General features: G+C 73.0%; 43 protein-coding genes and 16 pseudogenes (2 of these 59 running past the window's edge). 43 read left to right on the forward strand and 16 right to left on the reverse strand.

From position 1 onward, the window contains the following. Nucleotides 1–1083: the 5' portion of a polyprenyl synthetase family protein gene (locus WKH84_RS00620; RefSeq protein WP_341855303.1), read on the reverse strand. It extends 93 nt beyond the left edge of the window; the window shows 1083 of its 1176 coding nt (coding positions 1–1083); it begins with the start codon at nt 1081–1083; its stop codon lies off the left edge, out of view. A 117-nt stretch (nt 1084–1200) separates the two neighbouring features. Between WKH84_RS00620 and WKH84_RS00625 the strand changes: the two genes are divergently transcribed. The 6 genes and pseudogenes from WKH84_RS00625 to WKH84_RS00650 all read left to right on the forward strand — a co-directional run bounded on the left by WKH84_RS00625 (nt 1201) and on the right by WKH84_RS00650 (nt 6327). Next, nucleotides 1201–2355: a hypothetical protein gene (locus tag WKH84_RS00625; protein ID WP_341855304.1), complete on the forward strand. Its 1155-nt coding sequence runs from the start codon at nt 1201–1203 to the stop codon at nt 2353–2355. A 50-nt stretch (nt 2356–2405) separates the two neighbouring features. After that, a pseudogene (locus WKH84_RS00630) lies at nt 2406–3622 on the forward strand (homoserine O-acetyltransferase). Between the two features lie 44 nt (nt 3623–3666). After that, entirely contained in the window at nt 3667–4125 is a 459-nt protein-coding gene (locus WKH84_RS00635) for a hypothetical protein (RefSeq protein WP_341855305.1), read from the forward strand. Nucleotides 4126–4256: 131 nt separating this feature from the next. After that, complete coding sequence (locus WKH84_RS00640) at nt 4257–5648, forward strand: RNA polymerase sigma factor (RefSeq protein ID WP_341855306.1); 1392 nt, start codon at nt 4257–4259, stop codon at nt 5646–5648. A gap of 86 nt (nt 5649–5734) precedes the next feature. Further along, nucleotides 5735–6178: a hypothetical protein gene (locus WKH84_RS00645; RefSeq protein ID WP_341855307.1), complete on the forward strand. Its 444-nt coding sequence runs from the start codon at nt 5735–5737 to the stop codon at nt 6176–6178. Continuing rightward, entirely contained in the window at nt 6124–6327 is a 204-nt protein-coding gene (locus WKH84_RS00650; protein WP_341855308.1) for a hypothetical protein, read from the forward strand. The genes WKH84_RS00645 and WKH84_RS00650 overlap by 55 nt, the downstream gene beginning before the upstream one ends. Nucleotides 6328–6523: 196 nt before the next feature. On the opposite strand, the gene WKH84_RS00655 is transcribed toward WKH84_RS00650, so the two are convergent. Then, nucleotides 6524–6742 carry a hypothetical protein gene (locus WKH84_RS00655; protein ID WP_341855309.1) on the reverse strand — a complete coding sequence of 73 codons (219 nt, stop codon included), beginning with the start codon at nt 6740–6742 and terminating at the stop codon, nt 6524–6526. A 249-nt stretch (nt 6743–6991) separates the two neighbouring features. On the opposite strand from WKH84_RS00655, the pseudogene WKH84_RS00660 reads away from it, so the two are divergent. The 3 genes and pseudogenes from WKH84_RS00660 to WKH84_RS00670 all read left to right on the forward strand — a co-directional run bounded on the left by WKH84_RS00660 (nt 6992) and on the right by WKH84_RS00670 (nt 10812). Further along, nucleotides 6992–9016 (forward strand): annotated as a pseudogene (locus WKH84_RS00660) (DNA topoisomerase IV subunit B). 23 nt (nt 9017–9039) lie between these two features. Next, nucleotides 9040–9798: pseudogene (gene hisF, locus WKH84_RS00665) on the forward strand (imidazole glycerol phosphate synthase subunit HisF); the annotation flags it as partial. 102 nt (nt 9799–9900) lie between these two features. After that, nucleotides 9901–10812, forward strand: a complete 912-nt coding sequence (locus WKH84_RS00670) for a metallophosphoesterase (protein WP_341855310.1) — start codon at nt 9901–9903, stop codon at nt 10810–10812. Here WKH84_RS00670 and WKH84_RS00675 read toward each other — a convergent pair. From WKH84_RS00675 to WKH84_RS00695, 5 genes and pseudogenes are all read right to left on the reverse strand, one after another. Then, entirely contained in the window at nt 10723–11172 is a 450-nt protein-coding gene (locus WKH84_RS00675) for a hypothetical protein (protein ID WP_341855311.1), read from the reverse strand. The genes WKH84_RS00670 and WKH84_RS00675 overlap by 90 nt on opposite strands. Then, the gene (locus WKH84_RS00680) at nt 11157–11630 is read right to left on the reverse strand and encodes a hypothetical protein (RefSeq protein ID WP_341855312.1); all 474 of its coding nucleotides are present in this window, start codon (nt 11628–11630) and stop codon (nt 11157–11159) included. The genes WKH84_RS00675 and WKH84_RS00680 overlap by 16 nt, the downstream gene beginning before the upstream one ends. Nucleotides 11631–11634: 4 nt before the next feature. Then, nucleotides 11635–11883, reverse strand: a complete 249-nt coding sequence (locus WKH84_RS00685) for a hypothetical protein (protein ID WP_341855313.1) — start codon at nt 11881–11883, stop codon at nt 11635–11637. Nucleotides 11884–11915: 32 nt separating this feature from the next. Further along, a complete protein-coding gene (locus WKH84_RS00690; protein ID WP_341855314.1) occupies nt 11916–12788 on the reverse strand; it encodes a hypothetical protein in 873 nt (290 codons plus the stop codon). Nucleotides 12789–12792: 4 nt separating this feature from the next. Further along, nucleotides 12793–15250: pseudogene (locus WKH84_RS00695) on the reverse strand (DNA topoisomerase IV subunit A). Between the two features lie 557 nt (nt 15251–15807). Here WKH84_RS00695 and WKH84_RS00700 point away from each other — a divergent pair. From WKH84_RS00700 to WKH84_RS00720, 5 genes and pseudogenes are all read left to right on the forward strand, one after another. Next, a complete protein-coding gene (locus WKH84_RS00700; RefSeq protein WP_341857058.1) occupies nt 15808–16194 on the forward strand; it encodes a hypothetical protein in 387 nt (128 codons plus the stop codon). Next, on the forward strand, nt 16158–16604 hold the full coding sequence (locus WKH84_RS00705; protein WP_341856723.1) for a CoA-binding protein: 447 nt from the start codon (nt 16158–16160) through the stop codon (nt 16602–16604). Before WKH84_RS00700 ends, WKH84_RS00705 begins: the two co-directional genes overlap by 37 nt. Then, nucleotides 16493–18108 (forward strand): annotated as a pseudogene (locus tag WKH84_RS00710) (acetate--CoA ligase family protein); the annotation flags it as partial. The gene WKH84_RS00705 and the pseudogene WKH84_RS00710, both read left to right, overlap by 112 nt. A 37-nt stretch (nt 18109–18145) precedes the next feature. Further along, on the forward strand, nt 18146–18721 hold the full coding sequence (locus WKH84_RS00715; RefSeq protein ID WP_341855315.1) for a DUF5998 family protein: 576 nt from the start codon (nt 18146–18148) through the stop codon (nt 18719–18721). A gap of 8 nt (nt 18722–18729) precedes the next feature. Beyond that, nucleotides 18730–19872, forward strand: coding sequence for an alkaline phosphatase family protein (locus WKH84_RS00720; protein ID WP_341855316.1), 1143 nt, complete (start codon nt 18730–18732; stop codon nt 19870–19872). Between the two features lie 60 nt (nt 19873–19932). On the opposite strand, the gene sepH is transcribed toward WKH84_RS00720, so the two are convergent. Then, entirely contained in the window at nt 19933–21270 is a 1338-nt protein-coding gene (gene sepH / locus WKH84_RS00725; RefSeq protein WP_341855317.1) for a septation protein SepH, read from the reverse strand. A 295-nt stretch (nt 21271–21565) separates the two neighbouring features. On the opposite strand from sepH, the pseudogene WKH84_RS00730 reads away from it, so the two are divergent. Further along, nucleotides 21566–21869, forward strand: a pseudogene (locus WKH84_RS00730) (DUF4193 domain-containing protein). Between the two features lie 151 nt (nt 21870–22020). On the opposite strand, the gene WKH84_RS00735 reads toward WKH84_RS00730, so the two are convergent. Next, nucleotides 22021–22569, reverse strand: coding sequence for a DUF3093 domain-containing protein (locus WKH84_RS00735; protein ID WP_341855318.1), 549 nt, complete (start codon nt 22567–22569; stop codon nt 22021–22023). On the opposite strand from WKH84_RS00735, the gene dut reads away from it, so the two are divergent. The 7 genes and pseudogenes from dut to WKH84_RS00770 all read left to right on the forward strand — a co-directional run bounded on the left by dut (nt 22568) and on the right by WKH84_RS00770 (nt 31345). Then, nucleotides 22568–23122 (forward strand): dUTP diphosphatase, encoded by a 555-nt coding sequence (dut, locus tag WKH84_RS00740; RefSeq protein ID WP_341855319.1) that lies wholly within the window; start codon nt 22568–22570, stop codon nt 23120–23122. The two genes, WKH84_RS00735 and dut, sit on opposite strands and share 2 nt — an antisense overlap. Before the next feature lie 2 nt (nt 23123–23124). After that, nucleotides 23125–23907 (forward strand): DUF3710 domain-containing protein, encoded by a 783-nt coding sequence (locus WKH84_RS00745; RefSeq protein WP_341855320.1) that lies wholly within the window; start codon nt 23125–23127, stop codon nt 23905–23907. Next, on the forward strand, nt 23904–24725 hold the full coding sequence (locus WKH84_RS00750) for a DUF3159 domain-containing protein (RefSeq protein WP_341855321.1): 822 nt from the start codon (nt 23904–23906) through the stop codon (nt 24723–24725). The genes WKH84_RS00745 and WKH84_RS00750 overlap by 4 nt, the downstream gene beginning before the upstream one ends. A 121-nt stretch (nt 24726–24846) precedes the next feature. Then, nucleotides 24847–25983, forward strand: a complete 1137-nt coding sequence (locus WKH84_RS00755; protein WP_341855322.1) for a TRAM domain-containing protein — start codon at nt 24847–24849, stop codon at nt 25981–25983. Beyond that, nucleotides 25983–26171 carry a hypothetical protein gene (locus tag WKH84_RS00760; protein WP_341855323.1) on the forward strand — a complete coding sequence of 63 codons (189 nt, stop codon included), beginning with the start codon at nt 25983–25985 and terminating at the stop codon, nt 26169–26171. Before WKH84_RS00755 ends, WKH84_RS00760 begins: the two co-directional genes overlap by 1 nt. Nucleotides 26172–26392: 221 nt before the next feature. Next, nucleotides 26393–29190 (forward strand): annotated as a pseudogene (gene acnA, locus WKH84_RS00765) (aconitate hydratase AcnA). A gap of 415 nt (nt 29191–29605) precedes the next feature. Further along, entirely contained in the window at nt 29606–31345 is a 1740-nt protein-coding gene (locus WKH84_RS00770; RefSeq protein WP_341856724.1) for a 1-deoxy-D-xylulose-5-phosphate synthase N-terminal domain-containing protein, read from the forward strand. A 137-nt stretch (nt 31346–31482) separates the two neighbouring features. On the opposite strand, the pseudogene map reads toward WKH84_RS00770, so the two are convergent. From map to WKH84_RS00800, 6 genes and pseudogenes are all read right to left on the reverse strand, one after another. After that, nucleotides 31483–32292: pseudogene (gene map, locus WKH84_RS00775) on the reverse strand (type I methionyl aminopeptidase); the annotation flags it as partial. Beyond that, on the reverse strand, nt 32289–32582 hold the full coding sequence (locus WKH84_RS00780) for a hypothetical protein (RefSeq protein WP_341855324.1): 294 nt from the start codon (nt 32580–32582) through the stop codon (nt 32289–32291). The pseudogene map and the gene WKH84_RS00780, both read right to left, overlap by 4 nt. Continuing rightward, entirely contained in the window at nt 32582–33274 is a 693-nt protein-coding gene (locus WKH84_RS00785) for a hypothetical protein (protein WP_341855325.1), read from the reverse strand. The genes WKH84_RS00780 and WKH84_RS00785 overlap by 1 nt, the downstream gene beginning before the upstream one ends. 157 nt (nt 33275–33431) lie before the next feature. After that, entirely contained in the window at nt 33432–34118 is a 687-nt protein-coding gene (locus tag WKH84_RS00790; protein ID WP_341855326.1) for an ABC transporter permease, read from the reverse strand. 121 nt (nt 34119–34239) lie between these two features. Next, entirely contained in the window at nt 34240–34995 is a 756-nt protein-coding gene (locus tag WKH84_RS00795) for an ABC transporter ATP-binding protein (protein ID WP_341855327.1), read from the reverse strand. Between the two features lie 267 nt (nt 34996–35262). Then, nucleotides 35263–36342 (reverse strand): glutathione S-transferase C-terminal domain-containing protein, encoded by a 1080-nt coding sequence (locus tag WKH84_RS00800; protein WP_341855328.1) that lies wholly within the window; start codon nt 36340–36342, stop codon nt 35263–35265. A 267-nt stretch (nt 36343–36609) separates the two neighbouring features. Here WKH84_RS00800 and WKH84_RS00805 point away from each other — a divergent pair, with 267 nt between their 5' ends. The 7 genes and pseudogenes from WKH84_RS00805 to WKH84_RS00835 all read left to right on the forward strand — a co-directional run bounded on the left by WKH84_RS00805 (nt 36610) and on the right by WKH84_RS00835 (nt 41772). After that, the gene (locus tag WKH84_RS00805) at nt 36610–37170 is read left to right on the forward strand and encodes a hypothetical protein (RefSeq protein ID WP_341855329.1); all 561 of its coding nucleotides are present in this window, start codon (nt 36610–36612) and stop codon (nt 37168–37170) included. Between the two features lie 46 nt (nt 37171–37216). Next, entirely contained in the window at nt 37217–37366 is a 150-nt protein-coding gene (locus WKH84_RS00810) for a hypothetical protein (RefSeq protein ID WP_341855330.1), read from the forward strand. Beyond that, on the forward strand, nt 37363–38790 hold the full coding sequence (gene sufB / locus WKH84_RS00815; protein WP_341855331.1) for a Fe-S cluster assembly protein SufB: 1428 nt from the start codon (nt 37363–37365) through the stop codon (nt 38788–38790). Before WKH84_RS00810 ends, sufB begins: the two co-directional genes overlap by 4 nt. Further along, nucleotides 38790–40115: pseudogene (sufD, locus tag WKH84_RS00820) on the forward strand (Fe-S cluster assembly protein SufD). The gene sufB and the pseudogene sufD overlap by 1 nt, the downstream one beginning before the upstream one ends. Next, nucleotides 40115–40453 carry a non-heme iron oxygenase ferredoxin subunit gene (locus WKH84_RS00825; protein WP_341855332.1) on the forward strand — a complete coding sequence of 113 codons (339 nt, stop codon included), beginning with the start codon at nt 40115–40117 and terminating at the stop codon, nt 40451–40453. The pseudogene sufD and the gene WKH84_RS00825 overlap by 1 nt, the downstream one beginning before the upstream one ends. Nucleotides 40454–40527: 74 nt before the next feature. Next, entirely contained in the window at nt 40528–41283 is a 756-nt protein-coding gene (gene sufC, locus WKH84_RS00830) for a Fe-S cluster assembly ATPase SufC (RefSeq protein ID WP_341855333.1), read from the forward strand. Nucleotides 41284–41439: 156 nt separating this feature from the next. Next, on the forward strand, nt 41440–41772 hold the full coding sequence (locus WKH84_RS00835) for a metal-sulfur cluster assembly factor (RefSeq protein ID WP_070501884.1): 333 nt from the start codon (nt 41440–41442) through the stop codon (nt 41770–41772). 171 nt (nt 41773–41943) lie between these two features. Here the strand turns inward: WKH84_RS00835 and ald are convergent. Continuing rightward, nucleotides 41944–43058: pseudogene (gene ald, locus WKH84_RS00840) on the reverse strand (alanine dehydrogenase). Nucleotides 43059–43259: 201 nt separating this feature from the next. On the opposite strand from ald, the pseudogene WKH84_RS00845 reads away from it, so the two are divergent. The 14 genes and pseudogenes from WKH84_RS00845 to carB all read left to right on the forward strand — a co-directional run. Continuing rightward, nucleotides 43260–44865 (forward strand): annotated as a pseudogene (locus WKH84_RS00845) (ABC-F family ATP-binding cassette domain-containing protein). Between the two features lie 236 nt (nt 44866–45101). Beyond that, nucleotides 45102–46409, forward strand: coding sequence for an extracellular solute-binding protein (locus WKH84_RS00850; protein ID WP_341855334.1), 1308 nt, complete (start codon nt 45102–45104; stop codon nt 46407–46409). Between the two features lie 77 nt (nt 46410–46486). Beyond that, a complete protein-coding gene (locus tag WKH84_RS00855; protein WP_341856725.1) occupies nt 46487–47374 on the forward strand; it encodes a sugar ABC transporter permease in 888 nt (295 codons plus the stop codon). Nucleotides 47375–47384: 10 nt separating this feature from the next. Continuing rightward, nucleotides 47385–48216: pseudogene (locus tag WKH84_RS00860) on the forward strand (carbohydrate ABC transporter permease). A 19-nt stretch (nt 48217–48235) separates the two neighbouring features. Continuing rightward, nucleotides 48236–49549: pseudogene (locus WKH84_RS00865) on the forward strand (ATP-binding cassette domain-containing protein). Nucleotides 49550–49586: 37 nt separating this feature from the next. After that, entirely contained in the window at nt 49587–50117 is a 531-nt protein-coding gene (locus WKH84_RS00870) for a MarR family transcriptional regulator (RefSeq protein ID WP_341855335.1), read from the forward strand. A 160-nt stretch (nt 50118–50277) separates the two neighbouring features. Next, the gene (efp, locus tag WKH84_RS00875; protein WP_341855336.1) at nt 50278–50838 is read left to right on the forward strand and encodes an elongation factor P; all 561 of its coding nucleotides are present in this window, start codon (nt 50278–50280) and stop codon (nt 50836–50838) included. A 349-nt stretch (nt 50839–51187) separates the two neighbouring features. Continuing rightward, nucleotides 51188–51379 (forward strand): transcription antitermination factor NusB, encoded by a 192-nt coding sequence (locus tag WKH84_RS00880; RefSeq protein ID WP_341855337.1) that lies wholly within the window; start codon nt 51188–51190, stop codon nt 51377–51379. A 171-nt stretch (nt 51380–51550) separates the two neighbouring features. Next, entirely contained in the window at nt 51551–52162 is a 612-nt protein-coding gene (gene pyrR / locus WKH84_RS00885) for a bifunctional pyr operon transcriptional regulator/uracil phosphoribosyltransferase PyrR (protein ID WP_341855338.1), read from the forward strand. Then, a pseudogene (locus tag WKH84_RS00890) lies at nt 52159–53119 on the forward strand (aspartate carbamoyltransferase catalytic subunit). The gene pyrR and the pseudogene WKH84_RS00890 overlap by 4 nt, the downstream one beginning before the upstream one ends. A 37-nt stretch (nt 53120–53156) precedes the next feature. Continuing rightward, a pseudogene (locus WKH84_RS00895) lies at nt 53157–54438 on the forward strand (dihydroorotase). Beyond that, on the forward strand, nt 54435–54929 hold the full coding sequence (locus WKH84_RS00900) for a hypothetical protein (protein ID WP_341855339.1): 495 nt from the start codon (nt 54435–54437) through the stop codon (nt 54927–54929). The pseudogene WKH84_RS00895 and the gene WKH84_RS00900 overlap by 4 nt, the downstream one beginning before the upstream one ends. Further along, nucleotides 54926–56128, forward strand: a complete 1203-nt coding sequence (gene carA, locus WKH84_RS00905; protein ID WP_341855340.1) for a glutamine-hydrolyzing carbamoyl-phosphate synthase small subunit — start codon at nt 54926–54928, stop codon at nt 56126–56128. Before WKH84_RS00900 ends, carA begins: the two co-directional genes overlap by 4 nt. Next, nucleotides 56128–57671 (forward strand): annotated as a pseudogene (gene carB / locus WKH84_RS00910) (carbamoyl-phosphate synthase large subunit); it runs 1808 nt beyond the window's last position. Before carA ends, carB begins: the two are co-directional and overlap by 1 nt.

Here is a 57671-nt window from a genome sequence, read left to right on the forward strand (position 1 = left end):
GAGCTCCCGGCCCCGGGTGGCGCGAGCGCGCACGTCGGCGGCGACCGAGGCGACGGCCCCCGTCGCGACCATGAGCTCGTGCACGGCGTGGACGGCCGCCTCGTCCGCCTCGGCATCGCCGACCACGCGCGAGAGCAGGCGCTGTCCCTCGGCGTCGGCCGCGGCCTCGGTGCGGGCCAGGAGCACGGTGCGCTTGCCCTCGACGATGTCGCCGCCGATCGGCTTGCCGGTGGCGTCCTGGTCCCCGACCACGCTGAGCAGGTCGTCGCGCGGCTGGAAAGCGGTCCCCACCTCGATCGCCCAGCTGGAGAGCGCCTCGAGCTCCGGATCCTCGGCGCCCATCAGCGCCGCCCCCATCCGCACGGGCCGCGGCACGGTGTACGGCACCGTCTTCCAGCGGATCACCGAGAGTGCGGCCTGCTCCGCATCGGGGGCGGAGGCGAAGCCGCCCGCCTGGTGGAGGATGTCGAGGTGTCGCCCGGACATCACCTCGGTGCGCATGGCCTCGAACTCGGCGCGGGCCGCAGCGACGCGCGCGGCGGGGCCCGGGATCGCCGCCGCGATCTGCTCCGCCCAGGTCAGGGCGAGGTCGCCGAGCACGATCGCGACCGCGACGCCGAACTCCTCGGCGGAACCGGAGAGCCCGGCGGCCTCGTGCGAGCGCTGGGCCCGGACATCTCGCGCCGGGCGTCCCCGCCGCATGGGGGAGTGGTCGATCACGTCGTCGTGGAGCGGCGCCGCCGCCTGCACGAGCTCGATCGCCGCGCCCAGCCTCGCGAGCGCCTCCACCTCCTCGGCCGTCGGCTCCCGGCGGAGCGCCGCGACCCCGCCCCAGAAGCAGAACCGGGGACGGAGCGGCTTCCCGCCCTCGAGGAAGGCCTCGAGGTCGTCCACCAGCGCCGCACTCTCCGTCGAGATCCGCCCCAGCTGAGCCCTGCGCTCGGAGAGCTCGGCGGCCGTGACCTCCTCGATCCGGGCGACGAGCGGCGCGTCGAGATCCGAGAGGCGAGCGGCGGGGGAGTCGGCGAGGCAGCGGTCATCGAGGGGTCCTTTCGCACGGGTGCCCCTGATCCTCCCATGCACGCCTGGGACCTCCCGCGCGCGCCCGGGCGCGAGGCGACCGTTCCTCCCCACCGGGGCTCCGTCCCCAGGGCGCGCTCCCCCCGCCCGCTCGGCCGCTCGATCGCGCAGGGTCGGGGCATGACGACGCACATCACCCCCGCCGATCCCGGCCGCCACCTCGGCGCGGCCGACGACCCCGCCGAGCTCCTGGCCGAGGCGAGGCTCAGCCTGTACGAGGCCCCCTCGGACTGCCTGCTGCTGTCCGGCACCGCAGCACCGGGCCGCCAGCCCCTGATCACCCGGTCCTCCCTGCACGACCTCCTCGCTCCGTGCGGCGGGGAGAACCTCCGCCGCCACGTCCGCCTCGTCGCCGAGCGGGGAGCGGAGGGGATGCACGCCCTGATCGTGATCGGCGACGGCCGGCAGAGCGTGCTCGAGCCGCTGGTTCGCGAGGTGCTCGCCCGCGCCGGCGGCCTCGTGGCCGCCACCGCCGCCGCGCTCGGCCCGGGCGGGGCGCGGCTGCTCAGCCTCCGCGGCGCCGCCGACGGACGCCGCTGGGAGCTCCGAGCGTCGACGGGCGGGGACGAGGAGCTCCTGGCCGTGCCGGTCGGGCCGGCGCGCGACTTCGCCGCGACGCAGGCCGCGGCCCGCGCGGTCCTGGCCGGGCGAGCCATCCCCCAGGAAGCCCGCCCCGAGCCGCTGCTCGAGGAGATCGGGCGCGCCCTGCACCTGCCGCCCCCGGACCTCGCCTCCGCCGCCGATCCCGGCCTCCTCCTCGCCGAGGCCGGCGCGGCCCTCCGTGCCCTGCGGCGGGGCCGGCCGGGGGCTGTCGGCGCGGAGGGGATGACGAAGTGTGAACACATCGCGCAGCTGCTCGCGGCGCTCGCCGTGGACCGCCTCCACTGGGAGCTTCTCGCCCAGCTGGTCGAGCACGGCGGGGCGCCGCCGATCGCCCGCGAGACCCTCCTCCAGGAGCTCGTCGCCGATCCCACCAGACGCCCTCATCCGGACGTCTGCGCAGGTGGGAGGGTGTACGTGCTGCTCGAGGATATGCGCTGCGTGGCCTCGGCGGCGCTCGATGCCGCAGGGCCCGCCGCGCGCGGCACGGCGCGCCCTGCGTGGCGGGCGCTGACCGCTGTGCTGGTCCTGCTCGCCTGGTGGAACCACCGCTTCGCGACCGCGGGGAGCCTCGTCGACGAGCTCCGGCATCGGGAACCGGACTCCACTCTGGCACCCTTGCTGTCGAGAATGACCGACACCCCCGTCTTCCCCGCCTGGTGGCCCAGCACCTGAAGGGAGGGGGAGCCCGGGAGCACCGCGCCGGGCAGGAAGGAACAGCGCCGATGACCCTCCTCGGAGAGCACCGCGGCCCCGACGACCCGACCGACCCGCAGGGCGACGGAGGGCCCGCCGCCCTCGCCGCGGCCGAGCACCGCACGGGGACCCCCGCCCTGCTCGGGGCATGGCACCCCGACCGCGGCGCGGGAGACCGACGTTTCACCTCGATCGGCGCGGCGCCGCTCGAGAGCGGCGAGGTGCTCGAGGACGTCACGATGGCCTACGAGACCTGGGGGACCCTCGACCGCGACCGCGGCAACGCCGTCCTCGTCCTCCATGCCCTGACCGGCGACTCCCATGTGCGCGGTGCCGCCGGGCCGTCCCATCCGACGCCCGGCTGGTGGGAGGAGATCGTCGGACCCGGGCGGCCGATCGACACCGACCGGTACTTCGTCATCGCCCCCAACGTGCTCGGCGGCTGTCAGGGCGGCACCGGACCGAGCTCCGCCGCTCCCGACGGACGCCCCTACGGCTCCCGCTTCCCGCAGGTGACGATCCGTGACCAGGTCGCGGCCGAGCACCGCCTCGCCGAGGAGCTGGACCTGCCCCGCTGGGCGCTGGTGATCGGCGGCTCGATGGGCGGCATGCGGGCGATCGAATGGGGAGCCACCCACCCCGAGCAGGTCGAGCGCCTCGCCGTGATCGCCTCGTCGGCCCGCGCGAGCGCCGACCAGATCGCCTGGAACAGCGCCCAGGTCGCGGCGATCCGGGTCGACCCCGCCTTCCACGGCGGCGACTACTACCACCTCCCGCCGGAGGAGGGCCCCCACGCCGGGCTCGGCATCGCACGCCGCATCGCCCACACCACCTATCGCACCGCCGACGAGCTCGAGGCGCGCTTCGGCAACCGCTCCCAGGGCCCCGAGAACCCGCTCGACGGCGGCGGCCGGCACCAGGTGACCAGCTACCTCGACCATCACGCGGTCAAGCTCTCCCGCCGCTTCGACGCGAACTCCTATGTCACCCTCGCCCAGTCGATGAGCACCCATGACGTGGGCCGCGACCGCGAGGGCACCGGCGCGGCCCTGCGGCGCGTGCGTGCCCGGACCCTGGTCGTCGCGATCGACTCCGACCGCCTCTTCCCGCCGGAGCTCGTGCGCGAGATCGCCGAGCACGTCCCGGACGCCCGCTGGCGCTGGCGAGCTCGCCGATCGGGCACGACGCCTTCCTGCTGGCCCATCCGGGACTGGAGAAGTGGATCGGCGACCTGCTGGACCACTAAGCTGGCCGTGCCGCGAGCACCGCTGCGCAGGGAGGAGACGTCGCGTGACCATCGTCGTGGGGTACGCCCCGTCCACGCAGGGGAGGGCCGCGCGCGCGCCGGCATCCGCTACGCCGAGCGCACGGGCTCGCCGGCGCTCGTCGCCGCCCATCAGCACGCCGCGCCCGGCGGCCGGAGGGGCCGCCGCGACCGAGGAGGAGGTGCGCGCCGAGCTCGAGGAGCAGGGCGCGGACCTCGAGGGCGTCACGATCCGCCGAGGCCCCGACCGCGAGATCGGCGAGTTCCTGCTCGCCACGATCGAGGACGTCCAGGCCGAGCTCGTGGTGATCGAGGCCGCGCCGCAAGTCGCCGATCGGCAAGCTGAACCTCGGCGCCTCGGCCCGCAGGGTCGTGCTCGGCGCGCCCTGCCCTGTGCTCACCGTCAAGGACCAGGACCCCGCCTGAGCCGCGGCAGGCGCCACCCGGGACGCGCCGGCACGAGGCGCCGATCACGTGCCGTGTAGCCGAGGGCCCTGGACCCTGGGGCGGGAATACCTGCCCCTGAAGAGCGTTACACTGATCAGGCTTGACGGCACCGTGCCTTCGTGCGCCCCTTCCGCGGTACAGACCGGGAACGCGACACGCGGCGCACACCGTGAGCCGCGCCGAGAAGACCGATCGCCCGAGTGCGGCGGACCGCCCGCACCGGGCCGCCGCCGGAAGAAGGAACTCTGTGACCTCCTCCAATACTGCTGAGACCGCCACCGCGGCGAAGAACAGCACCAGCGCCGCGGCCTCGACGACCGACGAGGCCGTCGAGGGCGGCGCCCCCGTGACCGACGAGGGCGGTGCCGCGAAGACCACCACCAAGACGGCCGCGAAGAAGACGGCCGCGAAGAAGGCCGCCCCCTCGAGCCAGGGCGCCTCCGCCAAGCGCACCAGCGCCAAGGCCGCCGCGAAGACCCCCGATCAAGCCGAGGCCCCCGAGGCCGAGGACTCCGCCGAGGAGGCCGAGGCGCCCAAGGCCTCCTCCAGCGACCGCAAGGTCGAGGAGTCCGGCGGCTTCGTGTACAACGCCGCCGAGGACGACGCCCCCGCCCAGCAGGTCGTCACCGCCGGCGCGACCGCCGACCCGGTCAAGGACTACCTCAAGCAGATCGGCAAGGTCGCGCCGCTCAACGCCGCCCAGGAGGTCGAGCTCGCCGAGCGCATCGAGGCCGGCCTCTACGCCGAGCAGAAGCTCAAGGGCGACGAGTCCAATCGCGACAAGAACGGCCGCCTCACCAAGGCCGGCCGCGAGCTGACGATGATCGCGGACGACGGCCGCGCCGCGAAGGACCACCTGCTCGAGGCGAACCTCCGCCTCGTCGTCTCCCTCGCCAAGCGCTACACCGGCCGCGGCATGCTGTTCCTGGACCTCATCCAGGAGGGCAACCTGGGCCTGATCCGCGCGGTCGAGAAGTTCGACTACGCCAAGGGCTACAAGTTCTCCACCTACGCCACCTGGTGGATCCGACAGGCGATCACCCGCGCCATGGCGGACCAGGCCCGCACCATCCGCATCCCGGTGCACATGGTCGAGGTCATCAACAAGCTCGCCCGAGTGCGGCGCCAGATGCTCCAGGACCTGGGCCGCGAGCCCACCCCGGAGGAGCTCGCCAAGGAGCTCGACATGACCCCCGAGAAGGTCGTCGAGGTCCAGAAGTACGGCCGCGAGCCGATCTCCCTGCACACCCCGCTGGGCGAGGACGGCGACAGCGAGTTCGGCGACCTGATCGAGGACTCCGAGGCCGTCGTCCCCGCGGACGCGGTGAGCTTCACCCTCCTGCAGGAGCGGCTCCACTCGGTGCTGGACACCCTCTCCGAGCGCGAGGCCGGCGTGGTTTCCATGCGGTTCGGCCTCGAGGACGGTCAGCCCAAGACGCTCGACGAGATCGGCAAGGTCTACGGCGTCACCCGTGAGCGGATCCGCCAGATCGAGTCCAAGACCATGAGCAAGTCGCGCCACCCCTCGCGCTCCCAGGTGTCGCGCGACTACCTGGACTGATCAGGGCGCACCTCTCATCATCGGGCGGGCCCGGGATCCTTCGTGGATCCCGGGCCCGCCCTCCGTCGGACCACGCAGGAGGAGCCATGTCGCAGCACCGCGGCGCGGCGCCGCACACCGCCGAGCCCGTTCGCGCCGCGCTCGACGACACCGCACCGCTGCCCCTCGAGGTGCACCGCGTCCTGCCCGAGCAGTGGCGTGCGCACCGCGATCTGCGCCTGGACATGCTCGAGGCCGACCCGGACGCCTTCTGGGCCGACCTCGCCGAGGTGCGCTCCCGCACCGAGGAGCAGTGGCGGGAGGAGATCGCCGGGCCCCGGATCCACCTCCAGGCCCGCGCCGACGAGACGGTGCTCGGCGGGATCGCCCTCTTTGCCCGAGGGCTACACGCCGGAGCACCCGATCCCCGAGGACCGCTCGCACATCGTCTCGCTCTGGGTGCGGCCGGTCGCACGGGGCCGCGGCATCTCCACGCTTGCTCCTGCGCGGCGTCGCGGAGCTCGCGATCTCGATCGGCCGGCCCCAGCTGAGCCTCGACGTCGACGACACCAACACCTCCGCACGGGCCGTCTACGAGCGCCTCGGCTTCCGCGCGACCGGCCAGCGCGAGCCGCGCGAGGGCCGCGACAGCGCCTGGATCGAGTACGTGCTCGGCGCGGAGGAGTCGCTGCGCGGCTGAGGCGCGGCCCCCCGCCGCGGACACGACGAAGGGTGCCCGCCATGATGGCGGGCACCCTTCGTGGAAGCGGGGAGGAGGAGTCGATCAGTCTCGTACTCGTCCGACTGATCTCCTGCCGCTCGTTCCTCGCAGCACGTCGATCAGTCTCGTGCTCGTCCGACTGATCTCCTGCCGCTCGTTCCTCGCAGCACGTCGATCAGTCCTCGACAGGCTCCGGCTTGAGGTGGAGCCGCTCGGTCTCGTCGATGACCTCGGAGGCGATGCCCTTCAGGGCGTCCTCGTGGGCGCGGGCGTGGTGGGCGCAGAACATGAGCTCGCCGCCCGCCTCGAGCGACACCTTGACGTACGCCTGGGCGCCGCAGCGGTCGCAGCGGTCGTGGGCAGTGAGCCGGGGGGCTTCAAGAGTGAGGTTCATGAGCTCATTTGTAGCACCGACCCGGACGCCGACGGGAGCGTCCACAGCCCTGGTTCGCCAGGGGCGCAAAGCCCTGTGAGCCGGACCGCGCCGCCGCGCTCCGCGAGCGGCGGTCAGCGCGCTGTTCGCGGCGTCGTTCGTCGTAGGATCCGGAGAGTGTCCACCACCACCGCCGCGAAGAAGTCCGCCTACGACGCCCGCAACCTCCAGGTCCTCGAGGGCCTCGAGGCCGTGCGCAAGCGTCCCGGCATGTACATCGGCTCCACCGACTCCCGGGGCCTCATGCACTGCCTCTGGGAGATCCTCGACAACGCCGTCGACGAGGCGCTCGGCGGATACGGCGAGTCGATCGCAGTGATCCTCCACCCCGACCACTCCGTCGAGGTGCGCGACACCGGCCGCGGCGTCCCGGTGGACGTCGAGCCCCGCACCGGCCTCACCGGCGTCGAGGTCGTCTACACCAAGCTCCACGCGGGCGGGAAGTTCGGCGGCGGCTCCTACGCCGCCTCCGGCGGTCTGCACGGCGTCGGCGCGAGCGTCGTCAACGCGCTCTCGGCCCGCCTCGACGTGGAGGTGGACCGCGGCGGGAAGACCTACGCGATGAGCTTCCAGCGCGGCGTGCCCGGCGTCTTCGCCGACGAGGGCGAGCCCTCGCCGGAGTCCGGGTTCACCCCGGCCGACGGCCCCGGCGAGCGCGCGTGGTCGGCAAGACCAAGCGCGGCGTGACCGGCACCCGCGTGCGCTACTGGGCAGATCCGCAGATCTTCGTCAAGGGCTCCCACTTCTCCCTGGACGACCTCACCCGCCGCTCCCGGCAGACCGCCTTCCTCGTCCCGGGCCTGCGGCTCTCGGTCACCGACCACCGGCCCGAGGCGAACCCCGATCAGCCCGCCACCCGCACCTTCAAATACGACGGCGGCATCAGCGAGTTCGTCGAGTACCTCGCCCAGGACCAGAGGATCACCGACGTGATCCGGCTCCAGGGCTCGGGCGACTACACCGAGACGATCCCGGTCCTCGACAAGAACGGGCACATGGTCTCCACCGACGTCGCGCGCACCTGCGAGGTCGACATCGCCCTGCGCTGGGGCTCCGACTTCGACTCGACGTCGCGCTCCTTCGTGAACATCGTGGCGACCCCCAAGGGCGGCACGCACGTCACCGGCTTCGAGCAGGCGCTGGTCAAGACGATGCGCAAGCAGGTCGAGAACCAGGCCCGCCGCGTGAAGTTCAACGCGAAGAACGAGAAGATCGAGAAGGACGACACGCTCGCCGGCCTCACCGCCGTGGTGAGCGTCCGCATCGACGAGCCGCAGTTCGAGGGCCAGACGAAGGAGGTCCTCGGCACCCCCGCGATCCGCCAGATCGTCGCGAAGGTCGTCGAGGACCGCCTCACCGACTTCCTCACCTCCACGAAGAAGGGGGAGAAGGAGCAGGCGGCGCTCGTCGTCGACAAGGTCGTCTCCGAGATGCGGGCGCGCATCGCGGCGCGCATGCACAAGGAGGTCTCGCGGCGCAAGAACGCGCTGGAGTCCTCCACGATGCCCACCAAGCTCGCGGACTGCCGCACCCACGACGTCGACCGCTCCGAGCTGTTCATCGTCGAGGGCGACAGCGCGCTCGGCACGGCGAAGAACGCCCGCTCCTCCGAGTTCCAGGCGCTGCTGCCCATCCGCGGCAAGATCCTCAACGTGCAGAAGGCGTCCATCACGGACATGCTCAAGAACGCCGAGTGCGCGAACATCATCCAGGTGATCGGCGCCGGCTCCGGGCGCACCTTCGACCTCGAGGCCGCCCGCTACGGCAAGATCATCATGATGACCGACGCCGACGTGGACGGCGCCCACATCCGCACCCTGCTCGCTGACCCTCTTCCACCGCTACATGCGCCCCCTGGTCGAGGCGGGCCGCGTCTACGCGGCCGTGCCGCCCCTGCACCGGGTCGAGATCATCCACGGCGGCTCGAAGAAGAACGAGCTGGTCTACACCTACTCCGAGGCCGAGCCGCACAAGCCGCTGAAGAACCTCGAGCGCCGCGGCAAGAAGTTCAAGGAGCCGATCCAGCGCTACAAGGGCCTGGGCGAGATGGACGCCGATCAGCTCGCGGACACCACCATGGACCCGCGCCACCGCATCGCGCGGCGAGTGCGGATCGAGGACGCCGAGGCCGCCAGCTCCGTGTTCGAGCCGCTGATGGGCTCCGAGGTCGCGCCGCGCAAGCAGTTCATCATCGAGGGAGCCGAAGAGCTCGACCTGGAGAGGATCGACGCATGAGTGTCGCCGTCCGTGTGATCCCGTGCCTGGACGTCGACGCGGGCCGCGTCGTCAAGGGCGTGAACTTCAAGGACCTGCGGGACGCCGGGGACCCGGTCGAGCTCGCGGCGCGCTACGGTGCCGACGGCGCCGACGAGCTCACCTTCCTCGACGTCACCGCCTCCTCCGGCGGCCGGGAGACGATGATCGAGGTCGTGCGCCGCACTGCCGAGCAGGTTTTCATCCCGCTGACCGTCGGCGGCGGGGTCCGCTCCGCCGAGGACGTCGACCAGCCGCTGCGCGCCGGCGCCGACAAATGCGGCGTGAACACCGCCGCGATCTCCCGTCCAGGCGTGATCTCCGAGATCTCCCGCCGGTTCGGGAACCAGGTGCTGGTCCTCTCGATCGACGCCCGTCGCGTCACCGACGAGACCCCCGAAGGCACCGCCCGCACAGGCTCAGGCATCGAGGTCACCACGCACGGCGGACGTCGCGGCACCGGCATCGACGCGATCGAGTGGATCCGTGAGGTCACCGAGCGCGGCGCGGGGGAGATCCTGCTGAACTCGATGGACGCCGACGGCACCAAGGACGGATTCGACCTCGAGCTGATCACCCTCGCTCGCGAGGCGACGAGCCTGCCGCTGATCGCCTCCGGCGGCGCCGGACGGCCCGAGCACTTCGCCCCCGCCGTCCACGCCGGGGCGGACGCCGTGCTCGCCGCGAGCGTTTTCCACTTCCAGGAGATGACGATCGGCGAGGCGAAGGCCGCGATGGCGGCCGACGGCATCACCGTGCGGTGAGCGCCCCGCTGTCCGTCGCCCCGCGGAGCGTCGGGACCGGGCGCGCTCGGGGTCAGCGCCTGGTCGTCGGCGCGCTCGTCGCGGCGCTCGTCTTGCTGCTCGGTGCCGGCTGGTCTGCTCTGGGACAACCGTCGCCTCGTGGTCACCGAGCAGGCGGTCGAGGTCGCCGCGATCCCGGAGGGCGGGTCGCGCATCGCGCACGTCTCCGACCTGCACGCCGCCGACCACGGCGACTTCCTGGACCGGCTCGCCGCCGAGATCGAGCGGCGGGACGTCGATCTCGTCGCGCTCACCGGCGACCTGATCGACATGCGCACCACCGATCTCGGCTCCGTCCTGGACCTCGCCGAGCACCTCAGCGCCGTCGCCCCCACCTTCTTCGTGCTCGGCAACCACGAGGGCGACTCCGCCCTGCGCGAGGAGCCGCTGGCGGGGCTCGAGGACGCCGGGGTGAGGATCCTGCGCGACGAGGTGACGAGCCTCGAGATCCGCGGCACCGAGGTGACGGTCGCGGGGCTCGAGGACCGACGGGTCGCCGTGGTCGACGGACGGACCCCGGCCCAGCCCGCCGCGGTGCTGGACCGGCTCGCGCTCGAGTCCGCACCGGGCCCGACGGTGTCGCTCGCCCATCGCCCCGAGTTCCTCGCCCAGTACGCCGATCACGGCGCGGACGTCGTCCTCTCGGGGCATGCGCACGGCGGGCAGGTGCGGGCGCCGCTGGTCGGGCCGCTCTTCGCCCCGCACCAGGGATGGCTCCCGGCGCTCACCGAGGGCGTGCACCGCCAGGGGGACACCGCCATAGTGATCAGCCGCGGGCTCGGCAACAGCGTCGTCGGCGTGCGGGTGAACAACCCGCGCGAGCTCGTCGTCGTCGATCTCGTGCAGGAGTCCCCGCAGGGCTCCCGACGCGGGGAGGAGCCGTGCTCAGCCCTCGATGCGGTAGGTGACGCCGAGGCGGTGGGAGGCGCCGGGCTCGAGCGCGACGAAGCCGTCCTTGGCGACGGCGGGCTCTAGGCAGACGAAGCGGGGCCAGTCCGCATCGGGGATGTCCGCCATCCCCGTCACCAGGGTGTCCCAGGGGTTCCACACCACGGTGCGGGAGGTGCCGCGCGGGGTGGAGACGAGACGTCGGCCGAGCACCGGGTCCACGACGGTCACCTCGCCGGTCGCCTCGGTGATGCGGTCGGTGGAGGCGGTCAGGCGCGGCGGCTCCTCGGGCAGGACGTCCGCGGCGAGGTCCCGCGTGTTGTCGAGGTAGGCGGCGCCCTCGAGGCCGAGGATCTCGATCTCGCGCACGTCGCCGACGGCGAGATAGGTGTGCGGCGCCGCCTCGAGCTCGACCGGGCGCGAGCCGGCGGTCAGGGTGAGGTCCACGTCCAGCGCGCGCCGAGGCGGAAGACGGCCTCGCCGCGCAGTGCGACCGCGTCCTCGGGGGTGACGAGGGTGATCTCGACGTCGTCGCGCTCGCGGCGGGCGGAGGCGAGCTCCCAGCGGATGTTCCGCGACCAGCCGTGCTTGACCGTGCGGGCGAGATCGCGGCCGGGCCCGAACCAGGGGCCGACCAGGGGCACGCCGCCGCGGACGGCGACGCCGGGCCCGAACTCGGAGCTCGGGCTCATCCACAGCAGGTCCTGCCCGCCGGCGGGGGCCCAGCTGGTCAGGTGCGCGCCGTCGAGCAGGAGCACGCCGGTCGCTGCGGGGGTGTCGACCAGGACGGCATCGACGCCGTGCGCGGTGCCGAGGGAGACGCCCTCGGGGAGCGGGACGGCGGCGCCGCGGGCGGCGGCGGCCGCGGGGTCCTGGACGGCGGGGGACCGGGGATCGGTGCTCATGGGCCTATCGTCCCACGCCCTCAGGAGGAGACGCCGGGCTCGCTCGTCCTCGGGGCCGGCCGTCACGGCAGGACCCTCCTGCGGGGGACCCGCGGCCGCGGCCCCGGCGCCGTCCTCGGGCAGGCCCTCCGCGGCGGCCGAGACCGTGCGGATGAGCGAAGAGCGACCAGACGAACACGATCACCGCCGCCCCCATCTCGAAAGCCGTGAAGTTCAGGTAGCCCACCCCGGCGTAGAGCACGACCACCATCATCAGCAGGGCGAAGGCGCCGGCGGTGAAGCCGATCAGGGCCCCGGGCAGGCGGCGCAGCGAGCACCGGCGAGCACCAGCGGCGTCAGCGCGAACACCACCACCAGCGACTGGGCGAGGACGTCGTGCCAGAGCACGCTCACGCTCCGCGAGACCAGCGCGACGAGCACGCCGACGAGGGTGAGCATCACCCGCACCGCGGTCACCGCGCGATGGTCCTCGCCCGTGGCGCGGGCCCACCGGTCGAGGTCGTGCGCGATGAACTCCACCACCGTCAGCAGGGCGATGCCCGTCAGCAGCAGGGTGAGGTTGAAGATCGTGCTGGAGGCCCCGGTCCCCTCGCCGAGCTCGGAGAAGTAGCGCTCCCACCAGTACGGGTCCGGGGCGCTCAGCGCGCTGGCGAGCACGCCGACGGTGAGGAAGGCGGCCAGCGGCGTCGCGAGCGAGCGTCCGGTCAGCGCCGTCAGCGAGGAGGAGGCGATGTAGGCGGCGCCGCCGCTGGCGGCCGCGACCCAGAAGGTGCCGGCGAAGCGGTCCAGCGCCACGCCCTGGAAGGCCTGCTGGAACACCGCGAACAGCGCGCCGGTGAGGAACAGGCCCAGCAGGCCGTGGATGAGCGAGAGCCCCACCACGTCCAGGGCGCGCCGCCAGAGCGGCCGGGAGCCGAACCAGGGCATCGTGCGCACCCGGTCCGTGACGAGCACCAGCACCGAGGTCGCGGTCCCGCGACCGGCCACGGAGAGGGCCGCGACCTGGCCGATCGATCCGGTCCCCGACAGCGCCGCGGTGCCCCGCAGCGCGCTCAGACCCACCACGAGGCCGACGGCCGCGCCGGCGACCCCGATCGTGGCATGCGCGTTCTCGGCGCGGGTCGCCCCGGTCGCCCGGTGCGCGGCGGGGGTCGGCAACGGATCAGCCGACCGCGGCGATCGGCACCGGGACGGGGGTGCCGGAGCCGTCGCGTCGACCGGTGGGCTCGGGAAGGTCGATCGGCTGGCCCGCCTCGGAGGAGGCGCGGGCCGGATGCGGCACCACCCATGCGCCGATGAGGGAGTCCTCGCCGCGCAGGAAGCGATGGCGGCGCATGCCGGCGGTGGAGCGGCCCTTCGCCGGGAACTCCGTCAGCGAGGAGACCTTGAGCGAGCCGGTCTGCAGCAGCGGCGCGCGTCGACGAGTCGCCCGCGACGGTGACGACGTCCGCGGGCGCCGTCACGTCGATCACGCCGAAGGACAGCACCTGCGCATCGCCCGCGAGCTTGATCCCGGCCACGCCGCCCGCGCCGCGGCCCTGGGGGCGCACGCCGGAGGAGGGGAAGTGCAGCAGCTGTGCGTCGGTCGTGACGAAGACGAGGTCGAGGTCCGCGTCGTCCTCGAGGTCCACGACGCCGACGACGGCGTCGCCGTCCTTCAGCGAGATGATCTCGAAGCCGTCGGTGCGGGGGAAGTCGAGCTGGACCCGCTTGACCACGCCCTGGCGGGTGCCCAGCGCGATCGCGCCGCCGCGGGCGATGTCCGCCTCGGCCAGGCGGATCAGCCCCAGCGGGCGCTCGTCCCGCTCGAGCTCCAGCAGGTCGACCAGTCGCGTGCCGCCGGCGAGGGAGGGCGCCGAGGCGGTCGGGGCGAGGTTCGGCAGGTCCACGACGGACAGGCGGCGCACCCGGCCGCGATCGGTCACGACGCCCACCTCGGCGCGGGTGGTCTTGCGCACCGAGGAGACGATCACGTCGTGCGCGCCTCGCGGGCCCTCCCGCAGCAGCGGCCCCTCCCCGGAGACTCGGGCGATCAGCCCCGTGCCGGTCAGGTGCACGCCGCAGGGCTCGTCGGCGACCTCGAGGGAGGCGCCCGCCTTCGGCGCCGGGGCGGAGGCGGACTCGAGCGACACCGTGCGGCGCGCGTCTCCGTGCTCGGCCGCGACGGCGGCCAGCTCGTCGGAGACCAGGCGGCGCAGGACCTCCTCGGAGCCCAGGATCTCTTCGAGACGCTCGATCTCGGCCCGCGGCTCGTCCCGCTCCGCCTCGAGGTCGATCTGCGAGAACTTCGTCAGGCGGCGCAGGCGCGGCTCGAGGATGTACTCGGCCTGCACCTGGGTGAGGTCGAAGACCTGCATCAGGCGGGTGCGGGCGGTCTCCGCGTCGTCGCTCTGGCGCACGATCTGGATGACCTCGTCGATGTCGAGGATCGCCAGCAGCAGGCCCTCGACCAGGTGCAGGCGCGCCCTGCGCTTGCCGAGGCGGTGCTCGGTGCGGCGCCGCACCACGGCCAGGCGGTGGGCGACGAACACCTCCAGCGGCTGCTTGAGGCCCATCGTGCGGGGCCGCCCGTCGACCAGGGCGACGTTGTTGATGCCGAAGGACTCCTCCAGCGGGGTGAAGCGGTAGAGTCGCTCGAGCACCGCCTCGGGCTCGAAGCCGGACTTCACCGTGAGCACGAGCCGCATGCCGTGGTGGCGGTCGGTGAGGTCCTGGTAGTCGGTGATGCCGGTGACCTTCTTGGACTGCACCGCGTCGCGCGACTTCTCGGCGAGGCGCTCGGGACCGACCTGGTACGGCGACTCGGTGACGACGATGCCCTTGCGGCGCGAGGTGACGTTCTCGATCCGGGTGGTGGCCCGCATCTTGAAGGAGCCGCGACCGGTGCGGTAGGCGTCCCGGACCCCGTCCAGGCCCACGATCCGACCGCCCGTCGGCAGATCCGGGCCGGGCACGAAGCGCATCAGCTCCTCGAGATCCGTCTCCGGGTTCTCGATGAGATGGCGGGCCGCGGCGATCGTCTCGACCAGGTTGTGCGGCGCCATGTTCGTGGCCATGCCGACCGCGATGCCGGAAGCGCCGTTGACCAGGAGGTTCGGGTACTGCGCGGGGAGCATCTCGGGCTGGGTGAGCTGGTTGTCGTAGTTGGGCACCATGTCCACGACGTCCTCGTCCAGCGAGTCCGTCATGAGCGGCGCGGCCTTCGCCAGGCGCGCCTCGGTGTATCGGGCCGCCGCCGGGCCGTTGTCCAGGGAGCCGAAGTTGCCGTGCCCGTCCACCAGCGGCAGGCGCATGTTGAAGCCCTGCGCCATGCGCACCAGCGCGTCGTAGATCGCGGTGTCGCCATGGGGGTGGAGCTTGCCCATCACCTCGCCGACCACGCGCTGGCTCTTGACGTGGCCCTTCTCGGGCCGCAGACCCATCTCCGCCATCATGTAGAGGATACGGCGCTGGACGGGCTTGAGGCCGTCGCGGGCATCGGGCGGCGCCCGGGAGTAGATCACGGAGTAGGCGTACTCGAGGAACGAGGACTCCATCTCGCTGGTGACGTCGATGTCGACGATGGTCTCGTCGACGGCGTCGTCCCCAGCGGGCGGTGCGGTGTCGCGTGATCGGGCCATGGAGGACATCATGGCGCATGACCGGCCATGATCCTGGGATCCCGTGCGCCCGACGGGACGTGAATCCCGTCAACACCCGCCGCCGCCGGACTAGGATCGAGCCATGGCGGACAGACGCGACGGCCTGCGGTCCCTGCGACGACGTGCCCGGGGCGGCGGCGGCGCCGGCCCGGCGTATCCCGCGCACTGGGAGGCGGACATCGCCCTGCGCGACGGCTCGGCGGCGCACCTGCGCCCGATCCTGCCCGAGGACGCCGAGGCGCTCCAGGCCTTCCACCAGCGCCAGTCCGAGCACTCGCGGTACCTGCGGTTCTTCGCGCCGATGCCGCGGCTGTCCGAGCGGGACCTGACCCGCTTCACCACCGTGGACCATCGCGACCGGGTCGCCTTCGTCGTGCTCGTGGGAAAGGACATCGTCGCCGTCGGCCGCTACGACCGGACCTCCCCGCGCTCGGCGGAGGTCGCCTTCAACGTCGCCGACTCCCGACAGGGCTCCGGACTGGGGTCCGTCTTCGCTCGAGCACCTCGCGGCCGCCGCGCGGGAGCAGGGCATCGACGTGTTCACCGCCGAGGTGCTCCCGCAGAACACGAAGATGATCAAGGTCTTCACCGAGGCGGGATTCGACGTCGACCGCACCCTCGACGACGGGGTGGTCATGGTGTCCTTCCGGATCGACCCCACCGCCCGGTCCCTCGCGGTGATGGCGGAGCGAGAACACCGCGCCGAGGCGCGCGCCATGGAGCGGTCGCTCCACCCCGAGTCCGTGCTCCTGGTGGGGGTCTCCTCCCACCGCGATTCGGTCGGCGGCCGCTTCCTCACCGCGCTGGAGGGATCCGGCTACCCGGGAACCGTCCACCTCGTCTCCCGCGAGGCGCTCGAGCGCGGGGCCGACGCGCCTGGGCGCGGATCTCCGAGGTCCCCGGACCCGTCGACCTCGCCGTGATCGCGCCGCGCCCCGAGGCCTGCCTCGACGCGGTCGAGGAGTGCGCCGAGATCGGGGTGCACAGCGTCGTGATCCCCACCGAGGGATTCGCCGACAGCGAGCACGGCCGGAGCCTCCAGCGCGAGCTGGTGGCGCGGATCCGACGCCACGGCATGCGGTCGCTGGGACCGGGATCCCTCGGCATGCGCGCACCGGCGACTCGCCGCTCAACCTCTCCCTCGCCCCGCACATGCCGCGCGCGGGGCGGGCCGCGCTCGCCGGGCAGTCCAGCGCGCTCTCCGCGATGCTCCTGGCCGGCACCGATGCCCGCGGGATCGGCCTGCACGAGTTCGTGGGCGTGGGCAACCGCGCCGACGTCTCCCTCAACGACACCCTCCAGCACTGGGAGGACGACGAGGAGGTGGGCGTGATCGGGCTGGCCATGGAGTCGATGGGCAACCCGCGCAAGTTCACCCGGATCGCCCGGCGCCTGACCCGCCGCACCCCGCTGATCGTCTCGCGCCCGCCCGGCAGCGAGTCCCATCTGCCGCCCGGCCACGACGTGCGCCGCTCGACGCCGCCTCGGCGCGCCCTGGACCAGGTGCTCGACTCCGCCGGGGTCGTGCAGACCGGGGGAGTCGACCACCTCCTGGACGTCGTCGACGGCATCGAGCGCCAGGGCCTCCCGCTCGGGCCGCGGGTCGGGATCCTCTCCAACACGGCGGCGCTCGGCGCGTCGCTGCGCGGCGCCGCGGACGGCGCCGGGTCGCGCATCGTGGCCGAGAACCGCTCCGTCCCCCTCTCGCCGGACCCGCGTCAGATCCAGCGCGCCTTCACCACGATGGCGGCGCTGGGCGAGGTGGACCTCGTGATCGCCGGAATGCTCGACGCGCAGGGCGAGGACGCCGAGGAGGTCTCGCGCCAGATGGCGATCGTCGCCCGCCACTCCGAGGTGGTGCCGCTGGTGTGCGTGGTCACCGGCAGCGACCGCTTCGACGCGGCGCGCGGCCGGGTGCGCGTCGACCCGCGGCTCCCGCCGGTGCACGCCACCCCCTTCGCCGTCGTCCGCGCCGCCTCCGGCCTGCTCGAGGCGACGCTGCGACCCGCGGCCGACGACGAGGAGCCGGCCCGGCGCGAGGACGTGGACCGCGCCGCGGCGCGGGAGATCGCCGAGCGGCTCCTGAGGGACCACCCCGGCGCGGGGAGCCCGTCGGACCCCGGGGACCGCACCGGCGCCGAGGTCGAGATCGAGGTCGGGGGAGAGGACGTCGCCGCGCCGCTGGCCGCCTACGGCATCGAGTCGCTGCAGGGCCGACGCGTCGCCGACGAGGACGAGGCGCTCGCCCGCGCCGCCGAGATCGGATATCCCGTCGCGCTGAAGAGCACCGATCCCGTGTCGCGCCATCGTGCGGACCTCGGCGGGGTGCGCCTGGGGATCCCCGACGCCGTCCAGCCGCGCCATGCGGTGCAGGCCATGCGCAAGGACCTCTCCTACTCCTCCGCGCCGCTCGAGGTGCAGGCGATGGCGCCGGCCGGGGTGCCGATGGTGGTGCGCGCGTCGAGGACCCCTCCCTGGGGCCGGTGCTCTCCCTGTCCGTGGCGGGGGACGCGACCGACCTCCTGGACGACATCGCCTATGCGATCCCGCCCTTCAGCGAGGCCGGTGCGCACCGGCTCGTCGACGCCCCCGCCAGCGCCGTGAAGCTCCGCGGCGCCCGGGGGGCGCCGCCCGCGGACCGCGACGCGCTCGCCGACCTGGTGGTGCGGGTGGGCCTCCTCGCCGAGGACCTGCCCGAGCTCGCCTTCCTCGAGCTGTACCCGGTGCTGGTCGCCCAGCACGGCCTCACCGTGGTCGGGGCAGGAGCACGGCTCGCCCCCGCGCCGAACCGCACCGACGGTGCGCGTCGCACGCTGTCCGGACCGCCCGGTGCCTGAGGATCGTCCGGCGTCCGCCGCGTGGGAGACTGGCGCCATGACCACCGCCCTGCCCGCCGACCTCCGGAAGGACCTCGAGACCGCCGGGTACTTCCCCCAGGCCGCCTCCCGCAGCATCGCGCGCTCCCTGCGCGGAGCGGCCGTGCTCACGCACCTCGTGCGTGCCGAGACCACCTTCGACGGCCCCGAGGTGCGACGGCACCTCACCGTCGTCGTGCTCACCGCGACGCACCTGCTGATCACCCATCTCGACGACGACCCCGCGGACGCGCTGAACCCCAGCCAGGTCGTCTCGACCACCGAGCGGGTGCGTCTGCGCCGCATCACCTCGACGGGCCTGTCCCAGGTCTTCGACGCCGACGGGCGACTCGCCACGGGCCGCGAGTCCGAGATCACCCTCGGAGTGACCTGGGACGGCGACCGTCGCCTCGACCTCGAGCCGGCCGACTGCGGCGACCCCACCTGCCAGGCGGACCACGGTTACACCGGCGGCTCCGCCCCCGCGGACCTCGCGCCGCGGGTCAGCGCGCTGGCCGACGGCGAGGCCGCGGTCGAGGAGGCGCTCGCCTTCCACGACCGCCTCCTCGAGGCGATCGACGACCTCGGGGCCTGAGCCGGAGCATGGCCGAGATGGACGATCCCGCCCTGCCCGACTGGCCCGAGGACCTGCTGGCCCCGCCCTTCGCCGCGGGGGAGCGGCCGGGCCTGCTGGACGTGCTCGCCCCCCTCGCCTCCGCGCCCGAGGAGGGACGGGACCTGGTGGTGCCGCTCGACGGCGTCGGCGCGGACCTGCTGACCGAGCACCGGGCGCTCACTCCGACGCTGAGGCGCCTCGAGGGCTCCGTGGAGCGGATCCGCACGGTCACCCCGTCGACGACCGCCAGCGCGATGGTCTCCCTGCACACGGGGCTCGCACCGCTCGAGCACGGGGTGCTGGGCTATCTCGGCTTCGAACCCGTGGACCGCCGGGCCGTCAACCAGCTGACCGGCGCCCCGGGCCTGGACCCCCACGCCTGGATGCCGCTGACGACCCCGGTGGAGGCCGGGACGCGCCGCGCCGTGCAGGTCGCCCCCGCCAAGCACGCCCGCTCCCATCTCAGCGGCGTCGCCTATCGCGGCTGGGAGTTCCTCGCCCAGGGGCGTGGGGACCGCGTCGAGGCGGTGCGCACCGCGCCGCACCGCGGCGGCCCGGATGCGCTGGTGCACCTGCACGTGGACGACGTGGACCACGCCGGCCACGTGCACGGCATCGACTCCGAGCCGTGGCGCACCGCGCTCGCCGAGGTCGACGCGCTGATCGGCACGCCGCTGAGACGCGTCCCCCGTGGGACCCGCGTCCACCTCACCGCCGATCACGGGATGGTCGACACCTCCGCTGCGCACACCGTCGACCTCGCGGAGGAGCCGGCGATCCTGTCCCTGGTCGAGGAGGTGACGGGGGAGGCGAGGGCGCTCGCCCTGCACGCGGTGCCCGGCGACGGCGCCGCCGCGGAGCTCGCCGAGCGGATGCGCGTGCTGATGGGGGAGCGCGCCCTGGTCCTCACCCGGGAGCAGGTGCTCGCCTCGGGGTCGCTCGGCCCTGCCGCCACGGCGATCCCCGAGCACGTCCGGGGACGGATCGCCGACGTGCTCGTCCTCGCCCGCGGACGCTGGGGCGTCGACGACTTCTCACGCCGATCCGAGACGGCCCGGTCGATGATCGGGGTGCACGGATCGCTCACCTCGGGGGAGGCGGTCGTGCCGCTGCTGCGCACGATCACCTGAGCCCTGCCGCGGCGCGATGCCCGGTGGGCAGGCCCGCCCGCGGCGGCCCCGGGAGACGTCTCAGTCGTTCCGGGAGCCGAAGACGATCTCGTCCCAGCTGGGCATCGAGGCGCGCTTGCTCTTCGACCGGGAGGACTTCCGGGCAGGCTTCGCGGGCTCCTCGGACTCGCCGGAGCCCTCTCCCCGCGCGGCGGCGGAGGCGTCGTCGAAGCCGGGCAGCGGCGTGAGGTCCACGGTGTCCTGGTACTGGATCTCCGGCCGCTCGGGCTCGTCGCCCGCCTCGTCGGAGGTCTCCTCGGCCGGGTCGTCGGCGCCGTCCTGCGCGCTCGGGGAGTCCGAGGGGTCCTGGGCGGCGAGCTCCTCGTCGGCGCCCTGCCCGTCCTGCTCCTCCGGCGCCGAGGAGTGCTCGCGCAGGGCCTCCGCGTCCGGGTCGTGGTCGGCGGGGGACTGGTCGGCCCCGGCGCCCGATCCGGCCTCCGCCGGGCCGGCGAGCACCGGCGCGACGGGACGCGCGTGATCGGCGTGCGGAGCGGGATCGGCGGCGAGCCCGGAGCCCTGCGCCTCGGTGCTGTCGTCGCCGGGCTCCTCGACGGTCTCGTCGAGCCCCGACCAGACGGTCGCGGAGTCGTCGGGGCGGGGGACGGAGCGCATCCCGCGACGGGCGTTGAGCGCGTCGAGCTCGCTGTCCTCGAGCGCGGAGGGGTGCTCGTCCGCCACGGGACGGCGGTGCGGCCAGGTGCGGGCGCGGGGCGACTCGCCCTCGAGCGAGCCGTCGGCCTCGAGGTCGTACACGGAGGACTTCACGGCCTGGAGCCGGCCGCGGCCGCGGCTCGGCTCGGGCGGGGCGTCCTCGTCGCTGATCCAGCGGGCCTCGTCGTCCAGCGGGGAGACGGAGCGGGTCTCGACATCGGCGGCCCAGTGGGCCTGCCGGGTGCGACCGCCTGCGGAGAAGGTCAGCTCGAGGGTCCAGGTGCCGTCGGGGCGCCGCCAGGCGTCCCAGGCGCTCTCGCCGGTCGCCTCGCGGGCGGCGAGCCGCTCGGCGACGACCTCCTGGAGGGCGGGGCCGCCGCGGCCGACGGGGAAGGTGCGCGCCCGCTGGGCGGTCCACTCGCGCTCGGCGAGCACCGGCCCCTCGTAGCGGCGGACGTGCTCGAGGGGGATCTCGGAGGTCTCCGAGATCTCCTCCGCGCCGCGGCCGGCGCGGAGCATCGCCTGGATCTCCTTGGGGCGCGGCGGGGTCGCGTCGGCCGCCTGGATCATGTTCAGCGCGGGACGGTCCGAGCGCACCGCGGCGCGCAGAGCGCGGTCGATCCGCAGGGTGTACCGATCGCCGTCGGAGTCGACCAGGAGCAGATGCTCCCCGTCGTCGTGGATCCCGTCGAGATCGAGCTCGCGCATCGTCGTCCTCTCCGTCCGAGCCTGGTCTCGGAGCCTGGTCGCTCGCAGGCACAGTCTAGGCCGTGACCCTACAGTGCGACGCCTGGGTGCGCGCCGGACGCGCCCGGGCCGTCGTCACCGGACGCCTACGGGGCGGGGACGTCGTGTTGCCGCTCACGGGTGCCTCTGCAATAATGCCGCCGCATTCAGCGTTGGGACCCGGACCGGTCGGATGCGGTCCCTAGTGGCCGCACCGGCGCGGACATGCCCACACCCAGGTCGTACGACCCCGCAGACAACCAGGAACGGACCGTAGATGGCCACTGATTACGACGCCCCGCGCAAGAACGACGACGAGTCGAACGACGACTCCATCGAGGAGCTGAAGGGCCGACGGAACGAGTCGGCGACCCCCACGGTCGACGAGGACGAGGCCGAGGCGGCCGACTCCTACGAGCTCCCGGGCGCCGACCTCTCCGGCGAGGAGCTCTCCGTGCGCGTCTTCGCCCCGCCAGGCGGACGAGTTCACGTGCGCCAGCCGCTTCCTCGTGAAGCACCGCGGCCAGATCGACCACGTCGAGGGCACGCTCATCATCTGCAAGGACTGCGCGGCGGCCTGACGTGCGCGCGAGCGCGGGTCAGCAGAGGGGGAGCACCCCGGCAAGCAGGAACGGCACCTCCTGAAGGGGAGGTGCCGTTCCTGCTGTCGGGGCCGGACCGGGCGCGAGGCCGACAGGCCACGAGGTCGGAGATGCCCTCGGACCGGAGCGGTCAGGCCGCGCGCCGTGCCTGCTGCTGGGCGGTGCGCAGAGCGAGGGCGAGGTCCTCGGGGCGACGGGTCGAGGCGACCCACGCGGTGGTCGGGTCCTCCGGATCCAGCACCTCGACGCGGATCCCGCCGCGGGTCCAGCCGCGCACCTCGTGGTGGGCCAGCGGCTCGAAGTCCTGGCCGATCGTGAGCGCCCAGTCCTCGCCGCGCGGCACCTGCGGCTCGCCCAGCTCGGTCACGTCGATCCGGGCGCGGCCCAGGCGGAACCGGCCGTCCGAGACCTCCAGCACGGGGGAGTAGGCGATCAGCAAGACGATCGCGATCACGATGGAGACCGCCGACAGCGCGATCGCCGCGCCGAGGTGCAGGGGCACGATGACGAGCCCGAGCGCCGCACCGATCGCGACGCCGATCACCCAGGCGCCGACCCCGGGCAGGAGGTGCTCGCGGTGGAGAGGCGTTCCGGCGCCGCGCCCGGGTGCGGGGGCCGCACCGGCGGCGGACCGCTCGGACGGGGACTCGGCGGCGGGGGGAACGGCGGAGGCGGACATGCCCACCATGGTCTCACGCACTCCCTGGACCCCCGGTGCGCGGAGGACGCCGCCGGAGCGCCTACCCTGGCGTCATGTCTGCCGACCCCGACACCAGCGCGCCGCGCGGATCCGCCGCACCGGCGCGACCCCGCTCCCGCACCGCGCCCATGCCGACGACGCCGGCCTCGACCTCGCCAGCGCCGAGGAGCTCGTGATCCCCGCGGGCGGCCGCGCCCTGGTCGACACCGGCCTCGCCGTCGCCCTCCCGCCCGGCACCGTGGGACTCGTCTGCCCCCGCTCGGGCCTCGCCGCGAAGCACGGCGTCACGGTCCTCAACGGCCCCGGTATCGTGGACGCCGGCTATCGCGGACCGCTCAAGGTCGCGCCGCACAACACCGATCCGACGAAGGACTTCCCCCTCCGCGTCGGGGACCGGATCGCCCAGCTCGTGGTGGTGCCGTTCCTGGCCCCCGTGTCGCAGGAGGTCGAGGACCTCGAGGAGACGGACCGGTCCACCGCCGGGTTCGGCTCCAGCGGCGGCTTCGGCGGCGCACACCACCAGGAGGGATGACCATGGGACTGTTCTCCCGCAGGAAGCGGCAGGAGCCGGAGGAGATCGAGGGGCTGGGCGCCCTGGAGCTCGACTCGCCCGAGCCGGACGACGCCCCGGAGGACGAGGGCGCGGCCGACGACGCCCTCCCCGAGGACGAGCCCGAGACCGAGGAGGAGGCCCCCGCACGCGGGGACCACCTCGAGGACGGGCCCTACGACGAGGCCGACGCGCCCGACGAGGACCGCATCGACCTCGGCGGCCTGCTCGTCCCCGCCATCGACGGCATGGAGTCGCGGATGGAGGTCGACCAGCGCACGAACGCCGTGACCGGCGCGAACCTCGTCATCGAGGGCTCCTCGCTGCAGGTCCAGGCCTTCGCGGCTCCCAAGTCCCGCGGGATCTGGGAGGAGGTGCGGGGCAAGCAAGCGCGCGAGTCCGTGGTCAAGCAGGGCGGCACCGCCGAGACCCGGCCGGGCGCCTTCGGGACCGAGCTGATCGCGCGAATGCCCGTCAAGCGGGCCGACGGCCGCACCGCCTACCGTCCCGCGCGCTTCATCGGCGTCGACGGGCGGCGCTGGTCGCTGCGCGCGGTCCTCTCCGGCAAGGCGCTGGCGGACCCCGAGCAGGCGCGCCGCTTCGAGACGCTCGTCTCGCGCCTGGTCGTCGTGCGCGGCGCGGAGGCGATGGCGCCGCAGGAGCTCATCCCCCTGCACCTGCCCGGCGAGCGTCCGGGCCTCGACCAGATCCGCTCCGGCCCGCTGGACCCGCTCGCCCGCGGTCCGGAGATCACCGAGATCGGATGAGCACCCACCGCGCCGGCGGCCGGCCCCGACGGGATCGGGCCGCCGCATCCCCCGCCCCCGCGCCTGCCGCCGGGTCCTCGCCGCGCGGCGACTCCGACGCCGCGCCGTCCCCCGGGGCCGACGCGCAGGACGCATCCCCGGCGGGCCAGCGGCCCGCGGTAGAGCCCGCCGGCGGCGAGGGATCGACCCGCGGCGGCCTCGGCGCCGTGCTCCAGGAGGAGGAGTTCTCCGTCGCCGACGCGATCGGCGGGCGCCGCGGGATCGTGGAGTCGGTCTCGCCGACGCCGCTGTTCGTCGTGCTCTTCGTCGCCACGGGCGCCGTGGGCCTCGCCGCGGGCGCCGCGGTCGCGGCCGTCGTGGTGATGCTGGTCGTGCGTCTCGTCCAGCGCCAGAGCCCCTCGACCGTGATCGGCGGGCTGATCGGGGTCGCGCTCGGCGCGGTCCTCGCGGTCCGCTCCGGGGAGGGGTCCGACTTCTACTGGCCGGGCATCGTCACCAACGCCGTCTCGCTGGCCGTGCTCCTGCTCTCCCTCGCCCTGCGGCACCCGCTCGTCGGCGTGGTCGTCGCGCCGCTGGACCCGCGGGTCTCGGACTGGCGCGAGCACGAGGACGGCCGCCGCGTCTACACCCGCGCGACCCTCCTGTTCGCGGGGCTGTACGCGGCCAAGCTCGCCGTGCGGCTCCCGCCGCTGCTGACCGGCCAGGTCGCGGCGCTCGGCGCGGCGAAGATCGCCATGGGCCTGCCGGCCTTCGCGGTGATCGCCTATCTCGTCTGGCTCATGCATCGCGGGTCGCTCGCCCGCCGCGGCCACCGCTGAGCCCCGAGCGGCGCGGTCAGCGCACCGTCCACTGGATGAGATGATGGTGCACGATGTGCACGCCGAGAGTTCTGCCGCCGTCCGAGCCGGGCTCGGACCCGGAGTGGAGGAGAGTGGTCCGATGACCCCCGATGCCGACAGCGCGCCGAGCGACCCCGCCCCCGGCGGCCGAGTCCTCACGGTCACCGCCGGCCCTCCCGCGGCCGGCGGCACCTTCGTGGCCCGCCACGAGGGCCGGGTCGTCTTCGTGCGCGGCACCGCACCGGGGGAGACCGTCACCGCCCGCCTTCTCGAGGACCCCCAGGCGAAGGCCGATGCCCGCTTCTGGCGCGCCGAGGCGCTCGACGTGCTCGAGGCCGGACCCGACCGCGTCCCCACGGTGTGGGAGGAGGCCGGGGTCGACGGCGTCGGCGGCGCGGAATGGGCGCACATCGCCCTGCCCGCCCAGCGCCGCATCGCGAGCGAGGTCATGCAGGAGCCGCTGCGGCGTGCCGGGGTGACGAGCTTCCCGATCGAGCAGGTGCAGGTCGAGCCCGCCCCGCACGACGCCGACGGGCTCGGCTGGCGCACTCGGGTGCGCTACGCCGTCGGCCCCGACGGGGAGGTCGGGATGCGCGGCTGGCGCTCCCACGAAGTGCGTCCCGTGGGCGAGGATCCCCTGTCGGCCCCCGCGGTGCGCGCGTTGCGCCTGGGGGAGTGGACCGCCCCCGAGGGCACCGAGGCCGTCGACGCCGTGGCCCCCTCGGCCGGTCCGGCCTCGGTGGTGCTGATCGGCCGTGACCTGGATCCCGAGACGATCGAGATCCCGCAGAGCTGGGGCGACGCCGACGTCGCGGTCCGCACCGCCCGCGGTCTCGTCCAGCGCGCGCGGCGACGGCACCGTCCACGAGCGCCTGGGCGAGCGGCTGTTCACCGTCAGCGCCACCGGCTTCTGGCAGTCCCACCGCCGGGCCGCGGAGCTCGCTCACCGAGATCGTCGACTCCGCCCTGCACGCCCCGCGGGGCGGCGCCGCCTGGGACCTCTACGGCGGCGTCGGCGTCTTCGCCGCGGTCGCCGCGGAGCAGGTGGGCACGGGCGGCTCGGTCGTCTCCGTCGAGGGCAACCGCCGCGCCTCCCAGCTGGCCGCCCAGAACCTCGAGGACCTCCCGCAGGTCTCCACCGCCACGGCCGACGTCACCGACTGGGTGCGCGCACGCCGCGGCGGGGTCGACGCGGTGGTCCTGGATCCGCCGCGCGCCGGCGCGGGCGTCGAGCTGATGGGGTCGCTCGCCGGCGCCGTGCGCCAGCGCATCGTGTACGTCTCCTGCGAGCCCGCCACCCTCGCCCGCGACCTCGCCGCGATCGAGGGCAAGGGATGGCAGGTCAAGGACCTGCGCGCCTTCGACCTCTTCCCGCACACGCACCACATCGAGTCCGTCGCGGTCCTCGAGCGCGTCGCGGGCTGACCGGGCCGATGCGCGCCCGGCGCAGATGACGCACTGTCAGCACCATGGGGTCCTGCGTGGTATGATTTATCTTGACTTCAAGATACTTGCCGGGGAGCCGCCCGGCACCCCTCCTCGACCCGCGCCCTCCGCGTCGGGCCCCGAGGTGCGCGATCGCCTGCCGCGCGCGGGCGACGCGCCTACGATGGAGGGGCCGAACCCATACCGAAGGAGTGCGTCCGATGAGCACTGTCGACTCATTCGCCGCGAAGCAGAAGCTCGAGGTCGGCGGCACCGACTACGAGATCTATGCGCTCGACGCCGTCGAGGGCGCCGAGAAGCTTCCCTACAGCCTCAAGATCCTGCTCGAGAACCTGCTGCGCACCGAGGACGGGGCGAACATCACCGCCGACCACGTCCGTGCGCTCGCGAGCTGGGACGCGACGGCCGATCCGTCCGTCGAGATCCAGTTCACGCCCGCCCGCGTGATCATGCAGGACTTCACCGGCGTCCCCTGCGTCGTCGATCTCGCCACCATGCGCGAGGCCGTCCAGGACCTCGGCGGGGATCCCGAGCGGATCAACCCGCTCGCCCCCGCGGAGATGGTCATCGACCACTCCGTGATGATCGACGTCGCGGGCCGTCTCGACGCGCTCGAGCAGAACATGGAGCTCGAGTACGAGCGCAACCGCGAGCGCTACCAGTTCCTGCGCTGGGGCCAGACCGCCTTCGACGACTTCAAGGTCGTCCCCCCGGGCACCGGCATCGTCCACCAGGTCAACATCGAGTACCTCGCCCGCACCGTCATGACCCGCGAGGTGTCGGTCGATGGCGCGCGCCAGTGCTCCGTGCGTACCCGGACTCCTGCGTCGGCACCGACTCGCACACCACCATGGTCAACGGCCTGGGCGTGCTCGGCTGGGGCGTCGGCGGCATCGAGGCCGAGGCCGCGATGCTCGGCCAGCCCGTCTCCATGCTGATCCCGCGCGTGGTGGGCTTCAAGCTCACCGGCGAGATCCCGCCGGCCGCCACCGCGACCGACGTCGTGCTCACCATCACCGAGATGCTCCGCCAGCACGGCGCGGTGGGCAAGTTCGTCGAGTTCTACGGCGAGGGCGTCTCGCAGGTCCCGCTCGCCAACCGCGCGACGATCGGCAACATGAGCCCCGAGTTCGGCTCGACCGTCGCGATCTTCCCGGTCGACGAGGTCACCACCGACTACCTGCGCCTGACCGGTCGCACCGAGGAGCAGGTCGCCCTCGTGGAGGCCTACGCCAAGCGCCAGGGCCTGTGGCACGACCCCTCGACGGAGGTCGAGTACTCCGAGTACCTCGAGCTGGACCTCTCCACCGTGGTGCCCTCCATCGCCGGCCCCAAGCGTCCCCAGGACCGCATCGTCCTCACCGAGGCGAAGGAGTCCTTCCGCAAGGTGTCGCCGTCCTACGCGGGCGAGGGCCATCAGGTCGAGGAGGGCGAGGACGCCGGCGGCTTCCCCGCCTCGGACCCGGCCGGACTGGAGTCGGACAACGCTTCCGGCGGCGACGCCCCGGAGCGCCAGAACGTGATCGGCCGCGCCTCGGACCCGGTCCAGGTCAAGGGCAAGGACTTCGAGATCGACCACGGCATCGTCTCGATCGCCTCGATCACCTCCTGCACCAACACCTCGAACCCCTCGGTGATGATGGCCGCCGGCCTGCTCGCCCAGAACGCGGTGGACCGCGGCCTGGTCGCCAAGCCGTGGGTGAAGACCTCCATGGCCCCCGGCTCGCAGGTCGTCACCAACTACTACACCCGGGCGGGCCTCTGGCCGGCGCTCGAGGCGCTCGGCTTCCACCTGGTGGGCTACGGCCGCACCACCTGCATCGGCAACTCGGGCCCGCTGGACTCGGAGATCTCCGAGGCCATCGCCGAGAAGGACCTCGCCGTCACCGCGGTGCTCTCGGGCAACCGCAACTTCGAGGGCCGCATCAACCCCGACGTGAAGATGAACTACCTGGCCTCGCCGCCGCTGGTCATCGCCTACGCGCTCGCGGGCACCATGGACTTCGACTTCGAGAACGACCCGCTGGGGCAGGACAAGGACGGCCAGGACGTCTACCTGCGCGACATCTGGCCGAACCCGACCGAGGTCGAGAAGGTCATCGGCGAGTCCATCTCCCAGGAGATGTTCACCGAGGACTACAAGGACGTCTTCACCGGCGACGAGCGCTGGCGGAGCCTGGAGACTCCCGAGGGCGCGACCTTCGAGTGGGACTCCGAGTCCACCTACGTGCGCAAGCCCCCGTACTTCGAGGGAATGGAGGCGCGACCCGCGCCGGTCGGCGACGTCGAGGGCGCCCGGGTGCTGGTCAAGGTCGGCGACTCGACCACGACCGACCACATCTCGCCCGCCGGCTCGATCAAGCTCGACTCCCCGGCCGGTCGCTACCTGCAGGAGCACGGCGTCGCGCGCAAGGACTTCAACTCCTACGGCTCCCGCCGAGGCAACCACGAGGTCATGATCCGCGGCACCTTCGCGAACATCCGCATCAAGAACCAGCTCCTCGACGGCGTCGAGGGCGGGTACACGAAGAACTTCCTGACCGGCGAGCAGGAGTTCATCTACGACGCCGCCCAGGCCTGCGCCGAGCAGGACATCCCGCTCGTGGTCCTGGCCGGCAAGGAGTACGGCACCGGCTCCTCCCGCGACTGGGCCGCCAAGGGCACCAAGCTCCTCGGCGTCCAGGTCGTCATCGCCGAGAGCTTCGAGCGCATCCACCGCTCGAACCTCATCGGCATGGGCGTCTCGCCGCTGCAGTACCCCGCCGGCGAGACCGCCGAGTCCCTCGGGATCGACGGCACCGAGACCTTCTCCTTCACCGGGATCACCGCGATGAACGAGGGCGCCACCCCGAAGACGATCAAGGTCGTCGCCGCCAAGCAGGACGGCACCTCCGCGGAATTCGATGCGGTCGTCCGCATCGACACCCCCGGCGAGGCGGAGTACTACCGCAACGGCGGAATCCTGCAGTACGTCCTGCGCTCGCTGGTCGCGGCCTGATCGCAGGCCCCTCCCGCGCCGTCCGGTCCTCGTGACCGGCGCACGCCGCGCCCCGCCCGGCTCCGGCCCGGCGGGGCGCCGTCATGTCCGGGTGCGGGAGGCGCCGCAGGCACCCTCTCGCGCACCCCTGACCGGGCTGTCTGCACCGCGTTGCACACCTCGGCGGGGCCGGGTGAAGCCCCGGTGAAGATGTGCACAGATGTGACCATGTCTCCCGTCTCGGCAGGTCAGCACCACGTACTCTGAACAGGTCCCGATCCCGTCCCCGAGGGAGGACCGTGCGTGTCCACCACTGAGCAGCGACGCCGCCGCGCCGACCCGTCGGCGCCCGCGCCCCGCCCCTCCCGCCCGGCGGCGGACTCCACCGTGCCCCCGCCCGAGGTGCCGATCCCCGCGGACCCCGAGGCGCCGCGGCCTGGACGCGGAGCGCCTCCCGGGCCTCGCCCGCACCCTTCGCCGCCGCCTCCTCGAGATCTGCGCCGTCAGCGGAGGCCACCTCGGCCCGAACCTCGGCGTCGTCGAGCTGACCCTCACCCTGCACCGCGAGTTCCGCTCCCCGGGGGAGCCGATCGTCTTCGACACCGGCCACCAGGCATACGTCCACAAGATGCTCACCGGCCGCGCCGACCTCGAGGGGCTCCGCCGCGCCGGCGGCACCTCCGGCTATCCCGACCGGGGCGAGTCCGAGCACGACCTGGTCGAGAACTCCCACGCCTCCGGATCGATCGCCTGGGCGCACGGCCTGGACCGCGCCCACCGCCTCGCGGGGAAGCAGGGCGTCTCCGTCGCGGTGATCGGGGACGGCGCGCTCACCGGCGGCGTCGGCCTCGAGGCGCTCAACGAGCTCGCCGCGGACCGCGGCTCCCGCACCGTCGTCGTGCTCAACGACAACACCCGCTCCTACGCGCCCACCGTCGGCGGCCTCGCTCGGCATCTCGCCGCGCCGCGCACGGGCGAGGTGTCGCCCGGACAGGACGTCTTCACCCAGCTGGGTCTGACCTATCTCGGACCCGTCGACGGCCACGATCTCACCGCGCTCGCGGCCGCGACCGCCGCCGCCCGCGAGACCGCGGAGGACCCTGGCGGCGCCGGCGTGGTCCTGCACGTCCTCACCCGCAAGGGCGCCGGCTTCGCCCGCGCCGAGGCCGACGCGGTGGACCACTGGCACGCCACCGGCCCCTTCTCGCTCGAGGGCGAGGAGGCGACGAAGCCCGCCGCCCGCACCTGGAGCGCCCGCCTGGGCGCCGCCGTGCTCGACGCCGCCCGTGCCGACGAACGGGTGGTCGCGCTCAGCGCCGCGATGATCGACCCCGTCGGGCTCACCCCGATGCAGCAGGAGATGCCCGAGCGCGTCCTCGACGTCGGCATCGCCGAGCGGCTCGCGCTGGACACCGCCGCCGGCCTCTCCGCCGGGGGCCGGTCGCCCCTCGTCGCGCTCTACGCGACGTTCCTCAACCGCGCCCACGACCAGCTGCTGCTGGACCTCGCCCTGCACGGTGAGGACGTCACGATCACGCTGGACCGCGCCGGGATCACCGGGGACGACGGTCCGAGCCACCACGGCATCTGGGACCTCGCCCTCGCCGCGCAGGTGCCCGGACTGAGCCTGTGGGCGCCCCGCGACGGCGCCCGCCTCGACGCGGCGGTCCCCGCGGCGCTCGGCACCCCGGGCCCCTCGATCGTCCGCTTCCCCAAGGGCGCCTGCCCCGAGGAGCTCCCGGCGCTCGCCCAGGCGCCCGCGGGAGACGTCCTGCACGGCGACGCGGAGGCCCCGATCGACGTGCTCCTGGTCTCCGTCGGCGCCCTCGCCGACCGCGCCCTCGCCGCCGCCCGGGAGATCGCGGCGTCCCGTCCCGCGGCGAACGTGGTCGTGCTCGATCCGGTCCGGGCGCCGCCGCTGGGCGAGGAGCCGCTGGACCTGGCCGCCGGCGCCCGCGCGGTGCTCACCCTCGAGGACGGCCTCGCGGAGCGGGGGATCGGTGCCGCGCTCGCACTGCGGCTCGGCCGACGCTCGACCCCGGCGCGGCCCGGCCCCGTCGTGCATTGCCTGGGCGTGGACCTCGAGTTCCTCGCCCACGGCAAGCGCGACGCGATCCTCGCCGACCAGGGCCTGGACGCCCCTGGCATCGCCGAGAGCCTCGCCGCACTGCTCTGAATCGCGCTGCTCGGTGACGACCCGCGGGCGCCGTCGCTCCGACGCGGCGGGTGTCGTGGGCCGGATACGAGGACGCCGTGCCGCCGACGCGGTGAGCACCGCGGAACGGAGCGTCCGCAGGTGCTCTCAGCCCAGCGAGCGCGCGGAGCGGGGTCGTCGGCCCGGGCCGTGAGGACGATCGGCGCGCCGTCGGTGACCTGCAGGGTGTGCTCCGCGTGCGCGCCGCGGGACCCGTCGGCCGCCAGCTGGGTCCAGCCGTCCCGCTCGTCGACGACGAGCTCGGAGGTGGTCGGCACCAGGAACGGCTCGACGGTGATCAGTCGCCCTGCCACGAGCTCGGCGCCGCCGCCGGGGGTGCCGTGGTTGGGGACGAAGGGCGCCTCGTGCATCGTGCGCCCCACGCCGTGGCCGCCGAAGCGGTCGTTGATCGAGTAGCCGAGCGAGGTCGCCTCGTTCATCACCGCGAAGCCGATGTCTCCGACGGTGGCCCCGGCGGTGACCTGGTCGATCCCGGCCCACATCACCTGCTCTGTGTCGCGGATCAGCCGCAGGTCCTCCGCGCGCGGGGTGCCGACGGGGATCGTCAGGCACGAGTCCGCCACCCAGCCCTCCACCGAGACGGCGAAGTCGAGGGAGAGCAGGTCCCCGTCCTCGAGCACCCGGTCGTAGGGGCGGCCGTGGAGCACGGCCTCGTTCAGCGAGGTGCAGATGACGTACCCGAAGGGGGAGGCTCCGAAGACGGGGTGGTAGTCGATGTAGCGGCTGGTCGCCCCGGCCTCGCGGATCAGGCGATGCGCCTCCGCGTCGACGTCCAGCAGGTTCCAGCCCACGTCCACGACCTGCCGCAGGTGCGAGAGCACGGAGGCGACGAACTCGCCGGCCGGACGGGCCTGCGCGGTGGTGGGCGGCTCCTGGGTGGAGTCGCGGCGACGGCGTCCGAGGATCATCGTGCCTCCTGCCAGGTGACCAGCCGGGCCCCGACCCAGGCGATCATCGGTGCGAACACGGCGGCGCCGAGCAGGTGGCCGAAGACCACCAGCTCGGGCGACCCGGTGAAGTACTGGATGTAGCCGACCGCGCCCTGCGCGAGGGTCGCCGCGAGCGGCCACCAGGCCGCGGTGCGGGCCTCGCGGCGGGCACGCGAGCGGTGGAGGACGACCAGCATCGCGATCAGCAGGGCGAGGAAGAGGTAGACCGCGACGGCGTGGACCCGGGTGATCAGGACCGGGGAGAACATCAGGCGGGTGACGTCCCCGGCATCGCCCGAATGCGGGCCCGTGCCGGTGACCAGCGTGCCGAGCACCAGCACCACGAAGCCCACCGCCGCCAGCGGGACGTAGAGCCCCAGCAGTCGTGGCGGGACCGCGAGGCGCACGTGCGAGTCGCCGTCGTAGAGCCGCACCAGCAAGCACCGTCGAGAGCGCGCCGAGCACGGGGGAGATGAGGAAGTGGGGGCTGACGATCCCGGGGTGCAGGTCGAACCACACCACGAACGCCCCGATCAGCGCCTGCGCGGCGGTGCCGATCAGCGGCACCCACGCCAGCATCCGGAAGCCGCGTCCCTTGTGGGCGAGCCAGCGGTAGGTCACCAGCAAGCACCGCGACCGCGAAGATGCTCAGCACGCCGGTGAGCGTGCGGTTGCCGAACTCGACGAAGGGGTGGATCCCGGCCTCGAGCGTCAGCTCCGGGGTGAAGTTCCCCGGCTCGCAGTGCGGCCAGGAGGAGCGACCCAGTCCGCTGCCCGTCAGACGCACCGCGCCGCCCGAGAGGATGATGCCCATCTGGCAGATCAGGTTGCCCCAGATCGCGATGGCGGCGAGACGTGCGCGCCGCCGCGGCCCCCAGGAGGTCAGACGAGGGTCGGGCAGGGTGGTGATCCGCCCGTGGCGCTCGGGGGAGCGCTCGGCGGAGAGGGCAGGCGAGGACATGCCCAGCAGTCTAGGTTCCGCGGCCGAGGGCCGCCTGGACGCCGGGTGCGGATGCGAGGGATCCCGCATCGTGAGGACTCGGCGGTCGCCCGGGACGGCCGAGCGGCCGGGCAGGAGCTCCGGGACCGGGCCCGGCGTCGGGCTCGTGCGAGGGGGCTCAGGCATCCGTCCAGCGGAACCAGCGCACGACGGCCGCGACCCCTGCCGCGGCCCACAGCAGCAGTACCACGGCGGAGCCGGGGAGAACGGACCGCCCGCGAGGCAGGCCCGCATCAGCTCGCCGAGCGCGCCCGAGGGCAGCAGGTCCGCGAGCCCGCCGAGGATCCGCGGGAACGAGGTGGTGGGGAAGGCGACGCCGCCGACGGCGACGAGCAAGCACGAACACGAGGTTCGCCACCGCCAGCACCGCCTCGGTGCGCAGCGGCCCCGCGACCAGCAGGCCGAGCGCCCCGAAGGCCACCGTCCCCACCAGCCAGACGGGGACGAGCGCCGCGAGGCCGGCGATCTCCGGCCGCCAGCCCAGGACGAGGCCCAGCACCCCGAGCACGACCACCTGCAAGACGTGGGTGGTGAGGGTGGCGAGGATCTTCCCGGCGAGATAGCCGCGCGCCCCAGGGGCGTCGTCGCGATCCAGCGCAAGACGCCGTTGCGACGGTCGAAGCCGGTCATGATCGCCTGCGAGGTGAAGGAGGTCGAGATCAGCGCGGTCGCGAAGGTCGCGGCGACCGCGGTGTCGATCGCGGGAGTGCCCTCGAGCCGGCCGACGGGCAGCGAGCCACAGCCCCACCATCACCATCGCCGGCAGGGCGATCGCGACCATGAGCCGCTCCCCGTTGGAGAGCAAGACGCGGGTCTCGAGCCGGGCGTGGGAGAGGATGCGGCGCGCGCCGGCGCGGGACGCGGCACGTGCGGCGCGGCGGCGGTGCCGCCGGAACCGGCAGGGGAGGTCGACGGGGCGGCGGCGCTCATCGGGCGGCTCCTGCGCTGGGGGCGTCGTCGTGGCGGGTCGTGCTCCCGGCGTCCTCGTCCCCGGGGGCGTCGCGGTCCATCAGGTCCAGCAAGACCGCCTCGAGGTCAGCGGCCGCGGCGCTGGAGACCTCCAGGCGGGCGCCGTGACGGGCGGCGGCCTCGTGCAGGGCCTGTTCGAGGGCGGGCACGGCGTCGGGGGCGACGCCGCTCGCGGTCGCCCGGAGGGTCACGCCGCCGCCCGGCCCGCGATGCTCGCGGACCACCTCCTGCACGCCGCCGGAGGCGAGCACGCGGCCGCGGGAGATCACTCGTACCGCGTCCGCGAGCCCGACCACGTCGTCCATCAGATGGGTGGTGAGCACGACGGCGGTGCCGGTGCGGGCCAGCCCCCGGATCAGCTCCCGCACCCGGCGCCGGATCGAGGGATCCATCCCGGCGGTCGGCTCGTCGAGGAAGACGAGGTCGGGCCGGCCGATGATCGCCAGCGCCAGGGCGAGCCGCTGGCGCTGTCCGCCGGAGAGGCGTCGCACGAGGGTGCGGGCGAACTCGTCGATGCCGAGATGGGAGGCGACCTCGTCGACGTCGAGCGGGGCGGCGTGCAGGCTCGCCCCGTAGCGCAGCGCCTGCATCGCCGTCGCGCCCGAGGCGAGGCCGCCGTCCTGGATCATCACGCCCACCCGGGCGCGGTGCTCGGGGCTCGCTCGCCAGGGGTCGGTGCCGAGCACGCGCACGCCGCCGGCATCGGGGCGCAAGAGACCGGTCGCGCAGGAGACGGCGGTGGTCTTGCCGGCGCCGTTGGGGCCGAGCAGCCGCGGTGACCTCGCCGCGCTCCGCGGTCAGGCTCAGGCCGTCGAGGGCGCGCACGGCGCCGTAGGAGTGGGCGAGGTCGGTCGCGACGAGGGCAGGGGAGTGGTCGTCCATGGCCGCCCCATCGTAGGCCGGACGCGACGCCGGGCCGGGGACGGCGCCGCGTCCGGGCCGGGCGAGGTGGGCGAGACCTCACCTGGGCCGTGCCGGGCTCAGCGCCCGGTGACGTGCAGCGGTGTGTGCGCCGGGTCGACGACCTCCGCGGCGAGCGGCGCCTCGGGAGCGGTGCCGCCGGGGCCCCAGGTGTCGGTCTCGAAGCGGTCGCGGTCGTGCGCCTCCAGCGACCGCTCGAGCGCGGGGCCGGCGGGGACGATCTGCGTGGGGTTGATGTCCTCGTGCACGTAGTAGTAGTGCCGCTTGATCTGCGCGAAGTCGACCGTATCGCCGAAGCCCGGGGTCTGGAACAGGTCCTTGGTGTAGTTCCACAGGTTCGGCATCGAGGCGAGGGTCTGCCGGTTGGCCTTGAAGTGGCCGTGGTAGACGGGGTCGAAGCGGATCAGCGTGGGGAACAGGCGCACATCGGCCTCGGTGATCGAGGGGCCCATGAGGTAGCGGTCGCGGCCCAGGCGCTCCTCGAGCTCGTCGAGGGCCTCCCAGAGCGGCGTGTACTCGCGCTCGTAGTCCTCCTGCGAGCCGGCGAAGCCGACCTTGTACACGCCGTTGTTGACCCGGTGGAGCATCCACTTGTTCAGCGCGTCGATCTCCTCGCGCTGAGCCTCGGGGTAGAGATCCGGGGCGCCGGCGCGGTGGTGCTCGGTCCACTCGGTCGCGAAGTCGAGGGTGATCTGCTGGAAGTCGTTGGTCACGACGGCCCTGGTGGGAATGTCCACGACGGCGGGGACGGTGATGCCGCGCGGGTAGTCGGGGAAGCGCGCGAAGTAGGCCTGCTGCAGGCGCTCGTAGCCGAGCACGGGGTCCACCTCGCCGGGGTCGAGGTCGAAGGTCCAGGAGCGCTTGTCATGGGTGGGGCCGGGCATGCCCACGGAGATCGCTCCCTCCAGGCCCAGCAGACGACGGGAGATCAGGGTGCGGTTGGCCCACGGGCAGGCGCGGGCGGCGATCAGCCGGTAGCGCCCGGCCTCGACGGGCCAGCCGTCGCGGCCGTCGCGGGTGATCCGGTCGTCGATGTAGTTCATGTCGCGGTCGAAGGCCTTGCCGCCGGAGACGTAGGCGCCGCGGGTCGAGTGCTCCTCGGCGGCGGCGTCCGTGGAGGCGGGGGCGGTCTCGTTCATCGTGGGGTCCCTTCGTGTCGGTGGCGTCACCGCCATAATAATTGAAACCGGTACTAGATGGAAGCCTCTCGGGGGCGATCCTCGGCGCGCCGAGAGGGGCGCCGGGGTGCGCTCCGCGCCCATGTCGTGCACCATGCGTGGGGGCGTGCGATCCGCCTCGCCCTGCCTGACGTCGCAGGTAAGGGCACCCTTCGTGGCCGGGGGCACAGGACTCGGGCAGTATTTGGAAAGAGTCCTGTTGTAAAATCTAGGTGGTCGAGAAGGGAGGTGCAGGATGGCCGAGCAGGATGCGCAGGAGCTCGCGGCGAAGCCCGAGCAGACCACGCGCGATCGCCTCGTCGAGGCGATCTCCACCCACGGACCCATCACCGCCCGGCGCTCGCCGAGCGCTTCGGCCTCACCAGCGCCGCCGTGCGCCGCCATCTCGCGGCGCTCGAGGCGGAGGGGACCATCGCCGAGCACGAGGTGCCCGTGGCCCATCGCGGCCGCGGACGCCCCAGCAAGACCTTCGTGCTCTCGCCGTCGGCGCATGAGGACTTCGCCGCCGGCTACGACGAGCTGGCCGTGATGGCGGTCGACGAGCTCGCCCGCCGCGGCGGCGAGGAGGCGGTGACCGCCCTCGCGGAGCGGCGGATCTCCGACTGGGAGCAGCTGGCTCGCCGAACGGGTCGACCGCCTCGAGGCGGAGACCGGGGAGCCGGTGGGCACCGCCGAGCGGCTCGAGCCGCTCTCGCAGCCGCTGACCGAGCGCGGCTACGCCACCACCGTCCGCCCGCCGCACGTCCGGCCGCCGGCGGCCCGTCGCGAAGGCGGTGCCGGGCCGCGTAGCCTCGTCACCGCGCTGCTCTGCCACGGCCGTCGCCCCGTCCTCGACGTGGCCGCCGACCACCCGGAGCTGTGCGAGGCCGAGTCCCGCGTCATCTCCCGCATCATCGGGGCCCCCGTCCAGCGCCTGGCCACCCTGGCGCAGGGGGCTCACGTCTGCACGACCCACATTCCGCTCACCGAGGGAAGGACACCATGACGAGCGCACCCGAGAAGCTCTCACAGGACGAGATCATCGATTCGATCGGCAACTACGCCTTCGGATGGCACGACGAGGACTCGGCCGGGGCCAGCGCGCGCCGCGGCCTGTCCGAGGACGTCGTGCGCGACATCTCCGCACGCAAGGACGAGCCCGAGTGGATGCTCGAGCGTCGGCTGAAGGCGCTGAAGCTCTTCGAGAAGAAGCCGCCGCCCACCTGGGGCCCGGACCTCTCCGGCATCGCCTTCGACGACATCAAGTACTTCGTCCGCTCCACCGAGAAGCAGGTCACCGACTGGAACGACCTGCCCGAGGACATCAAGGAGACCTACGACCGCCTCGGCATCCCCGAGGCCGAGAAGCGACGCCTCGTCGCCGGCGTCGCCGCGCAGTACGAGTCCGAGGTCGTCTACCACCAGATCCGCGAGGACCTGGAGGAGCAGGGCGTCATCTTCCTGGACACCGACACGGCGCTCAAGGAGCACCCGGAGCTCTTCAAGGAGTACTTCGGCACCGTCATCCCCTCGGGCGACAACAAGTTCTCCGCGCTGAACACCGCCGTGTGGTCCGGCGGCTCCTTCGTCTACGTCCCCAAGGGCGTGCACGTCGAGATCCCGCCGCAGGCCTACTTCCGGATCAACACCGAGAACATGGGCCAGTTCGAGCGCACGCTGATCATCGCCGACGAGGGCTCCTACGTGCACTACGTCGAGGGTCGCACCGCGCCGATCTACAAGTCCGACTCGCTGCACAGCGCCGTCGTCGAGATCGTCGTGAAGAAGGACGCCCGCGTCCGCTACACGACCATCCAGAACTGGTCGAACAACGTCTACAACCTGGTCACCAAGCGCACCACGGTCGAGCAGGGCGGCGTCATGGAGTGGGTCGACGGCAACATCGGCTCCAAGGTCACCATGAAGTACCCGGCCGTGTGGCTGATGGGCGAGCACGCCCGCGGCGAGACCCTCTCCGTCGCCTTCGCCGGCGAGGGCCAGAACCAGGACACCGGCTCGAAGATGGTGCACATGGCGCCGCACACCTCGAGCTCGATCGTCTCCAAGTCGGTCTCGCGCGGCGGCGGCCGCTCCTCCTACCGCGGCCTGGTCCAGGTCATGCCCGGTGCCGAGCACTCCGCCTCGACCGTGCTGTGCGATGCGCCGCTGGTGGACCAGATCTCGCGCACCGACACCTACCCCTACGTCGACGTGCGCGTCGACGACGTCCAGATGGGCCACGAGGCCACCGTCTCCAAGGTCTCCGAGGAGCGGCTCTTCTACCTGATGAGCCGCGGCATGGAGGAGACCGAGGCGATGGCGATGATCGTGCGCGGCTTCATCGAGCCCATCGCCCGCGAGCTCCCGATGGAGTACGCACTGGAGCTGAACCGCCTGATCGAGTCGCAGATGGAAGGAGCAGTCGGCTGATGACGACCACTGATGTGAAGGGTGCCGAGAGCGCCGGGGACCCGACCGCGAACGAGGCCGTGGGCCACGCGGCGGGCGCCGCGCCCGTCGCCGCCGGGACCGCCCTGGAGGGCACCGACACGACGGCCGCGCCGGAGCTGGAGGAGGAGAACCTGAGCCTGCCGGGCCAGGAGGTCTCCGCCGCCCACGCCGCGCTGAACCGCGGCGCGCGACTGCGCTCCTTCGAGGTCGCCGACCACGCCGTGCCCAAGAGCGACATCGAGGAGTGGCGCTTCACCCCGCTGCGCCGCTTCTCCGCCCTCTTCGAGGACGCCGCCACCGACGACCGCGAGGGCGACCCCGCCGTCGACTACGCCGTGACCGTGCCCGAGGGCGCGCCGGAGCCCTCGACGCTCGCGCCCGGCCAGGCGCCCCGCGGCACGGTGCTGGTCCCCGAGGACCTGCCCACCGCGATCGCCTCGGCCCGCACCGAGCAGGCCAGCGCACCTGGTCGCCGCTAAGAACGTCGCCTACGAGGCGCCGTTCCGCGTGGACATCACCGGCAAGGGCGCGGACCGCCGCGCCAACGCGCACCTCGTGATCGAGGCGCAGGAGTCCTCCTCCTCGATCGTGGTGCTGAACCACACCGGCTCGGCCCAGTACGCGCAGGACGTGGAGATCCTCGTCGGCGACAACGCGCAGATGACCGTCATCACCGTCCACGACTGGGACGACGACGCCGTGCACATCGCGCGAAGACCACGCCCGCGTGGGCCGCGACGCGCGCCTAAAGCACGTCGCCGTCACCCTCGGCGGCGGCGCGGTGCGCCTGAACTCGATCGGCGAGTACGCCGCCCCCGGCGGCGAGATCGAGAAGCTGGGCCTGTACTTCTCCGACGAGGGCCAGTTCTTCGAGAACCGCCTGTTCATCGACCACAGCGCCCCGAACTGCACCTCCAACGTCGCCTACAAGGGCGCGGCCGCAGGGGAAGGGCGCGCGGTCCGTGTGGGTCGGCGACGTGCTGATCCGCAAGGAGGCCGAGGGCACCAACACCTACGAGCTCAACCGCAACCTGGTGCTCACCGAGGGCGCCCGCGCCGACTCCGTGCCGAACCTGGAGATCGAGACGGGCGAGATCGAGGGCGCCGGCCACGCCGCCGCCACCGGGCGCTTCGACGACGAGCAGCTGTTCTACCTGCGCGCTCGCGGCATTCCGGAGATCGAGGCGCGCCGTCTGGTCGTGCGCGGCTTCTTCGCCGAGATCATCCAGCAGATCGACGTGCCCGAGGTGCGCGAGCGCCTCTCGGCCGCGATCGAGGACGAGCTCGCACGGAGCATGAACTGATGTCGGACGCCTTCGTCCCCGTCGCCGCTCTGGCCGACCTCGCCCCCGGCGAGGCGATCGACGTCGTCGCCGGCGGGATCGAGATCGCCCTGGTGCGCGACGAGGACGGCGGCGTCCACGCCCTCGAGGACCTCTGCTCGCACGACGAGATCGCGCTGAGCGACGGCGATGTCGAGGGATGCACCATCGAGTGCTGGAAGCACGGCGACCAGTTCGACCTCGTCACCGGTCGTCCTCTGCGGCTCCCGGCGGTCCTGCCCGTGCGGGTGTTCCCCGTGCGCATCGACGAGAGCAGCGGCGAGATCCTCGTGGATCCCTCTGCCGCTCCCGCCACCTGACCTCGCGGGCGCCCGCACCGACGCCCGCCCCAGCCCCACGAATCCACCAGCTTCCTGGTCAAGGAGAACCCCACATGTCGATCCTGGAGATCAAGAACCTCCACGCCACCGTCGAGACCCCTGAGGGCACCAAGGAGATCCTCAAGGGCGTCGACCTCACCATCAAGGGCGGCGAGACCCACGCGATCATGGGCCCCAACGGCTCGGGCAAGTCCACCCTCGCCTACGCGATCGCCGGCCACCCCAAGTACGAGATCACCGGCGGCGAGGTCCTCCTCGACGGCGAGGACGTGCTCGAGATGAGCGTCGACGAGCGCGCCCGCGCCGGCCTCTTCCTCGCCATGCAGTACCCCGTCGAGGTCCCCGGCGTGACCGTCTCGAACTTCCTGCGCACCGCCAAGACCGCGATCGACGGCGAGGCCCCCTCGCTGCGCACCTGGGTCAAGGACGTCAAGGGCGCCATGGACGACCTGAAGATGGACCCCGTCTTCGCCGAGCGCAACGTCAACGAGGGCTTCTCCGGCGGCGAGAAGAAGCGCCACGAGATCCTCCAGATGCAGTCGCTGAAGCCCTCCATCGCCGTCCTCGACGAGACCGACTCCGGCCTCGACGTCGACGCGCTGCGCGTGGTCTCCGAGGGCGTCAACCGCGCCAAGGAGAACACCGAGGTCGGCATCATGCTGATCACCCACTACACCCGCATCCTGCAGTACGTGAAGCCGGACTTCGTCCACGTCTTCGTGAACGGCAGGGTCGCCGAGCAGGGCGGTCCCGAGCTGGCCGAGCGTCTCGAGGCCGAGGGCTACGATCGCTTCCTCGTCGGCGCCTGATGCCGCCGGCCGTCCCGCCCCGCACCCGCGCAGGGCGGGACGGCCGCACCGCGGGACCCGCCGCGGACCGTCCCGGACAGCACCTCCCGGGACGGCCCGACGAGCCCCGTCCGCACCCCTGCGGGAGCAGTCCCGCACCCCTTCCGGGAGGACACCATGACCGACCAGCAGACCCCGCCCTCGACCGTGAGCGTCGAGGACGTCACCGAGGCGATGAAGGACGTCATCGATCCCGAGCTCGGGATCAACGTCGTCGACCTGGGCCTCGTCTACGGGGTGACCGTCGAGGACGGCAACGCCGTGATCGACATGACCCTGACCTCCGCCGCCTGCCCGCTGACGGACGTGCTCGAGGAGCAGACCTTCGCGGTGCTGGACCCCATCACCGAGACGCACCGCATCAACTGGGTGTGGATGCCGCCGTGGGGCATGGAGAAGATCACCGAGGACGGCCGCGAGCAGCTGCGCGCCATCGGCTTCAACCTCTGATCGTCTGATCGCCCCGGCCGGAACCCGCGCTCCGGCAGCGACTGACGAGTTCTGCACGCCCACGACTCATGTGGCTCCCCGCATGAGTCGTGGGCGTGCATTTCTGCGCGGTGCCGCCGCGCCCGGCGCGCGGAGTGAGGGCGCTCGGCACAGGCGCCGCCGACGGGCGGGTCAGCCGATGACGGCGGCGGCGCTCGTGAGCTCCAGGCCGTGCGCCTCGGCGGTGCCGGCGTGGGTGAGGGCGCCCTCGTGGGTGTGCAGGCCCTTCGCGAGCGCCTCGTCGGCCCGCGGCGCGTCCCGCCAGCCCGCGCCGGCGAGCTTCAGCACGTAGGGGAGGGTCGCGTTGTTCAGCGCCGCCGTCGCCGTGACCGGCACGGAGCCGGGCATGTTCGCCACGCAGTAGTAGATCGCGTCGTGCACCGAGAAGGTCGGGTCGTCGTGCGTGGTGGGCCGGGAGTTCTCGAAGCGACCGCCCTGGTCGATCGCGACGTCGACCAGCACCGAGCCCGGCTTCATCCGGGAGACCATCTCGTCGGTGACGAGCTTCGGGGCGCGCTTGCCGGGGATCAGCACCGAGCCGACGACGACGTCGGCCTGCTCGATCTGCTCGGAGAGGTCGAGGGCGGTCGAGTAGCGGGTGAGGATCCCGCCGTGGTGCATCGTCGCGATCTGGGAGAGCCGGGAGACGTTCACGTCCATCACGGTGACGTTCGCGTGCGCCCGTGCGCCATCATCGCCGCCTGTTCGCCGACGACGCCGCCGCCGAGGACCAGCACGTTCGCCTCCGAGGTCCCGGGCACCCCGCCCATCAGCACCCCGCCGCCGCCCAGCGGCGCCATCAGGTGGTAGGCGCCGACCTGCGCGGCGAGCCGGCCCGCGATCGCGCTCATCGGCGCGAGCAGCGGCAGGGAGCGGTCGGGGAGCTGGACGGTCTCGTAGGCGATGGCGGTGGTGCCGGAGGCGAGGAGCGCTTCGGTGAGATCCCGGTCGGCCGCGAGGTGCAGATAGGTGAAGAGGATCTGGCCCTTCCTCAGGCGTCCGTACTCCTCGGGCGGCGGCTCCTTCACCTTCACGATCATCTCGGCCTGCGCCCAGACCTCGTCGGCCGTCGGCGCGAGGGTCGCGCCCGCGGCGGCGTAGTCCTCGTCGCTCACGCGGGAGCCGAGGCCCGCGCCGCTCTCGACGATCACCTCATGGCCGTGCATCACCAGCTCGTGCACGCCGGCGGCGCCCAGGCCCACCCTGTTCTCGTTGTTCTTGACCTCGCGGGGCACCCCGATGCGCATGTGTCCAGCCTCTCTGCTGAGCTCCCTGGCCGCGGTCACGGCCACCGCCCCCAGGATGACACCTCGGCGGCCGTGCGGGGGAGCCTGCGGATGTGTCCCCCGGCACCGTCGGCGGGAATCCGGGCGACCGTTCGGCGCCTCGGCCCTAGACTCGATCCGGCCCTCCTCCGGGCCGCCCCCGTCCGAAGAGGAGTCCCATCCGTGATCACCGTGCACGACCTCGCCATCCGCGTCGGCGCCCGGTCGCTCATGAGCGACGTCTCCTTCCAGGTCACCGACGGCGACCGGATCGGCCTGGTGGGTCGCAACGGCGCCGGCAAGACCACGCTGACCAAGGTCCTCTCCGGCACGCTGGACCCCAGCGAGGGCGCTGTCGAGGTGACCGGCGAGCTCGGCTATCTCCCGCAGGACACCCACAGCGGCGAGGACACCGAGCCGGTGCTCGCCCGGATCCTCTCCGCCCGCGGGCTCGACGGGATCCTGAGGAAAGCCGCGCCGCGCCGAGGAGGAGATGGGGGACATGTCCCTCACCGAGGCCCGCCGCGAGAAGGCGATGAACCGGTACCCGCGCCTGGAGGCCGAGCTCGACGCCGCCGGCGGGTACGCGGCCGAGGCGGAGGCCAAGCGGATGGCCGCGAACCTCGGCCTGCCCAACCGGTCGCTCGAGCAGGAGCTCGGCACGCTCTCCGGCGGTCAGCGCCGCCGCGTCGAGCTCGCCCGGATCCTGTTCTCGCAGGCCTCCACGATGATCCTCGACGAGCCGACGAACCACCTCGACCACGACTCGATCGTATGGTCGCGCGAGTACCTGATGAGCTACCGCGGCGGGCTGATCGTGATCAGCCACGACGTCGAGCTCGTCGAGCAGGTCGTGAACAAGGTGTTCTACCTCGACGCGAACCGCTCCGCGATCGACATCTACAACATGGGCTGGAAGCAGTACCTGCGCCAGCGCGAGGACGACGAGAAGCGGCGCAAGCGCGAGCGGGCGAACGCCGAGAAGAAGGCCACCCAGCTGACCGCCCAGGCGGAGAAGATGCGGGCGAAGGCCACCAAGGCCGTCGCCGCGCAGAACATGCTCAAGCGCGCCGAGCGCATGCTCGACGGCGTCGAGGGGGAGCGGCAGACCGACCGGGTCGCCTCGCTGCGCTTCCCCAAGCCCGCCCCCTGCGGCAAGACCCCGCTGATGGCCGAGGACCTCTCGAAGTCCTACGGCGACCTGGAGATCTTCACCGGCGTGGACCTCGCGATCGACCGCGGCTCGCGCGTGGTCATCATCGGCCTGAACGGCGCGGGCAAGACCACCCTGCTGCGGATCCTCGGCGGGGTCGACGCGCCGGACACCGGGCGGATCCTGCCCGGCCATGGTCTGCGCATCGGCTACTACGCCCAGGAGCACGAGACCCTGGACCTGGACCGGACCGTGCTGGAGAACATGATGACGGCGGCCTACGAGCTTCCCGAGGTCGAGGCCCGCAAGATCCTCGGCTCCTTCCTGTTCACGGGCGACGACGTGCACAAGCCCGCCCGGGTGCTCTCCGGCGGGGAGAAGACCCGCCTCGCCCTGGCCGCGCTCGTCGTCTCCAGCGCCAACGTCTTGCTGCTGGACGAGCCGACGAACAACCTCGACCCCGCCAGCCGCGAGGAGATCCTCGGGGCGCTGGCGAACTTCGAGGGCGCCGTCGTTCTGGTCTCCCACGACCCCGGCGCCGTCGCGGCGCTCGATCCCGAGCGGGTGCTGATGATGCCCGACGCCGTCGAGGACCTCTGGAACGCCGAATACCAGGAGCTCATCGAGCTCGCCTGAGCCGGGGGCCGCTCCCCGGCCCTCCCCACGCTCGCCGCCGCGCCGGCCGGTGCTCCCGCCGCCGCGGCGAGGACGGGTCCTGCGACGCAGACCGCGGGAGTTCTCCCCTCCGAGTTGCGCTCCTGTGACCTGCGGCATAGTCTCAGCTCGTCGGCACCGTGACGGTGCCCGCCCCGTCGTGGAGGACGGTGCGCGACCGCGCCGTCCGCCTCGACCCGACGAGGAGGAGCGAGACCGTGAGCGAACCCGTCCGCCCGTCCGGTCTGCGCCGGCTGTGCGCCGCCGGGGCCGCGTTCGCCCTGGGGGCGACGCTCGCGGCCTGCGGCTCGGCCGACGCCGGCCCGCCGCAGCTGACCTGGTACATCAATCCCGACAACGGCGGCCAGACCCAGATCGCCCAGCAGTGCAGCGACGAGGCCGACGGGGCGTACACGATCACCACCTCGCTGCCGCCCCGCGATGCGGCCAGCCAGCGTGAGCGACTCGCCCGCCGCCTCGCCGCGGGGGACAGGTCCCTGGACATCATGAGCCTGGACCCGCCCTACATCCCGGAGCTCGCCGAGCCCGGCTTCCTCGCCCCCGTCCCGGAGGACCTCGTCACCAGCTCCACCCAGGACGTCGTCGACGGCGCCGTGCAGGGCGCGACCTGGAACGACGAGCTGGTCGCCGTGCCCTTCTGGGCCAACACGCGCCTGCTGTGGTATCGCGAGTCCGTCGCCGAGGAGGCGGGGCTGGACATGTCCGAGCCCGTCACCTGGGACCAGCTGATCGAGGCCGCGGAGAACACCGACAGCCACCTCGGCATCCAGGGGATCCGCGCCGAGTCGATGACCGTGTGGGTCAACGCGCTGTACGAGTCGCAGGGCCAGTCGATCATCGAGAACCCCGGCGCCCCCGCCGACGAGACGCGACTCGCGCTCGACTCCCCGGCCGGGGACGAGGCGTCCCGGATCATCGGCACGATCGGCTCCGAGGGGCTCGCGGGCCCGGGCGCCACCACCCAGGACGAGAACGTCGCCATGGCCCAGTTCCAGGGCGAGCAGGGTTCGTTCATGGTCAACTGGCCCTTCGTCTACACCGCCACGCAGACCTCCGTGGAGCAGGGGAGCGTCGACCAGGAGGTGCTGGACGACATGAAGTGGACCACGTACCCGCAGGTGAGCGAGGACCAGGAGTCAGCGCCGCCGCTGGGCGGGATCAACCTCGGCGTCGGCGCCTCGAGCGAGCACCAGGACCTCGCCTATGAGGCGATCCGCTGCATCGTCTCCCCGGAGAAGCAGGCGCAGTACTTCGTCTCCGACGGCAACCCGCCCGCGTCCACCACCGCCTACGAGGACCCCGAGGTCCAGGACGCCTACCCGATGGCGCCGGAGATCCGCGAGTCCCTCGAGCGTGCCGCGCCCCGCCCGCAGACCCCCTTCTACAACGAGATCTCCCTGGGCATCCAGCGGCACTGGACCCCGATCTCGGAGGTCGGCGAGGCCACCCCCGCGCGGTCCCAGGAGTTCATCCGGTCCGTGCTGCGAGGGGAGGCCCTGCTGTGAGCGAGACAGCCGCCGCGCCGAGGACCGGGACGGACGGCACCTCCGGGCGCCGCCGCGCGACCCGGCAGAAGCCGCCGCTGAGCGACCGGGCACGGGCGGAGCGCCGCCTGGGCATCATGCTGGCGGCCCCCGCCTTCGTCGTGATGCTGGCGGTGACGGTGTACCCGATCCTCCAGGCCTTTTTCGACTCCCTGTTCTCCTACCGCCTGACCGCCCCGGACCAGCGCTCCTTCGTGGGCCTGTCGAACTACGGGGTGCTCTTCACCGATCCCCTGTTCTGGCGGGACCTCGGGGTCACCGTGCTGATCACCGTGGTCACCGTCGCGATCGAGCTGGTGCTCGGCTTCGCCCTGGCCCTGGTGATGCACAACGCCGTGAAGAGCCTGCGCGGCCTGCTGCGCACCGCGATCCTCGTCCCCTACGGCACGATCACCGTCGTCTCCGCCTTCGCCTGGTTCTTCGCCTTCGACATCAACACCGGCTTCGTCAACGCCTGGGCGCCGGTGGTGGAGGACAGCTTCAACTGGTTCGGCTCCGCCGCGCCGGCGCTGACCGTCATCATGCTCAGCGAGATCTGGAAGACGACCCCCTTCATCTCGCTGCTGCTGCTGTCGGGCCTGGCCCAGGTGCCCGGGGAGCTGACGGAGGCCGCCCGCGTGGACGGCGGCACCCGCGCGGAGGTGATGCGCCGCGTGGTGTCGCCGAACATGAAGGCCGCGATCATGGTCGCGGTGCTGTTCCGGGCGCTGGACGCCTTCCGGATCTTCGACAACGTGTTCATCATGACCAACGGCGCGTACGGCACGGAGGTCCTCTCGCTGCTGGCCTATCGCACCTCGATCGGGCGGCTCGAGATCGGCATGGGCTCGGCGATCTCCGTGGTGCTGTTCCTGTGCGTGATCGGCATCGCGATCGGCGCGATCAAGGGCTTCAAGGTCGATCTGGCCTCGGGGGAGGGACGCTGAGATGAAGGGCATGACCACCCGGCAGAAGGTCGGCTGGAGCGTGATCACGATCGTGGTGCTGGTGTACACCCTCGCTCCGCTGGTCTCGATCCTGATGACCTCCTTCAAGGCCTCCGGCGACCTCACCACGGGGCGCTTCCTGCCCACCCGCTTCGTGCTGGACAACTACGAGCAGATCTTCGCCGGCGCGCCCGAGACCTGTTCCTGCCCGCGCGCGCAACTCCATCGGCATCACGCTGATCGCGACCGTCGTCGCGGTCGTGCTCGCGACCCTCTGCGCGTACGCGATCGCGCGCCTGGACTTCCCCGGCAAGCGCCTCGTGCTGGTCAGCGCGCTCGGGGTCTCGATGTTCCCGGTGATCTCGATCGTGACGCCGCTGTTCAACCTCTGGCGCACGATCGGGCTGTACGACACCTGGCCGGGCCTGATCATCCCCTATCTCTCGCTGACGTCGCCGATCTCGATCTACACCCTGGCGGCGTACTTCCAGCAGATCCCCTGGGACCTCGAGCGGGCCGCGCAGGTCGACGGCGCCACCAGCTTCGAGGCGTTCCGGAAGGTGATCGTCCCGCTCGCCCTGCCCGGCGTGTTCACCACCGCGATCATCGCGTTCTTCATCGCCTGGAACGACTTCGTCTACGGCATCTCGCTGACGTCCACCTCGGCCGCGCGCCCGGTCCCGGCGGCGCTGGCCTTCTTCACCGGCGCCTCCCAGTTCGAGGAGCCCACGGGCGCGATCTCGGCCGCAGCGATCATCGTCACCATCCCCATCGTCATCATCGTCGTGCTCTTCCAGCGCCAGATCGTCTCCGGTCTGACGCAGGGCGCGGTCAAGGGCTGACCCCAGGAGGCAACCGGCCATGGCCACCATCGAGATCCAGAACCTCGTCAAGCGGTACGACGACGGCTTCCCCGCCGTCAACGACGTGAGCCTCGACATCGCCGACGGCGAGTTCGTGATCCTCGTCGGCCCCTCGGGCGCGGGAAGTCCACGCTGCGCTGCGCATGATCGTGGGACTCGAGGACATCACCGAGGGCGAGTCGCGCATCGACGGCAAGCGCGTGAACGAGAGCGCGCCGCGCGACCGCGACCTCGCCATGGTCTTCCAGAACTACGCCCTGTACCCCCACCTGAGCGTGTACGACAACATCGCCTTCCCGATGCGGCTGTCGAAGAACAAGCTCCCCGAGGACGAGATCGACCGCCGGGTGCGCCGCGCCTCGTCGATGCTGGGGCTGGACGAGCACCTCGAGCGCAAGCCCGGCAACCTCTCGGGCGGTCAGCGCCAGCGCGTGGCGATGGGGCGCGCGATCGTCCGCGAGGCCGACGCCTTCCTCTTCGACGAGCCGCTGTCGAACCTCGACGCGAAGCGCGCGGCCAGATGCGCACCCAGATCGCGCGGCTGCAGCGGCGCCTGGGCATCACGAGCGTCTACGTCACCCACGACCAGACCGAGGCGATGACCCTGGGGGACCGGGTCGCGGTGCTGAAGAAGGGCAGGTCGCAGCAGGTCGCCTCGCCGCGCGAGCTCTACGAGCGACCCGCGAACCTCTTCGTCGCCGGTTTCATCGGCTCTCCCTCGATGAACTTCCTGCCCGCCCGGGAGGAGGGCGGGCACCTGCGCACGCCGATCGGGGACCTCACGGCACCCGAGCACGTCCTCGAGGCCGCCCGGGGGAGGGACCTGGTGCCGCTGGGGGTGCGCCCCGAGCACTTCGAGGACCTCGAGTTCGTCGACGAGGCGCTGCCGCCGCACGGCACGGAGCTGGCCGTGACGCCCACCCACACCGAGTGGCTCGGCAACGAGCAGTACGGCTACATCGACTACGAGAAGGACCCCGAGGTGGCCGAGGTCCTCGACGAGCTCGCCCGCGATCTCGACCAGGACGAGATCCCGCCGCAGGTGGTGGTGACCCTCAGCTCCGCGAGCCGGGTCCGCGGCGGCATGGAGTCCCGGATCTGGGTGGACACGCGCAAGGTCCACGTCTTCGACGTCGCCACAGGGGAGAACCTCACCCGCGACGAGGAGAAGGGGGCGGAGCTCACGCGCCGCGCCGCCGAGGACCGGCGGCCGCGAGATCGAGACCGCCGCGGCGCTGGAGGACTGAGGCCGACTCCCGCGCCCGTCCCCGCGCGGCGCGCCGCGCCCGAGGACGGCACGGCGAGCGCGTAGTGTGGCGGACATCTGATATCCGCTGTGAAAGGCCTCCGTGTTCGTCCTCTCCCTCACCGGTCGCGCCGGCCACGGCCGCGCCGCCGGCGACCCCGTCCCCGCTCTGCTCGAGGCTCTCGAGGGGCTCGAGCCGCCGCTCGCCCCGGAGCGGACCGCCGGCCCGGACGCGCTCGTGCTCGCCTCCCGAGGGGAGACCGCGCTCGAGGCGATGCCGCGGGCGCTCGAGGTCGGGAGCACGGCCGTCGGCCTCGGGATCGGCGCCGTGCCGGGGCCGCTGCCCGGCTCGGTCCGCGAGCTCTCCGGCCCCGCCGTCGAGGCCGCCCGGAGCGCCGTGGCCGCGGCGTCGACCACCTCGCAGGTCCCGCTCGCCGTCCGCGCCGCCGATCCCCGCCACGCCGACACCGCCGCCGACGTCGAGGCCGTGCTGCGGCTGATCGGCTGGATGATCCGCGCCCGCGCCGCGGCCAGTGGCAGGCCGTGCACGAGCCGCGTGAGGATCCCACGGCCACGCAGGCCGTCCTCGCCGAGCGCCTCGGCGTCACCCAGCAGACCGTCTCCCGCGCTGTGAAGACCAGCGGCTGGCGCGAGGAGAGCGCCGCCCATCCGCTCGCCGTGCGACTGCTGAGCATGATCGACCTCACGTCGACCCGCTGAGTCCGCCCCCGCCCCCGAGGGCGGGGGCGCCGCGCGCTATCCTGGGGCCGCCCCGACGACAACCGAGGAGACACATGGCGACGACGAACGACCTCAAGAACGGAATGGTGCTGGTCATCGACCAGCGGCTCTGGAGCGTGGTCGAGTTCCAGCACGTCAAGCCCGGCAAGGGACCCGCCTTCGTGCGCACCAAGCTCAAGAACGTCCTGTCCGGCAAGGGCGTGGACAAGACCTTCAACGCCGGCGTGAAGGTCGAGACGGCCACCGTGGACCGCCGCGACATGCAGTTCTCCTATCTCGACGGCGACATGTACGTCTTCATGGACACCTCGAACTGGGAGCAGACCAGCCTCACCGAGGAGGTCGTGGGCGAGGCCAAGGACTTCATGGTCGAGGGCCAGGACGTCGTCATCGCCTTCCACGAGGGCAACGCGCTCTTCGTCGAGTCGCCCGCCTCCGTGGTGCTCGAGATCGAGTTCACCGAGCCCGGCCTGCAGGGCGACCGCTCCAGCGGCGGCACCAAGCCCGCGCGCCTGACCACCGGCCGCGAGATCCAGGTCCCGCTGTTCCTCAACGAAGGCGACCGTGTCAAGGTCGACACCCGCAGCGGCGACTACCTCGAGCGCGTGAAGTGACCCGAGGGTCGACCCCGCAGGGCGCCGACGACCGACCCGCCCCGCGCCCCACCGGCCTCCCCCTCCCCACCCGGGAGGGGGCGGAGGTCGAGCTCGAGCGGACCGTCCCGGCCGCCGCGGACCGGCTCCACGGACGCTCCCGCGACCGGATACGCGCCCTGGACGTGCTCTTCGAGGCCGACGCCAAGCAGGCCGACGTGCTCGACGTGCTCGCCGAGCGGCTCCGTCGCACGGCCGCGCAGACCCCGCTGCCCGAGCGCTCCCGCGCCCTGGTCGAGCTCTACGCCCCGCACGCCGTCGACATCGACGAGGACCTCTCCACGCACTCCCGCGACTGGCCGCGCACCGCATGCCCGCGGTGGACCGCGCGATCCTGCGCCTCGGCGCCGCCGAGGTGTCGCACGGCGAGGAGCCCGGGGCGCGCGGCGCGATCATCGGCGAGTACACCAAGATCGCCGAGGTCCTCTCGACCGACGACTCCCCGCGCTTCGTCAACGGCCTGCTGCAGCGGCTCGTGGACGTGCGCGGCCTGCTCGGCTGAGCAGGACCGGACCCCTCAGCAGTCACCCTCCGCCCCCGCCGGGCGCGTCCCCGTCCGAGGGGCGGGCAGGCGGGGGCGGACCCGCACCTGCCGACTACACTCGGCACAGCTCGCACGAGCACCCGACCCTTTAACGACACGTCCCGTGAGGCGTGGAAGGGAGAACACCGCATGACCAGCACCGACCCTGCCCTGGAAAGGGGAGCCGAGAGCTCCCGCGTCCTCGGGCCCGAGGAGATCCGGCGCGCGCTGACCCGCATCGCCCACGAGATCCTCGAGAGCGACCACGGTGCCGAGGACCTCGTCCTGCTCGGCATCCCGCACCGCGGCGTGCCGCTCGCCCGCCGCCTCGCCGAGCTCATCGCCCGCGCCGAGGGTCGCCCCGACGGCGCCGACCTCGCCGACCTGCACGGCGCGCTCGACATCACCATGTACCGCGACGACCTGCGCAGCAATCCCACCCGTGCGCCGAGCCCCACCCGGATCCCCGCCGCCGGCATCGACGGTCGCACCGTCGTGCTCGTCGACGACGTGCTCTACTCCGGCCGCACCGTCCGCGCCGCCCTCGACGCGCTCAGCGCCATCGGCCGACCCGCCGCCGTGCGCCTGGCCGTGCTCGTGGACCGCGGCCATCGCGAGTCGCCGATCCGCGCCGACCACGTCGGCAAGAACCTGCCCACCTCGCGCAGCGAGCGGGTGCACGTCCAGCTCACGGAGACCGACGGCACCGACGCGGTGGACATCGTCCGCCCGGCCCGCACGACGGGGGAGGGGCGCGCATGAGGCACTTCATCTCGATCGCGGACCTCCGCCGCGAGGAGGCCCTCGAGGTCCTCGCGACCGCCGAGCACATGGCCCAGACCCAGTCCCGCGCGATCCGCAAGCCGCCCACCCTCGTGGGCACCACCGTCGTGAACCTCTTCTTCGAGGACTCCACCCGCACCCGGATCAGCTTCGAGGCCGCGGCCAAGCGCCTCTCGGCCGACGTCATCAACTTCTCCGCCAAGGGCTCGAGCATCTCCAAGGGCGAGTCGCTGAAGGACACCGCGCTCACCCTCCAGGCGATGGGCGCCGACGCGGTCGTGGTGCGCTCGGGCTCCTCCGGCGCGGCGCACCTGCTCGCCCACGCCGGCTGGATCGACCAGCCCATCGTCAACGCGGGCGACGGCGCGCACGAGCACCCCACCCAGGCGATGCTCGACGCCTTCACCATGCGCCGTCACCTGCGGCGCGGCGACCCGCACGCGGGCCTCGACGGCCTGCACGTGGTGATCGTCGGGGACGTGCTCCACTCCCGCGTCGCCCGCTCGAACGTCGCTGCTGACCCTGCTCGGCGCCCGCGTCACGCTCGTCGCACCGCCCGCGCTGGTGCCCGTCGGCGCCTCCGCCTGGCCGTGCGAGATCTCCTACGACCTCGACCAGGCCCTCGCCGCCGGTCCCGACGCCGTGATGATGCCGCGGGTCCAGCACGAGCGGATGGTCGGCGGCGGCTTCTTCCCGACGGCGGGGGAGTACTCCCGCCGCTACGGGCTCAGCGCCGCCCGCGCCGCCTCCCTGCCCGAGCACACGATCGTCATGCACCCCGGCCCGATGAACCGCGGCTTCGAGATCGCCGGCTCCGTCGCCGACTCGCCGCGCGCCGTCATCGTCGAGCAGGTCGCCTCCGGCGTGTTCGTGCGCATGGCCGTGCTCTACCACCTGCTCGCCACCGACTCCCGGGAGGCCCCCCGTGACCGCTGACACCACCACCGCCACGACCGGCTCCCCGGCCCCGCCGCTGCTGCGCGGCGGTCGCCCCTACGGCGAGGACGTGCAGGACATCCTGATCCGCGAGGGCCGCATCGCCGCGATCGGCGGCGAGCTCGAGGCGCCGGACGGCGTCGAGGTGATCGACGCCGAGGGTCGCGTGATCCTCCCCGGCCTGGTCGACCTCCACACCCACCTGCGCGAGCCCGGCGGCGAGGAGGCCGAGACCGTCGAGACCGGCACCCGCGCCGCCGCCCGCGGCGGCTTCACCGCCGTGCACGCCATGGCCAACACGACCCCCGTCGCGGACACCGCGGGCGTGGTCGAGCAGGTCGCGATGCGCGGCGAGGCCGCCGGCTGGTGCGCCGTCCGCCCCGTCGGCGCGGTCACCGTGGGCCTCCAGGGCGAGCGCCTCGCCGAGCTCGACGCGATGGCGAACTCCCGCGCCCGCGTCCGCGTGTTCAGCGACGACGGCAAGTGCGTGCACGACCCGGTGCTGATGCGGCGGGCGCTGGAGTACGTGAAGTCCTTCGACGGCGTGATCGCCCAGCACGCCCAGGACCCGCGCCTGACCGAGGGCGCCCAGATGCACGAGGGGCTCGTCTCGGCGGAGCTGGGGCTGACCGGATGGCCGGCCGTGGCCGAGGAGTCGATCATCGCCCGCGACGTGCCGCTGGCCCATCACGTCGGCTCCCGCCTGCACGTCTGCCACCTCTCGACCGCCGGCGCTGTGGACATCGTGCGCTGGGCCAAGCGGCGCGGCATCGCGGTCACCGCCGAGGTCACCCCGCACCACCTGCTGCTGACCGATGAGAACGTGCGCCAGTTCGACGCGGTGTTCAAGGTCAACCCGCCGCGCGCACCGCCGCGGACGTCGAGGCGGTGCGCGAGGGCCTGGCCGACGGGACCATCGACATCGTCGCGACCGACCACGCCCCCATCCCGCGGACGCCAAGGACCGCGAGTGGGACCAGGCCGCGATGGGCATGACCGGCCTCGAGACCGCGCTGTCCCTGGTCCAGTCCACGATGATCGACGAGGGCCGCCTCGGCTGGCGCGACGTCGCCCGGGTGCTCTCCGAGAAGCCCGCCGAGATCGGCCGCGACCAGGACCACGGCCGACCGGTCGCGGTGGGGGAGCCGGCCCACCTGCTCGTCTGGGACCCGCACCCGGTGCGGGTCGCGGACCCCGCCGAGCACGCTTCCCAGGGCCGCAACTCTCCCTTCGCGGGCCTCGAGTCGCCCGGCGCGAACCGGCTCACCCTGCTCGGCGGCCGGCCCACCGTGCGCGACGGCGCGGTGGTGGAGAGGTGAGCGGGCGGATCGTCCCGGTCCTTCTGCTGGCGGTGCTGTTCGCGCTGATGATCGGCGCGATGGTGCTCGGCTGGCGCCGGCGCGGCCGCTCGCAGGCCCATCTGCCGGCCCCGTCGGCACGGACGCTCGAGGAGCTCGGCGAGGCCACCGCCCACGGGCCCGTCGGCGCGGTCTACGTCGACACCGTCCTCGCCGAGCGCTCGCTCGAGCGGGTCGTCGCCCACCGCCTGGGACAGCGCGCCCGCGCCGAGGTCAGCCTCGGCGAGCAGGGCACCTGGCACCTGGAGCGCGAGGGCACCGGGCCGCTCACCATCCCCGCCGCGGCCGTCCGGGAGGTCACCTCCGGGCCCGGCATGGCGGGGAAGTTCATCGGCGGCGACGGCCTGCTGATCATCCGCTGGAGCCTCGGCGACCAGCTCCTGGACACCGGCCTGCGCCTCGACCGGCGCGCCGACCACGACCTCCTGCTCTCCCGGAAGGAGCACTCATGACCACCCCCGCCCCCGCCACCCCCAGGCCCTCGGGCCGTGCGCGCCGCGAGCGCGCGCCGCTGATCCTCGAGGACGGCACCGTGTCGCGCGGCTCCGCCTACGGCGCCCGGGGCGCCCGCTTCGGCGAGGTCGTCTTCACCACCGGCATGACCGGCTACCAGGAGACCCTCTCGGATCCCTCCTACGCCGGGCAGATCGTCGTGCAGACCGCCCCGCACATCGGCAACACCGGTGCGAACGCCGAGGACATGGAGTCCCGCCGCGTGTGGGTGCGCGGCTACGCCGTGCGCGACGCGAGCCGCATCGCCTCCTCCTTCCGCGCCGAGCAGAGCCTCGACGACCTCCTGATCAGCAGCGACGTGGTCGGCATCAGCGACATCGACACCCGCATGCTCACCCGTCGGTCGCGCGAGGAGGGCTCCGCCCGCGGCGGCATCTTCTCCGGAGAGGCACTCGAGGCCTCGGAGGAGGAGCCGCTCGCCCAGGTGCGCGAGCGACCGCAGATGGCCGGCTCGAGCTTCGTCGAGGAGGTCACGATCGCCCAGCCCGTCGTGCTCGAGCCCGAGGGCGAGGCGGTCGCGACCGTCGCCGCCGTGGACCTCGGCATCAAGGGCGCCTCGCCGCGCTCCATGCTCGACCGCGGCCTGCGCGTGCACCTGCCGCCCGCCACGACCTCCCTGGAGGACCTCCTCGCGATCGGCGCCGATGCCGTCTTCTTCTCCAACGGCCCCGGCGACCCCTCCGCCGCGACCGCCCAGATCGAGTCGCTGCGCGGCGTGCTCGACGCAGGCGTGCCCTTCTTCGGCATCTGCTTCGGCAACCAGTCGCTGGGCCGCGCCCTCGGCTTCGATACCTACAAGCTGAAGTTCGGCCACCGCGGCATCAACCAGCCCGTCCAGGACCGCGAGACCGGCCAGGTCGCGATCACCGCGCACAACCACGGCTTCGCCGTCGACGTGCCGCTCGAGGGCGAGCACACCGCCCCCCACGACGGGGGCCGCTACGGCCGAGTCGTCGTCTCCCACGTGGGCCTGAACGACGACGTGGTCGAGGGCCGCGGCCGCCTCGACCTCCCCGCCTACTCCGTCCAGTACCACCCCGAGGCCGCCGGCGGCCCCCACGACGCCTCGTCCCTCTTCGACCGACTGGTGGAGCTCGCCGTCGCGCACCGCGCCGCCTCCGCCGACAAGGAGTCCTGATGCCCCGCCGTACCGATATCTCCTCCGTCCTCGTCGTCGGCTCCGGCCCGATCGTCATCGGCCAGGCCGCGGAGTTCGACTACTCCGGCACCCAGGCCTGCCGCGTCCTGCGCGAGGAGGGCCTGCGGGTCATCCTGGTCAACTCCAACCCGGCCACGATCATGACCGACCCGGAGATCGCCGATGCCACCTACATCGAGCCGATCGACCCGGACATCATCCGCTCGATCATCGCCGCGGAGCGGCCCGACGCGATCCTGCCGACGCTCGGCGGGCAGACCGCGCTGAACGCCGCGATCGCCCTGGCCGAGAACGGGACCCTCGAGGAGTTCGGCGTCGAGATGATCGGCGCGAACCTCGAGGCGATCAACAAGGCCGAGGACCGCCAGCAGTTCAAGGAGGTCGTCGAGCGGGTCGGCGGCGAGTCCGCCCGCTCGCGGATCTGCCACACCATGGACGAGTCGCTGGAGGCGGCCGACGAGCTCGGCTACCCGATGGTGGTCCGCCCCAGCTTCACCATGGGCGGGCTCGGCTCCGGCATGGCCTACGACGAGGCGGACCTGCGCCGCATCGGCGGCGACGGCCTGCACTACTCGCCGACCTCCGAGGTCCTGCTCGAGGAGTCGATCCTGGGCTGGAAGGAGTTCGAGCTCGAGCTCATGCGCGACAGCGCCGACAACTGCGTCGTGATCTGCTCGATCGAGAACGTCGACCCCGTCGGCGTGCACACCGGCGACTCGGTCACCGTCGCCCCCGCGCTGACCCTCACCGACGTCGAGATGCAGAAGCGCGCGACCTCGGCATCGCGATCATCCGCGAGGTCGGCGTCGACACCGGCGGCCGCAACGTCCAGTTCGCCACCCACCCCGAGACCGGCCGCATCGTCGTGATCGAGATGAACCCCCGCGTCTCCCGCTCCTCGGCGCTCGCCTCGAAGGCCACCGGCTTCCCGATCGCGAAGATCGCCGCGCGCGTCGCGATCGGCTACACCCTGGACGAGATCCGCAACGACATCACCGGCACCACCCCGGCCAGCTTCGAGCCTGCGCTGGACTACGTCGTGGTCAAGGTCCCCCGCTTCGCCTTCGAGAAGTTCCCCGCCGCGGACCCGACGCTCACCACCACCATGAAGAGCGTCGGCGAGGCGATGGCCCTGGGCCGCAACTTCACCGAGGCCCTCGGCAAGGCGCGCGCTCCATCGACGCCAAGGGCGCGTCCCTGGACTACACGGGCGCGCCGCCGAGCGCCGCCGAGGTCGCCGCGCTCCTGGACGAGGTGCGCACCCCGACCTCCGAGCGCCTGGTCGCCATCGCGCGGATCCTGTGGTCCGCGGCGGAGGGGATCCTCGACCCCGTCGAGACCCTCGACCGCCTCGTCGAGGCGACGGCGATCGACCGCTGGTTCCTCGACCAGATGCTGATCGTCGCCGAGCTGGCGGCGGAGATCCGCGCGAGCGACGTGCTGGACGCGGACCTGCTGGGCCTGGCCAAGCGGCACGGCCTCTCCGACGAGCAGATCGGCGCGCTCACCGGCCGCGCGGCGA

The sequence above is a fragment of the Brachybacterium sp. GPGPB12 genome (genome assembly GCF_038396325.1).
In the GTDB taxonomy this organism is placed as follows: domain Bacteria; phylum Actinomycetota; class Actinomycetes; order Actinomycetales; family Dermabacteraceae; genus Brachybacterium; species Brachybacterium conglomeratum.

Bases quoted from the DNA above. Each gene is read 5' to 3' on its own strand.
- WKH84_RS00625 (WP_341855304.1), top strand. From the start codon at position 1,201: ATGACGACGCACATCACCCCCGCCGATCCCGGCCGCCACCTCGGCGCG.
- WKH84_RS00645 (WP_341855307.1), top strand. From the start codon at position 5,735: ATGTCGCAGCACCGCGGCGCGGCGCCGCACACCGCCGAGCCCGTTCGC.
- WKH84_RS00655 (WP_341855309.1), bottom strand. From the start codon at position 6,742: ATGAACCTCACTCTTGAAGCCCCCCGGCTCACTGCCCACGACCGCTGC.
- WKH84_RS00680 (WP_341855312.1), bottom strand. From the start codon at position 11,630: ATGAGCACCGATCCCCGGTCCCCCGCCGTCCAGGACCCCGCGGCCGCC.
- WKH84_RS00685 (WP_341855313.1), bottom strand. From the start codon at position 11,883: ATGATGGTGGTCGTGCTCTACGCCGGGGTGGGCTACCTGAACTTCACG.
- WKH84_RS00715 (WP_341855315.1), top strand. From the start codon at position 18,146: ATGACCACCGCCCTGCCCGCCGACCTCCGGAAGGACCTCGAGACCGCC.
- WKH84_RS00720 (WP_341855316.1), top strand. From the start codon at position 18,730: ATGGCCGAGATGGACGATCCCGCCCTGCCCGACTGGCCCGAGGACCTG.
- sepH (WP_341855317.1), bottom strand. From the start codon at position 21,270: ATGCGCGAGCTCGATCTCGACGGGATCCACGACGACGGGGAGCATCTG.
- dut (WP_341855319.1), top strand. From the start codon at position 22,568: ATGCCCACCATGGTCTCACGCACTCCCTGGACCCCCGGTGCGCGGAGG.
- WKH84_RS00735 (WP_341855318.1), bottom strand. From the start codon at position 22,569: ATGTCCGCCTCCGCCGTTCCCCCCGCCGCCGAGTCCCCGTCCGAGCGG.
- WKH84_RS00745 (WP_341855320.1), top strand. From the start codon at position 23,125: ATGGGACTGTTCTCCCGCAGGAAGCGGCAGGAGCCGGAGGAGATCGAG.
- WKH84_RS00750 (WP_341855321.1), top strand. From the start codon at position 23,904: ATGAGCACCCACCGCGCCGGCGGCCGGCCCCGACGGGATCGGGCCGCC.
- WKH84_RS00755 (WP_341855322.1), top strand. From the start codon at position 24,847: ATGACCCCCGATGCCGACAGCGCGCCGAGCGACCCCGCCCCCGGCGGC.
- WKH84_RS00760 (WP_341855323.1), top strand. From the start codon at position 25,983: ATGGGGTCGCTCGCCGGCGCCGTGCGCCAGCGCATCGTGTACGTCTCC.
- WKH84_RS00780 (WP_341855324.1), bottom strand. From the start codon at position 32,582: ATGTTCTCCCCGGTCCTGATCACCCGGGTCCACGCCGTCGCGGTCTAC.
- WKH84_RS00785 (WP_341855325.1), bottom strand. From the start codon at position 33,274: ATGTCCTCGCCTGCCCTCTCCGCCGAGCGCTCCCCCGAGCGCCACGGG.
- WKH84_RS00800 (WP_341855328.1), bottom strand. From the start codon at position 36,342: ATGAACGAGACCGCCCCCGCCTCCACGGACGCCGCCGCCGAGGAGCAC.
- sufB (WP_341855331.1), top strand. From the start codon at position 37,363: ATGACGAGCGCACCCGAGAAGCTCTCACAGGACGAGATCATCGATTCG.
- WKH84_RS00825 (WP_341855332.1), top strand. From the start codon at position 40,115: ATGTCGGACGCCTTCGTCCCCGTCGCCGCTCTGGCCGACCTCGCCCCC.
- sufC (WP_341855333.1), top strand. From the start codon at position 40,528: ATGTCGATCCTGGAGATCAAGAACCTCCACGCCACCGTCGAGACCCCT.
- WKH84_RS00835 (WP_070501884.1), top strand. From the start codon at position 41,440: ATGACCGACCAGCAGACCCCGCCCTCGACCGTGAGCGTCGAGGACGTC.
- efp (WP_341855336.1), top strand. From the start codon at position 50,278: ATGGCGACGACGAACGACCTCAAGAACGGAATGGTGCTGGTCATCGAC.
- WKH84_RS00880 (WP_341855337.1), top strand. From the start codon at position 51,188: ATGCCCGCGGTGGACCGCGCGATCCTGCGCCTCGGCGCCGCCGAGGTG.
- pyrR (WP_341855338.1), top strand. From the start codon at position 51,551: ATGACCAGCACCGACCCTGCCCTGGAAAGGGGAGCCGAGAGCTCCCGC.
- carA (WP_341855340.1), top strand. From the start codon at position 54,926: ATGACCACCCCCGCCCCCGCCACCCCCAGGCCCTCGGGCCGTGCGCGC.